Here is a 56,721-nt window from a genome sequence, read left to right as displayed (position 1 = left end):
CGATCGCCTGCCCGCTCGGCGTGGTGATTAGATAGAGATTGGCGCCCGGCCGCAGCGCGCGGCTTTCGATCGCGCCGACGATGCCGCGCAGGCCCCAGCGGGCGAAGATGTCGGTCATCTCGCTGATCTCGGAGGTGACCGTGGTCGAGATCTGCTCGGTGATGAGGCGGCGGGTGTTCCAGGCGAAATAGCCGAGCAGCGAGGCTGCGAACAGCGCAAACAACAGCAGATAGACCAGCGTCAGCCGGAATGCCGTGGTGCGGATCAGCTTACCGAAGGCCGTCACGGATCATGTACCCCGCGCCGCGGATGGTGTGGAGCAGCGGGCGGTCGAACCCCTTGTCGATCTTGGAGCGCAGCCGCGAGATGTGGACGTCGATCACGTTGGTCTGCGGATCGAAGTGATAATCCCAGACGTTCTCCAGCAGCATCGTGCGCGTCACCACCTGGCCCGCATGCTTCATCAGATATTCGAGCAGGCGGAACTCGCGCGGCTGCAGGGTCAGCTCGTCCTTGCCGCGGGCGACGCGATGCGACAGCCGGTCGAGCTCGAGGTCGCCGACCTTATAGGTGGTCTCCTCCGCCGGGCCGCCATGGCGGCGCGACAGCACCTCGACGCGGGCGAGCAGCTCGGCAAAGGCGTAGGGCTTCGGCAGGTAGTCGTCGCCGCCGGCGCGCAGGCCCTTGATGCGGTCGTCGACCTGGCCGAGCGCCGACAGGATCAGCACCGGCGTCCGGTTGCCCTTGTCGCGCAGCGCGCCGATCAGCGACAGGCCGTCGCGCTTGGGCAGCATGCGGTCGACCACCAGCACGTCGTAATCCCCGCTCTCGGCCATGGCGAGCCCCTCCTCGCCGTCGCTGGCGAGGTCTGCGACATGTCCGACCTCGCGGAACGCCTTGACCAGATAGTCGGCGGACTCGCGGTCGTCTTCGATGATCAGGAGGCGCATTGCGGAAACGGGGGCGGCGGTCACGGTTCGATGTCCATCTACATGGACCGGCCGCCGTTTCCGTGCAAGGCGGCATGGGCCCGGGGTTGATCGGCAGCAAAGTGGGCGGTGAGGCTGGGGGACCTCACCGCCCGAGTTCCTTCCGACGGAGGGGGGCATTATCCAACGGAAGGTTTGCGGGAGCGGAACTTGAAGCCCGCCCCCAGGAAGAGCCGCCGGTGCGGGGGCACATGCCGGCGGTCTCCCATCTCGTGAGGGCCTTCTCGTGAGAGCCTTGGCCCTCCCTTAGCCCTTGGCCAGCGGCACTGCGACGAAGCGCGACTGGCCGCCGCTCTTCACACGCATCAGCACGCTGTTCTTGTTGTCGGCCTTGGCGGCGTTGATGGCCTCGCGCACGTCACCGGCCGAGGTCACCGACTTGCCGGCCACTTCGAGGATGACGTCGCCTTCCTTGAAGCCGCGATCGGCAGCGGCGCTCTTCGGATCGACCTCGGTGACGACGACGCCTTCCTTGCCGGCGCCGGCGACGCTCGACGCGGGCGCCACCGTCATGCCGAGCTTCGGCACGTCGGCGCCGCGGGTCGGGCTCGCATTGTCGCCGCCGGTGTCCGCCTTGGCCTCGATGGTGTTCGGCAGCTTGCCGAGCGTCAGGTTGATGGTCTTGTCCTCGCCCTTGTGCAGGACGTTGAGCTTGACCGAGGCGCCCGGCGCGATGCCGCCGATGGTGCGGGCGAGCTCACGCGCGTCCTTCACCGGCTCGCCGTTGACAGCGGTGATGACGTCGCCGGACTGGATGCCCGCCTTCGCCGCCGGACCGTTGGCCTGGGGCTCGGCGACCAGCGCGCCCTCGGCCTTCTTCATGCCGAGGCTGTCGGCGATGTCCTGCGTCACCGGCTGGATCTGCACGCCGATCCAGCCGCGGCTGACCGAGCCGTTGTCCTTGAGCTGCGCCACCACGCTCTTCACCGTCGAGGCGGGGATCGAGAACGCGATGCCGACGCTGCCGCCGGACGGCGAGTAGATCGCGGTGTTGACGCCGACGACATTGCCGTCGACATCGAACGCCGGACCGCCGGAATTGCCCTTGTTCACGGGCGCGTCGATCTGGATGAAATCATCATACGGGCCGTTGCCGATGTCGCGGCCGACCGCCGAGACGATGCCCGCCGTCACCGTGCCGCCGAGGCCGAACGGATTGCCGACCGCCAGCACCCAGTCGCCGATGCGCGGCTTGCCGTCGGCGAGCTTGGCGAACGAGAAGTTCGAGCCGCCCTCGACCTTGATCAGCGCCAGATCCGTGCGCGGATCGGTCCCGATCACCTTGGCGCTGTAGGTCTTGCCGTCGTCGGTCGTCACCTCGACCTTGTTGGCGCTGTCGACCACGTGGTTGTTGGTCACGGCATAGCCGTCGGCGGAGATGAAGAAGCCGGAGCCCTGCCCGGTCACGGCGCGACCGCCACCACGGCCGCCGCGGCCCGGCATGCCGGGAATGCCGTTCTCACCGCCGAAGCGGCGGAAGAAGCGCTCCATCGGCGAGCCCGGCTGGAACGGCAGATCCTCGTCGCTGTCGTCCTTCGACACCTTCTCGGCGATGTTGACCTTGACCGAAATCACCGACGGCTTCACCCGCTCCACGATGTCGGCAAAGCCGATTGGGCGCGCGACCTTGCTGACCTCGTTCGCCACCTGCGCATGCGCCGAGGTCGAGAACAGGTCGAGCGGCGCCCCCTGCGGCGACAGGCCGTAGGCGGCAACACCGAGGCCCGCGACCACGGAGGCCATCAGCGCGAACTTGCGCGCCGAGAACAGCCCGCGCCGGGACTGGCGATAGGATGGAAGCGAGGACAGGTCGGTCGGACGGTCGGTCATACGGTTTTCTCCGCAAGTGATTTTGGTCAAGGTCTAAACGTGTGTCCCGGGCTGTGCGCCCCGTTCGCAAGTGAAGATGGGACTTGCCGCCTTACGGCGTGCTGGCTGCGGCGTTAAACTTCTGTAATGGATGGACACGATCACTGCGGCGGAATGGCGCAGATGGCGGGCGGCGGGCGAAAAGGCTTTTTATTTCAATGAATTGCCTCATCCACGCCAGCCCCAGGCTCGCCATCTTTGTGGCCCGCCCGACCAAAGTCGTATCGCGCCCCACCCTCGCTCCGTAGGGCGGGTTAGCCGCAGGCGTAACCCGCCACCCCGCCCACCGGCCCGCGACAAGCGGACGACGCTTGCGCTCATCCGCCCTACCGATCCCGTACACATCTGCGCTCCCGTAGCCCGCATGAGCGCAGCGACACGCGGGATCACCCGCGCCTTCAATGTCGCGCAAGCTCCCACCCCAATCTCCGTCATTGCGAGCGAAGCGACGTGTCCGCCGAAGCCCGTCGGGCGAAGGCGGAAGCAATCCAGGGTGGTGGGCGGGACTCTGGATTGCTTCGCTTCGCTCGCAATGACGAGGTGACATCTCGATCCACACTGTCAAACAGCCCTTGGAGATACGCATCATCATCCTCGCGACGCATCCCGCGCCCGAGTCATGCCCTTGAACTTGCACCCTCGCATCGAGGGCACAGGGAAGGCCGGGCGCTGGCCGCGCCCGTGGCCCGCCTGCGGAAAAAAATGCAGGCGGCAGGTACCACAGGTCTGGCCGAACACGCCCGGCCCTCCCTGCGCGATGGTGTTAACGCTTATACGTGATCTCCCCGGGGACCGGCTGATTGACCCCGTCGCCAGTGAATCATCACCACCGGCTTGACCTCGGCACCGGGAGGCCAGAACGACACGATTTCACGTCCGCGTTCCGCTGTTCGTCGGCGAGGCAAAACCCCGCTGCAGCAGCCCGCGTCCATCGCATTCCATCCCGACGTCCGTGACGATCGCGATACGCCCCCTCGGTGGAACGGAACGCGGGGAAGATACGGGTGATTTGGGATGGAAGGCAAGCGGATTTTTGATTTTCGGAAACAAGGAACCGATTTTCCGACACGACACATCTACCGAGGAACCTGGGCCCCTGGCGCCGCCGTGGAGTGCTGGCATCCACGTCGAACCGCTGTGCGCAAACATATAATCGTGGGATCCTGGCTTTCCGGAGCTGTTATTTACAGGCTGGATCTTAGTAGATTAACCTGAAATGTCCGTTCCCCCTCCAACGCCACTTGATTACTTGGTGACCGAAGGACAAGCCTATCAGACGGTGGCCCGGCTTTAGTTGCGCCAGCGCGTACGACCATCTGGAAGTGTGGAAGTCTCACGCCCTCCTCCAGCAGACAACACTCGACGTACCGGAGTTTAGAAGCGCAGGGACAAGGGCCGTCGTGAGGACGGTCAGCGAAATTCGCATGGGAATGTCGCTTATGCGTCCATTCGCCGTCCCATAAATGGAACGCGCTCGTAAGGTGATCGAGAACGTATTGGACGACGGAATAATCATAGTCGAGATGAAGAACCGAGTATTTCTGAACAGGATCGGTCACTAGAGATACTTCCAGCGGCTCGGCTTCGTAGATGATTCGGTAGCACAACTGGCCGGCGTAGACGCGACCGACTACATGCCCGCACGGCTCAACTGGCGTACTCTGCACGCCGCAAATCGAGCACGCCCACTTCTTGTAGCGCATGCCCGGGCTAGCAAAGTGTCGGTACGGAAAGAGCGATTGCCACAGAGCAACGAGCTGCGCGCGATCCTTAGTCAGTGGACCAATTCTTTTTAAGAATGGGTTCTCGATAAGGCGGGCGAATGCAAGTTCTGCTTTCTCCAAATTACACCAACCATCGTAGAATTTTCCGCGCGCCATAAGATGATAGGCATCAAGGTAGAGAACAGTTCCGTCCGCAAAGGTCTGAATCGCCCATAAGCGATTTTTCTCTTCTGAGGGAATCGGACCTGTTTTGAGGTACTTTGCGTTACGGCTAAGCTCTCGCCAGAAACTCTTCAGCGGCTTACGAACGTTAGCAACTATTTTCTCGGCCAGGCTCTCTGAATGTAAAACCCTGATCATAGCTAGCTCTTCGATGCGGGAAGCCGCGTCCGTGGATGAGCCTGATGTGGACTGGCAGGAGCAGTATCGAGTTCATCGACAAAGCGCGGCACAGCTCGCTTAAGAAAGTCGCCGAGGTCTTTGGGATCTCCCTTGAAATGAACCTTTAGCGTTTTGTGGTTAGGTCCTTCAACAATTAGCGTAATCTCAGCGGTGTCTCCGGTCGCATGCCCTGGCAGTAGTGCGTCCATTCGCGCAGCCAGGATATTGATTACGAGCGGAACAGCAATCGAGGAGACAAACAAGGTTGGCAACCGCCACGCCTTCGAATGCAGAGCTAGCTCACGATAATCTGCACTCCGGATTGCTATTCCAAGGCTTCCATCGGCGCCAAGAGCTTCTCTGAAACGCGCTAGGAACGCTTCGGAGCCAACCGGGAATACCGGCCCCTCTGAGCCATATGACACGTGTGGAACCGCCAGCACCTGGGCCTTCAACAATGCAGCACGCTGGGCCGCATCGACCCAAGGCTGGTCAAGCCAATAACCCTTGCCCTCGTCAGTTTCCTTGACTTCGAACTTCAGGAATTCGCGAGAAAATGCGTCAGTCATCGTCCCCTCCATCGAAACGATAAATGGGAAACTTGACGCAAATCTTCAAGCTAGTCTGCTGGGAGCTGTTTGCAGCACCTACCCATGACCTCATGTCTTCTAATTTTCGCGGCCGTATGAGGTCGCAGGAATCGTATGCTGCCAACTCGTAGCAGAAAAGAGACTTTCGAACTAATCCCCCTCATTTTCAACACCTTAGATGAACTCTCGCTGCTTTGCCGTAGGGACGCCAGCATGTAGCGCGGCAATCCGGGATAACCTCTGAAGTACGTTTGATCCCATGTGTCGCGCCTAGGAATCCGCTGGCGTGACGCGAGCGACCGCCACAAACTCCGCTGTCGTCCCTGCGAACGCAGGGACCCATACTCCGCCGCGGTCGTTGTTAGAAAAGACTGGTCCGATATCCCGCCAATCACACCCGCCTGGGGTTATGGGCCCCGGATCGGAGCGTGCTGCGCACGCTTGTCCGGGACGACAGCGGAGGCCTGGGTGACGGATTTGCGTCAGCGGCAGGAGCGGCGGCGGCAGCACGTAGTGCGTAAGGCGGCTTAGCCGGAGGCATAAGCCCCCGCTGTTTGTTGGGCAGGAATGGCGGATTACGCTGCGCTAATCCGCCCTACTAGTCCGTCATCGGCGCAACACATCGCTCCACCCTCACGCCGCCTGCAACGATCCCAGGAAGCGGCTCACTTCCCGCTTCAACCGGCCGCTCTCCGCCGACAGCGACCTCGCCGCCGCCAGCACCTGGGCCGACGCCGACCCCGTCTCCGACGCCCCCCGCTGCACGTCGTCGATGTTGCGGGAGACGCGTTGGGTGCCGTTGGCGGCGTGCTGGACGTTGCGGGAGATCTCCTGCGTCGCGGCGCCCTGCTCTTCCACGGCGGCGGAGACGGCGGCGGAGATTTCCGACAGGCGGCCGATGGTGCTGCCGATCTCCTTGATCGAGCCGACCGACTCCTCGGTGGCGGCCTGGATGCCGGAGACCTGCTGGGCGATCTCGCCGGTGGCCTTCGCGGTCTGCTCGGCCAGCGCCTTGACCTCGGCGGCGACCACCGCGAAGCCGCGGCCGGCCTCGCCCGCGCGCGCCGCCTCGATGGTGGCGTTGAGCGCCAGCAGGTTGGTCTGGCCGGCGATGCTCGAGATCAGCTCGAGCACGTCGCCGATGCGGGTCGCGGCCTTCGACAGGGTGCCGACGCGCTCATTGGTGCGGTTGGCCTGCGCCACGGCTTCGCTGGCGATGCGCGCGGATTCCTGCACCTGGCGGGAGATCTCGCTGACCGAGGACGACAGCTCCTCGGCGGCGGAGGCCACCGTCTGCACGTTGGACGACGCTTCCTGCGAGGCGGCGGCGACCTCGGTCGACAAATCCTGGCCGCGCGCGGCGGTGCTGGTCAGCGTCCCGGCGGAGGCTTCGAGCTCGCTGGAGGCATGCGACACCGCATCGACGATCTCGCCGACGGCCTGCTCGAACTGGCGGGCGAGCTTGGCCATGTCGTCCCGGCGCTGCTGCTCCTGCCGCGCTTCGGCGTCGGCATGCTCGGCGCGCAACCGCTCGGTCTCGGCCATGTTGTCCTTGAACACCTGGATCGCCGTCGCCATGGCGCCGATCTCGTCGCGGGCGCCGCGGCCGGGGATCTCGACGGCGACGTCGCCGCTCGCGAGCCGTCCCATCGCCCGCGTCATCGACGCCAGCGGGCCTGTGATGCTGCGCGCGATCAGGACCGCGACGAGGCAGCCGAACAGGATGGCGGCGACGCCGACCAGCGTCTGCAGCGAGATCGTGCTGGCGATGGCGCCCTCGGCCGATGTGCGCGAGGCGTGATAGTCGGCATTCACGCCGGTCTCGGCGGCCTTGAGCGTGTCGATGCTCCGGGCGATCAGCGGCTCGATCGCGGTGGCGTAGATGTCCTCGGACTTCAGCGCCGCGGCGGCGGTGGCCTCGAACGCGGTCTTGTTGAGCGCCAGCGAAGCCTTCACCGGGGCGATCGCGGCCAGCACGCCCGCCGGCGGCGACGCGCCCTCCAAGGTGGCGAGCCGCTGCTCGACATTGTCGACGCCGGCGCGGAAGGCGGACGCCGACTTGGTATCGCGCAGCGCCAGGAAGCGCCAGGTGGCGATGCGGACGAGCTGCAGCCGGGCGTCGATGTCCGCGACCGCGGTGATCACCTCCGGCTCCTTGCTGATGCGCGCCGCGATCGACAGCTTGGCGGCCTTGGCGGCGAGGTCCTCGCCGCCCGGCAGCAGCGCGGCGCGGCCGGACTTCACCTGCTTGACGGCGTCGCTCAGCGCATCGCGCTGGGTCTTCATCTGCGCGATCTCGCTGGTGAGATCGCCGTAGAGCTTGCGCTGCTCCGCCGACAGCCGACCGGCGGTGGCCGCCTGCAGCAGCGCCGTCGCCGCCGCCTCGCGCTCGGCCGCCTCCTTGAGCGCCGGCTCGTTGGCGTCGTGGATGTAGCGCAAATTGGCGCGCTGGATCGCCTGCAGATGGTTGGAGACCTGCAGGATGCGCGCGGTCGCGTCCGACAGCGCCGACATGCTCGCGACCTGGTCGCGCACCGCCCACAGATTCCACACCGCCACCGCGGCCATCACGGCGCCGGCGACGATGAGCGCCGCAAAGCCGGCGTAGAGACGCCCCCTGATCTTCAAGCTCATCATGTCCTCGTCCGCTCCCCCAAGAGCGGCAGGCGGGCGAACTGACGTCGACACGCGCCTGCCCCGCAGCAGCGGCCGCCTGGCTGGCGACTCACAGCTGTGCTGTATGCACGATGGGCGGTATTTACTAATAGCGGGTTAGACGGAGCCGCGGGGACGGGGCATCGTTTGTCGCCGAGCTACGCAGTCCGGATGCGTGCCGTCCGGTGCACTCAGCTCGCGGCGGACGCAGGTGCGCTCAACTCACCCGGTCGTCATGCGCGGGCTTGACCCGCGCATCCATCCGCTGCGCAGACGGACAGACGTGGATGGCCGGGTCAAGCCCGGCCATGAAAGGGGAGAGAGGTGGGCTCACAACGCACGCCATGACAGCGGAGAAATACAACTGGTGCCCCCGGCGGTGCGCCTGTCCTCAGCTCGCCTTCACGCTGATGATGAACGCATCGACCTCGCGCTTCAGCGTCTCGGCCTGCTGCGACAGGTCGCCGGCGGCGTCGCGGGCCTCCGAGGCGAGGCGGCCGGTTTCGGCCGAGGTGGAGGAGATCTGGGCGATGTGGTTGGAGACGTCGAGGGTGCCGCGGGCGGCTTCCTGGACGCTCCTGGAGATGTCCTGGGTGGCAGTGCGCTGCTGCGAGGTGTCGACCTCGATGCCGGACATGATGGCGCTGATCTCCGACAGCGTGGTCGAGATGCCGTCGATGGCGCCGCGGGTCTCGGCGGTGATGCCCTGGATGCTGGCGACGTGGGCGGAGATCTCGTCGGTCGCCTTGCTGGTCTGGTTGGCGAGGTTCTTCACCTCCGACGCCACGACCGAGAAGCCCCGGCCGGCCTCGCCGGCGCGGGCGGCCTCGATGGTGGCGTTCAGCGCCAGCAGATTGGTCTGCGAGGCGATCGCCTGCACGAGCTGGACCACGGCGCCGATCTTCTCGGCGGCGTCCGACAGCGCGTGGATGGTGTTCTTGCTCTTCTCGGCCTGCGAGGCCGCGCCCTCGGCGCGCTGGGTGGCGTCGGAGACGCGGCGGCTGATGGTGCCGATCGAGCTCGTCATCTCCTCGGTCGAGCCGGCCACGGTCTGGACGCTGCGATTGGCGTGGTTGGCGGCGGCCTCGACCGCATTGGCCTTGGCCGAGGTGTCGTTGGCGGCGCGCGACAGCGTCTCGGCATTGCTCTTCAGCCGGATGGCCGACGATGCCACGCTGCCGACGACGGATGCGACGAGGTCGTTGAAGGAATGGATGCGGCCGTCGAGGAAGCGCGAGCGCTCGCCCTGGCGCTGCGCCTCCTGCAGCTCGCGCTCCGTCAGGCGCTGGCGCTCGATGCCGTTGGTCTTGAACACCTCCAGCGCGCCGGCGAGCTGGCCGATCTCGTTGCCGAGGCCGAGGCCGGGAATGCGCGTGTCGTATTTCTGGCCGGCGACGTCGCGCATGGCCGAGACCATCGCGGCGAGCGGGCGCAGGATGCCGTTCTGCACGGCGGCATAGGTCATCAGGCAGACGGCGCTGGCGAACACCGCGATGGCTGCGCAGGCCATCAGGAAATAGGAGAACGCCGACTGCGCCTGCTGATAGGTCAGCATCGCATGATCACGGGCGGGGCCGCTGAGATGGGCGAAGTCCGACGACAGGCTGGTGATCTGGTTGTTGAGATAGAGCACCGCGATGAAGCCGGTGCCGCCGCCGATCGCCAGGAGCATGAGGAGAGAGGCGACGACGCCTCCCACGAGGAAGCGGATCGTCAGATTGCTGCTGGAGAACATGGCCTTGCCCGGGTACGTCAGACGGAATGTCAACGCACACTTCCAGACAAAGGTAAAATAAGCTGAAAGCGCGGGTCGGTGCGGAGCACGGGAAAGCACGGGGGCTTTGCGGATCGACGGCGCGTTCTCATTTGGTGCGCACGCTTCTTACTCGCGACAGCCGGCCTTCGCACCACGCGCGCTTTCAGCCCGCCTCTCTCCGTCGTCATGGCCGGGCTTGACCCGGCCCCGGGTCAAGCCCGGCATGACGGAGTAACTAACTGGCAGGGGATCGTGGCGTTAGCGGATCATCATGTCGCCGGCGGCTGCTGCTCGGCGGCCATCAGCGCGGCGAGGCGCGCCTCCTCCTCGGCCGTCAGCTTGGGCGTGGCCTCCGCGCCGCGCTGCCCGCGGCGGCGCACCTGCCACCACAGCGCCAGGCCGCCGCCGAGCAGCAGCACCGGCGGCAGCAGCCACAGCAGCAAAGTCTGGCGCTCGAAGCGCGGCTTCAGCAGCACGAACTGGCCGTAGCGCGCGACCAGGAAATCCAGCACCTGATTGTCACTGTCACCGGCCGCGAGCCGCTCGCGCACCAAGAGGCGCAGGTCGCGCGCCAGCGGCGCGTCGGAATCGTCGATCGACTGGTTCTGGCAGACCATGCAGCGCAGCTCGCGCGACAGCGCGCGGGCGCGCTGCTCCTTGGCGGTGTCGGCCATGACCTCGTCGGGCTGCACCGCATGCGCCACCGGCGAGCTCAACAGCAGCAGCGCGAGCGCGAGGAGGCTGAGACTGCGTCGCATCCGCCCTACTCCGCCGGCTGCAGCGCGCGCGCGGCACGTGCCGGGCGCGGCGCGCCGACGCGCAGGCGCCGGTCGGACAGCGACAGCAGGCCGCCGAACGCCATCAGCACCGGACCGAACCAGATCAAGAGCACCAGCGGCTTGTGATAGATGCGCACGGCGAGGCCGCCGTCGGGGGTGGCATCGCCGAGCGAGACGTAGAGCTGGCTGACGCCGCGGGTCATCAGCGCGGCTTCCGTCGTCGACATGCCGCGCGTGGCGAAGCTGCGCTTGCTCGGCGTCAGGACGCTGAGCTGCCGGCCGTCCTGGCTGATGACGAAGGTGCTGACGACCTCGCTGAAGTTCGGGCCCTGGCGCTGGCTCATGCCGTCGAACTTGATCTGGTAGCCGGCGAGATTGCGGACGTCGCCGGGACGCAAGGTCGAGATCAGCTCGCTGTTCCAGGTGGTCTCGCAGACGATGCCGAGCAGCGCGACGCCGAGGCCGGCATGGGCGAAGGCGGTGCCCCACACCGAGCGCGGCAGGCCGGCCGTCCGGTGCAGCGCGGTCTTGAACGGCACGCGGGCCACGCCGGTGCGCTCGACCAGATCGACGACCGAGCCGGTGATGACGAACACGCCGAGGCCGATGCCGAGCGGCGCCAGCGCGCTGCCCCCGCGCGCCCAGGCCCAGACGATCGCGATCGCCACCAGCGCCGTGACGCCGGCCGCGAGCAGCCGCTGCGTCGCCGCGACGAGGTCGCCGCGCTTCCACGCCAGCATCGGGCCGAACGGCACCATCAGCAAGAGCAGCGCGAACAAGGGGCCGAAGGTGATGTTGTAGAACGGCGCGCCGACCGAGAGCTTGAAGTCGAGCGCCTCCATGATCACCGGATAGAGCGTGCCGAACAGCACGGTGGCGCAGGACACGGTGAGCAGCAGATTGTTCAAGACCAGCGCGCCCTCGCGCGAGATCGGCGCGAACAGCCCGCCCTGCTTCAGCGCGGTGGCGCGGCCGGCGAACAGCGTGAGGCTGCCGCCGATGAACAGCACGAGGATGCCGAGGATGAACACGCCGCGGGTCGGATCGCTGGCGAAGGCATGGACCGAGGTGATGACGCCGGAGCGCACCAGGAAGGTGCCGAGCAGCGACAGCGAGAAGGTCAGGATCGACAGCAGGATGGTCCAGACCTTGAGCGCGTTGCGCTTCTCCATGACGACGGCGGAGTGCAGCAGCGCGGTGCCGGCGAGCCAGGGCATCAGCGAGGCGTTCTCGACCGGGTCCCAGAACCACCAGCCGCCCCAGCCGAGCTCGTAATAGGCCCAGTACGAGCCCATGGCGATGCCGAGCGTCAGGAAGATCCAGGCCATCAGGGTCCACGGCCGCACCCAGCGCGCCCAGGCGGCATCGATGCGGCCTTCGAGCAGGGCCGCGATCGCGAACGAGAACGAGATCGAGAAGCCGACATAGCCGAGATAGAGCATCGGCGGGTGCACCGCGAGGCCGATGTCCTGCAAGACGGGATTGAGGTCGCGGCCCTCGATCGGCGGGTTGGCGAGGCGGGCGAACGGATTCGACGTGGTCAGGATGAACAGATAGAACGCGGTCGCCACCCAGGCCTGCACCGCGAGCACGCGGGCGCGCAAGGACAGCGGCAGGTTGTTGCCGAACATCGCGACCATGGCGCCGAACAGCGCCAGGATCGACACCCACAGCAGCATCGAGCCTTCGTGGTTGCCCCAGACGCCGGTGATCTTGTAAAGCAGCGGCTTCATCGAGTGCGAGTTCTCGAACACGTTGGCGACCGAGAAGTCCGAGGTCACGTGCAGGGTGACCAGCGCGATGAAGGAGAGACCGGCGAACAGCAATTGCGCCAGCGCCGCCGAGCGGCCGACATTCATCAGCGCGACGTCACGTTGATGCGCGCCGAGCATCGGCACGGTGGACTGGATCAGCGCCAGCGCGAGCGCCAGCACCAGGGCATAATGTCCGCTCTCTGCAATCACTGCGTCGCTCCTGCAGCCGTCTTCTCGGCGCCTTCGCGCATCGACACCGGGCTTGGCGTGGCTGCGCCGGCTGGCGTGGCTGCGCCGGCTGGCTTGGCCGCCGCGCCGGGTTTGCCGTAATCGTCCTTCCAATGGCCCTGCTTCTTCAGGGCATCGGCGACTTCCTTCGGCATGTAGGTCTCGTCATGCTTGGCGAGCACGGTGTCGGCCTTGAACACGCCGGCGGCATCGAGCGCGCCCTCGGCGACGACGCCCTGCCCTTCGCGGAACAGATCCGGCAGAATGCCCTTGTAGGCGACCGGCAGCTTGGCGCCGCCATCGGCCACTTCGAACGTCACGGCGAGATCGTCGCCCTTCTTCAGCGAGCCCGGCTGCACCAGGCCGCCGAGCCGGAAGCGCTTGCCCGGGCCGATATGCTTTTCCGCCACCATGGTCGGTGTCGAGAAGAACACGATGGAGTCGCGCAGCGCATTCAGCACCAGCCCGGCCGCGACCGCGAGCACGAACAGCGCCCCGCCGATGATCGTCAAACGCCTCTGCTTGCGTGTCATCCCTTGATCCCGTTGGCGGCGGAAGCGCCGCTCATCCATCCAAGCCGAAAGTCTTCACACCCTCGTTGAGCTGCCGCAACCGCTCGGCATCGCCGGACACCGCCTGCCGCGCCTCCGACAGCGCCCCCTTGGCCTTGTCGAGATCGCCCATCACGACATAGGCGCGCACCAGGCGCAGCCAGCCCTCGACGTCGTCGCCATTCTGCTTCAGCCGCGCCGCCAGCCGGTCGACCATGCCGCGGATCATCGTCTCGCGATCGCCTGCGCTCATGTCCTTGGCCGCGGCGATCGTCTCGCTCGGCAGCGCCGGCACCTCGCCGCCGCCGACGCGGGCCAGCGCCGCCGTCACCAGCGGCCGCCATGGCGCATCCGCGGGCGCCTTGCCCAGCATCGCCCGCCAGATCGCGCTCGCCTCGTCCTTGCGGCCGTCCTGCTCGGCAGAGAGGCCGAGATAGTAGTTCGACTTCGGCTCGTCGGCCTCGAGCGCATGGGCGCGCTCGAACTCCGCCTTGGCCTCGGCGGTGACGACGCCGCCGGCGGCCGCGGTGATCATCTCGCCGAGATCGGCGCGCTTGGCCGCACCGTCGCCGGCATAGGTGATCATGTTGCGATAGGCCCGAATCGCGTCATCGGTGCGGCCGAGCCGCGCCAGCACCGGGGCGAGCACGGTCCAGCCGCGGCCGTCGGTCGGGTTCTTCTGCAGGTGCTGCTCGACCTGCGCCACCAGCGTTTCCAGCGGCTGCGTCCCGTTGGGCGCCGCGCGGGCGGTGAGCGGGAAATCCGGCAGTTGCGGCGAGCCGAGCGGGAGGTAGACCGCGAGCGCCACGATCGGCACGCCGATCAGCGCCAGCACCGCCGACGCGCGGCGCAGACCGAGGCTCGGCTTCACCGCAGCCTCATCCTCCTGGTCGGCCGCGGCCAGAAGGCGGCGGCTGATCTCGACCCGCGCGGCTTCCGCCTCGACCTTGCCGATCAGCCCGGTTTCGACGTCGCGCTCGATCTCCGCCAGCTGGTCCTTGTAGACGGCGACCTCGCGCCCGTCCGACGCGGCCCGCGCGCCCAGCCCGAGCGGCAGCAGGACGGCGAAGATCGCCGCGGCCGTCATCACGGCGAACACGAACCAGAGAGTCATCGGACAGGGTTCCAGTCAGCGCCTACCGGCAGGCGCGCCTCGCGCCGCTTTTAACCAGCACCGTTCCCGGCGGCAATTCACATTTGCCGCCGTGGTAGCCCAGCCGTCCGAGCCGAAAAACTCAGGACAATTACGTAATTAGGGGACCTCGAACTCGGCGCTCTTGGCGAGATAGCTGCCGTGCCCGTTCAGGGCCACCAGGAAATAGGTCCCCGGCCGGACATGGTCGGTGAGCCTGATCCGCAGCGACCCGACCGGGACCGGAGAGGCGATGGTGGTGACGGGATCGGGGAGTGGCGCCCCGCTCGTCTTGTCGACGAGCACGACCTTGGCCTTGATCATGAGGTTGCGATAGGTCGCGCGCACGACGCGGTTCTCGACCTCGACGAAGTTGATAACGGAAATCATGGTCTTGATGAAAACGGATGGAACCTGGCGGGAACCTATGCGTGGCCCCGGGGCGGGGTCAACCTGAAATTGCAAAAATCAAAACGTGGACAGACTAGCAGAAAATCTCAACCGGCGCGCGAGGATTTTCGCTCGCCGTTCATCGCGTTCTCGGCCGCCCTGCTCATCAATTGGGCGTAGTCGTTGCCGAACAGGACGTGACAGAAGCGGATCGCCGCCGACACCTGCGACTGCCGATAGGCGCGCGCCCGCGCGTCGCCCGAGCGCAGCGACTGCACCAACGCTTCGGTGGCCTTCTCGACATATTGCTGCAGATCGGAATAGGTCCGCAGCGTCACCTCGTTGATCGCGAGCTCGCTGGCATAGTTGCGGCAGACCGCGACGAACTCGATCAGCGCCGCCACCTCCTCGACCTCGCCGCCGTCGACGCCGGCGCCGGCCGGAATGTCCTTGTCGGCGCGCTGGCGCAGGATGCGGCGGACGCGGCCCGGCACGCTGTCGATCTCCGATTGCAGGGCATTGGAGATGTCGGCGCGGATCGCCGTGAGCTGCTTGCCCCAGTTCGATTCCGAGCGCAGGTCGAGCTCGGTGCGCAGGCCGCGAACGCCGTCATGCAGCGTCTTCAGCGTATCGCCGAGATTGGAGAAATGACCGCGCCGGATGTCGGCGCGCAGCACCGAGGCGAGGCCGGCGAGATCGTTGAGCGCGATGGTGACGGCGACGCCGAACGGGGTCGCCGCCACGCGGATCTCATCGTCCGATGCCGCGATCTTGGTGGCGAGCCGGATGATCTGCCAGGGCGCGGCGAGCCGCTGCATCACCAGCGACAGTGCGAACGGCAGCATCGAGGGCGTCTGCAGTGACGGCACGTTGATGGCTTCGGTGACGGAGGCAATCTGCGAATCGCCGAGCACGCGGATGATGCCGGGCAGCCGGCCGTTGAGGCCGTCGAGCGCCTCGCGATTCTGCAGCACCAGCCCGATCGGCAGCAGATCCTCGATCACGCTGGGTGCGCCGATGCGGGCGAGCGCGCGCTGGCGGTCGCCGGTCGCGTTGGGGCCGACGAGGTTCAACAGCGCCTCGGCGGCGGCGCGCTGCAGCTTGCGTGCGGCCATCTCGACCTCGCGCGAACTGTCGCCGGCGACCGACATCGCGGCCTCGAATTCGGCGTAGCGCTCCGGCGCGCCTTCGCGGCCGAGCCACTGCCAGACCGGCAACAGCGAGGCACGGCGGATCTGGCCGGGACGGAGAGGACCGGTGGAATCGGTGAGGAACGGGTCGAGCGGCCGGAACAGCCGACGCGGGCCATCGCCACTCTGGCGGCGCTCCTCGCGGGCCGGCGGACGAGCGACCTCGATGGCGGGTTGGGGACGCACGGGATCCAATGTTGGAGCGGGAGCCGGCGGCGCGACGGGCCGCACCACCTTGCGCAACTGCTCGAGCACCAGGGTCGCCACGGCGACGTCCTGGCCACGCTCGATGGCGCGCTCGAATTCGCGCATCAGGAGCGACTGCGCGTTCGGCGGCAGCTGCCCGAGATATTCCCTTAACCGCTCGTGAGCTGTCTGACCCATGCGCCGGCGTGCAAATTTCCACGGCGAGAGCGCACATCGCGCACCCCTGCCCGGACCATACGGTCCGCGGTATTAAGAACACCTTTAGGATGGCGAAATTCGCCGCCCCGTCAAACGCCGGGCAATCTCAGCTCCGCCCGCAGTCCCCCGGTCGGGGCATCGCCCAGGGTCAGGCGGCCGCCATAGAGCGCGGCCAGATCGGTGACGATCGACAGCCCGAGCCCCGACCCCGGCTTGGATTCGTCCAGCCGCTGGCCGCGCCGCAGCACCTGGGCACGCTCGGCGGCCGAGAGGCCGCGGCCATCGTCATCGACCACGATCCGCAGCATCGGCGAGGCCCCGGACTGGGCCGGCCGCTCCACGGTGAGCTCGACCGAGACCCGCGACGTCGCCCATTTGCAGGCATTGTCGACCAGATTGCCGACCATCTCCTCCAGATCCTGGCGCTCGCCGCGAAACCTCGCGGCGGGATCGGCGGTCGCCTCGACCACGATGCCGCGGTCGCGGTAGATCTTTTCCATGGTGCGGCGCAGCGCCTCGATGGCCGGCGCCACCTCCGTCACGGTGGACACGATGGTGACGCGCGCAGCGATCCGCGCCCGCTCGAGGTGGTGGGCGACCTGGTCGCGCATGACGTCCGCCTGCTCCATCACCTTGGCGGCGAACGGGTCCGCCGCATGGGTCGCCGCTTCATTCACGATGACCGAGAGCGGCGTCTTGATGGCATGGGCGAGATTGCCGACATGCGTGCGCGCCCGCTCGACGATCTCGCGATTGGCATCGATCAGGGCATTGGTCTCGCGGGCCAGCGGCGCGATCTCCACCGGGAACTCCCCTTCCAGCCGCTCGGCGCGCCCGGACCGGATGTCGGCGATCGATTCGGAGATGCGTTTCAGCGGCGCGAGGCCATAGCGGACCTGGAAGATGGTCGTGAGCAGCAGCACGATCCCGAGCGCGGTGAAGGTGCCGCCGAGGTAGTAGTCGAAGCTGCGGGTCTCGTCGAAGATCTCCGAGGCATCGCCTGCGACGCTGACCAGGAACTTGCCGTCGGAGCCGAGATCCACCGGGCGCTCGACCATGCGCAGGTCCTGGTTCTCCGGCCCCTCGACATAGCCGATCCGGATCCCGGCCGCCGTCAGCTCGATCCCCTGCTCCTCCAGCTTGGGCAGCTTCTTGTCCCACAGCGAGCGCGAGGCCCGTACCTCCGGCTTCTCGGCGTCGGTACGGGTGATCTGCCAGTACCAGCCGGACAGCGGCAGCTCGAACAACGGCTCGCCCAATGACTGGAATTGGCGGTCCGGCGGATCGTCAGGGGTGGCGACCTCGGCGATCAGGGTGCGCAGATAGAGATTGAGCCGGCGATCGAAGGCGCGCTCGGTCGCGTTGCGATACACCGAGGACAGCACGATGCCGGTGATGGCGAGAATGACCACGAGCCACGCGGTCGCGGACAGGAACAACCGGGTGGCAAGTGAGCTCTGGCGCATGACCGCAAACTAGCGAAACGGCCGGCGCCCGGCCACCGCGAATGGCTGGCTCCGGAAACGGATCAGGCGCCTGCGGCCGGCGGCGGGGTCAGCAGATAGCCGAGGCCGCGCACGGTCTGGATGACGTCGCAGTCGAGCTTCTTCCTGATGCGGCCGACGAACACCTCGATGGTGTTCGAGTCGCGGTCGAAGTCCTGGTCGTAGAGATGCTCGACCAGCTCGCTGCGCGAGACGACGCGGCCGGAATGATGCATCAGATAGGACAGCAGGCGGTATTCATGTGAGGTCATCTTGACGGGGTTGCCCGACACGCTGACCTTGCCGGTGCGGGTGTCCAGGGTGACCGGCCCGCAGGTCAGCTCGCTCTGGGCGTGGCCGGCCGAGCGGCGCAGCAACGCGCGGATGCGCGCCAGCACCTCTTCGAGGTGGAAGGGCTTGGCAACGTAGTCGTCGGCGCCGGCGTCGAAGCCCTGGACCTTGTCGCTCCAACGGTCGCGCGCGGTGAGAATCAGGACCGGCATCGCCCGGCCATTGCGGCGCCACGCCTCCAGCACCGAGATGCCGTCCATCTTGGGCAGGCCGATGTCCAGCACGACAGCGTCATAGGGCTCGCTGTCTCCCAGATAGTGCCCTTCCTCCCCATCGAACGCACGGTCCACGACGTAGCCGGCGTCGCTCAGGGCCGTGGTGAGCTGACGGTTGAGATCCGGATCGTCCTCGACAACGAGCAGACGCACGCTTGCCTCCAAAGCTGAACTGCACGATTTCCGCCCTCAAGATGAACCGGAAGGCCGTGAACCGTGCATGAACGGAACCCGAGCGACCAGGTTACTTTTTGGTCATCTCGATCGGGACCGCCGGCAGGGGCCGACAGAATTGGGGCGGATATAAGCTCCGGGACACCACGATGAAAAGCCCGGCCATGGGAATGGCCGGGCTGGATTTCGTGACCAGGCGAAGGGCGTCGGCCGCGGCGTCACGCAGCCGGCCGACCTCGCGATGTGCCTCTCAGGTGTGGAAGAACACGAACCACACGAGGCCCAGGACCAGCAGTGCCAGCCCCGTGGAGATGGCCAGCATCGCGAGGACCGACGGGCCGGGCTCGCCCTGCCGCGCTTCGGTTGGAGTTTCGACGATCTGCGACCCTCGTCTTGTTGCCATGGCGCCCTCAGCTCGCTGCTGTTCGATATCGAGCGCGGTATCGCGCTCCCTCAGTTGCTCCCGTTGGCAACGTCGACCGCCAGATGATGTTCCGGGACGGACACGGCTGCGACCAGTTAACGCCGCTCTCAGAATCTGCAGCTACGCTTGTTGAATCCGGGGCCTGCGGTGTTATCCTCGCGGCAGCTGGCGACAACTATGTCCGCAGCAGCCCGGTCCCGGGGGAGCACGCCCGTCAGTTTGCAGTTGAGTGGAGTTGAGGAATGGCCCCGCGCGCCAATTGGAAGGGTTTTCTGCGCCTGTCGCTCGTGACCTGTCCGGTCGCGCTCTATCCGGCGACGTCCGAGTCCGAGAAGGTCTCCTTCAACCAGATCAACCGCAAGACCGGCCACCGCATCAAATACAGCAGGGTCGATGCCGAGACCGGCGAGGAGGTCGCCAGCGACGACATCGTCAAGGGCTACAAGGTCGACACCGACACCTACATCGAGGTCACCAAGGACGAGCTCGACGACATCGCGCTGGAATCGACGCACACGATCGAGATCGACGAGTTCGTGCCGCGCACCGACATCGACAGCCGCTATCTGATCCGCCCCTATTACCTCGTGCCCGACGGCAAGGTCGGCCATGATGCCTTCGCGGTCATTCGCGAGACCATCCGCAGCATGGACAAGGTCGCGATCGGCCGTGTCGTGCTGACCAACCGCGAGCACATCATCGCGCTGGAGCCGCTCGGCAAGGGCCTGATGGGAACGCTGCTGCGCTACCCCTACGAGGTGCGCAGCGAGGACGAGTATTTCGACGACATCCAGGATGTGAAGATCACCGGCGACATGCTGGATCTCGCCAAGCACATCGTCGAGAAGAAATCGGCCGACTTCCAGCCGGAGACCTTCGAGGATCACTACGAGGCCGCGCTGATCGAGCTCATCAACAAGAAGCGCAGCGGCGTGACGATCGCCGCCAAGACCGCGCCGAAGTCGAGCGGCAACGTCATCAACCTGATGGACGCCCTGAAGCGCAGCCTTGCCGGCGAGGGTGACAAGGCGCCCGCCGCGGCCGCCCCCGCGCCGAAGGCCAAGGCCAAGAAGCCGAAGAAGCGCGTCGAAGGCCAGCGCGAGATGCTGCTGCCGATCAGCGGCAAGAAGGCCAAGGACGAGCCGAAGAAAGCCGAGGAGCCGAAGAAGTCGGACAAGACCGCGCGGACCACCGCACGCTCGCGCAAGGCCAGTTGAGAGCGACCTCCGAACCTTCGCACGGCGTACCGATCCTGTGCATCACGATCGCTCGGCGGCGAGTTCCGAGTGTTGCCGCGGGTTCGCCACCGCGTGTGGCGCCACCGCATTCCGATTGGCGCAGGAAATATCTGCGTTGGTCAGGTAAGTCGATCCGGCGATGGCGATCCGGCGATCAGGCGCGGATTCGTGATCGTTTCGACATCACTTGGATGCTTGCGGAATGATCACGTCGCGCCTAGCTCTGCCCCGCGGGATGGTGATCCGGGCGTCAGCTTCCTGACGGAAGATGGATGTGCCTGATCGGTCGGGACGACGTTGGCGAAGTCGTCCCAGCCGCACGACGCGGCGTATCAAGGGGATGTGGATGTTTCAGCACGATGCGGACCAACGCCGGGCGCAGTACGCCTAGCGATGGCACGGGTTCAGCTGTCCGAGCTCTCCGCTTTCGCAGCCGTCGCGGATTCGTTGAGCTTCACCAAGGCGGCCGCTCATCTCGGCTGCTCCTTGCCGACCATCAGCCAGACCATCAAGAGCCTCGAGGAGCGGCTGGACGTCAGGCTGTTCAACCGGACGACGCGCAGCGTGGCCCTCACCGAGGCCGGCGAGCGCCTGCTGGCGGAGATCCAGCCGATTCTCGAACGGGTCGACCAGGCCATCGAGAGCATCAACGCGTTCCGCGACAAGCCGATGGGCACCCTGCGCCTGACCGTATCGCGTGTGTTCGCCGTGAGAGGGCTCGGGCCCCTGATCAGGTCGTTCCTGGCCGAATACCCGGACATCCATATCGAACTGGCTGTCGACGACACCAACAGTGACATCGTGCGCAATCGCTTTGATGCCGGCATCAGATCCGGACACCGGGTGGAGCGCGACATGAAGGTCATCCGCGTGTTCGACGAGTGCAGCTTCGTTGCGGTTGCTGCCCCCGGCTATCTCGCGGCGCATCCCGCGCCGGCCGTTCCCGAGGATCTCCAGGCCCATAACTGCATCCGGCATCGGGTCCCTGCCGACGATACGCTGCAGCCCTGGATCTTCGAAAAGGGCGGCGAGCGCACCGAGATTGCCGTGGACGGCTCTCTTATCGTCAACGACTTCGATCTCGCGCTGAATGCCGCGCTCGACGGCATCGGCGTTGCTTATCTGGTCGAGCCGATGATCGAGTCGCATCTGGCCGAAGGACGGCTGATGCGGCTGCTGCCCGGCTGGCGCTACGCGACGCCCGGACTGTTCCTGTACCATCCGAGCCGCCGGCAACCGCCGATGCCGCTGCAGGTCTTTCTCGACTTCGTCAAGCGCTGGCGCAGCGGCGTCACGCTGGACGCAATGTCGCGCGCGGCGGATTACGATGCACGCGGGTTGGTAGCAGCGACGTCACACCGAGCGTCGATGCACGTCGAGCCGAACCGCCGTTGATATCTCACGTGTGGCCTGAGAATCTTCGCGCGTCACCGACGGCGCCGCGGAAGCACAATGACGTGCGCAGTTTGCACTGAGCGCCCGGGATTGTTCGGGATTCCCATCTAGCCTATTCACGATTATCACCATTAACAAATCGACACCGCGAGGCCAAAACCGCGGCGTCACTGCGTCGATGCTGGTGCGTGCGAGCAGCGTGTTAACGACGATCGAGTGGGCTTCGAACAAGGCAGAGCACATTCATCAAATCGAAATTGGCTCATGCACACTTCATTCAACCATTCCGCCGGTCGCGCCGATCGAGCCGTCGTCGGAATCAGAGGTGTGAGAGCGGCAATCTGGCGAAGCCAGAGGCGACACGCGGGGGGCCGTGTGCATCGCCGTCAACCGGAGAAACGGAAATGAAGACGTTGAGGGGCCTGCTTCTCGGAACGGGAGCAGTGATACTGTCCGCCGCTGCGGCTCAGGCCGCGGATCTTCCGCTGAAGGCCAAGGCCGTCGAATATGTGAAGGTGTGCTCGCTCTACGGCACGGGCTTCTACTACATTCCCGGCACCGACACCTGCATCAAGCTCGGCGGCTATCTGCGTGCCGAGACCGCGCTGTGGACCAACAGCAACTATGGTGGCGCCTATTCGGGGCAGGCCGGCGCCGACAACCGCCTGAGCAATCGCTATCAGACCCGTTCGCGCCAGGATCTGAACATCGATACACGCACCGCGACCGAATATGGCGTGGTGCGCACCTACTTCGAAACCGTGCTGAACTGGACCTCGGGCGCCTACGGCGGCACCGGCGCCGGCGCGACGTCCTACACCGGCGACGCCATCTCGGGCGGCATCGTCGGCGTCTACTACGCCTTCATCCAGTTCGCCGGCTTCACGATGGGCAAGGCCGTGTCGACCTTCGACGCGCCCTGGACCAATTATCCCGGCAACAATTTCGACGGCCTGGTCGGCGGCAGCGGCTCCAACAACGGCGTCAACCAGTTCACCTACACCGCCGATTTCGGCCAGGGCATCACCGCCGCGATCTCGCTGGAAGACCAGACGCAGTTCTTCACCACCAACATCTGGAACACCTCCGGCATCACCGCGGCCGGCGTGCTCGGTGGCAACTACGGCTCGAGCGCCTTCGGCGGCACCGTCGCGCCCGACATCATCGGCATGGTTCGCGTCGACCAGGCCTGGGGCCTCTTCCAGGCATCGTTCGCCGCGCATGACAATCATGCCGCCTATTACGGTGCGGCCGAGACCTCGGGTCACCCCTCCGACAAATGGGGCTGGGCCGCGCAACTGGCGCTGTCCATCAAGAATATCCCCACCGGTCCGGGCGACGTCGTCAACCTGCAGGCGGTCTACACCGACGGCGCGAGCCGCTACAACTTCCAGAGCCTCGCCAACACGACCTATTCGATGTACGGCAGCACGGGCGTGGCCGGCGCCTATCAGAGCATCGGCTTCGCCGGCGTCGGCGACGCGGTGTTCGGCACCGGCACGGGCCTGTCGACCGTGCAGACCTGGGGCATGCGCGGCGCCTTCACCCACAATTGGGATCCGCGCTGGAATACGGCGCTGTATGGCGCCTATGCCCAGGTGAAGTATGGTCAGACGGGCTCGGCTCTCGTCTGCGCCGGCATTGCCGCCACTGGCATGCTCACGGCGGGCTCGACCTGCAATCCCGACTTCAATCTCGGTCAGATCGGCCTCATCACCCGATGGACGCCGGTCAAGGGCCTGACCTTCTCGGCCGACGTGACCTACAGCCACCTCGACCAGAAATTCTCGGGCACGGCCATTGCTCCGGCCGTCACGAGCACGGCCAAGCCGGCCGCGACCTACCAGCTCAAGGACCAGGACACGGTGAGCATGCTGCTGCGCGCCCAGCGCAACTTTTGAAGCTGGGCCGTTGAACCTCTGACCGCTCGACGAGCTTCCGGCGATGCCCCCGCCGGAAGCTTCGTTCGTGGAGACGAGCGGCGCGTCGCGAGGGATGGGGCGAAATGCGGCAGGCGTCGTGGGGAGCACGACGCCTGTGACGTGTCGGACGGCGATGATCGCCGCGCTGACCTGATCGCGCGGCGGCGTGACCGGCCGGCTACTTGATCGAGGTGTTGATCGCGGTGAACTTGCTGCTCAGCCCCGAGCCCAGGCCATTCACGGCCGCCAGGATCACGATGCTCAATCCACCGGCAATGATGGCGTATTCGATCGAGGTCGCGCCAGCCTGATTCTTCAGGAAGCTCGCAATCAACTGCCGCATCTACCTCTCCGGTCGGGCTCGATCATGGGATCGCGCCGGAACGGCGCGCGCAGGCCGGGACGGACGCCCCAGCGAAAACCCTCGGTCATCCGCTTGAACAATCAGTTAACCCGATCAGGTACCCGGCGGGCCCGCCACACCGGCAAGGGCCGGGGCCTCGCTCTCTGATCCGGCGCGCAGCCGCGTCGCCGACTGATCCGCAAACATCTGGATTGATTGAGCTTTATTTTCTGCCGCCGCACCTTCGGCAGGCCGGCCCGGCGATCGCGGAGCTCGGCATTTGCCCGGACATATTGAGAAAAAATTCGGTCGGCCCCGGGGGAGGCCGGCCGCATGATCTGCGTCAACGGCCATGGCGTGGACGGGCTTAAGGGGTATCGTGGCCGCCATGAGCACAACAGATTCCGCCCGTCCCCAGCTCAAGATCCGCAGCGTCGCGCTCGACACCGGCCGCGAGAACGTGGTCGTGATCTCCCGACGCTCGAAGGCGTTGCGGCCCGAGGTCTTCCGCGGCTTCAGCCGCGTCGAGCTGCGCTGCAACTCGCGGACGCTGCTGGCGACCCTTCTGATCACCGACGACGATGCGCTGGTCGGCCCCGACGAGATCGGCCTGTCGGAGCCGGCGATGCGGCGCTTCGCGGAAGCCGCCGGCACGCTGGCGACGGTGTCGCCGGCGACCCCGCCCGAGAGCCTGGAAGCGGTGCGCGCCAAGATCCGCGGCGAGACCCTGAGCGACCAGGCGATCGCGGCCGTGATCGACGACCTCGCCCACTACCGCTACTCGGACATGGAGATCGCCGCCTTCCTGATCGGCTCAGCCAGCTTCATGAGCTCCGGCGAGCTGCTGGCGCTGACCCGCGCGATGGCCAATGCCGGCACGCAGTTGAAATGGCCCGAGCCGGTCGTGGTCGACAAGCACTGCATCGGCGGCATCCCCGGCAACCGCACCTCGATGGTGGTGGTGCCGATCGTCGCCGCCCACGGCCTGACCATTCCAAAAACCTCGTCGCGCGCGATCACCTCGCCGGCCGGCACCGCCGATACGATGGAGGTGCTGGCGCGGGTGAATGTGGGCGCCGACGAGATGAAGTCGATCGTTGCGGCCTGCAATGGCTGCATGATCTGGGGCGGCCACGTCAATCTGTCGCCGGCCGACGACGTCCTGATCTCGGTCGAGCGCCCGCTCAGCCTCGACACCCGTGAGCAGATGGTCGCCTCGATCCTGTCGAAGAAGCTGGCCGCCGGCTCGACGCATCTGCTGCTCGACCTGCCGGTCGGGCCGACCGCCAAGCTCACCAGCGGCGCGGAGGCGATGCGGCTGCGCAAGCTGTTCGAATTCGTCGGCGACCGGTTCGGGCTCAAGGTCGAGGTGATCACGACCGACGGCCGCCAGCCGATCGGCAACGGCATCGGCCCCGTGCTGGAGGCGCGTGACGTGATGGCGGTGCTGGGCAACGAGCCGTCGGCGCCTGCGGACCTGCGCGAGAAGTCGCTGCGGCTCGCCGCGCATCTGCTCGAATATGATCCGAAGCTGCGCGGCGGCGCCGGCTACAACAGGGCGCGCGAGCTGCTCGACAGCGGCGCGGCGCTCAGGCAGATGCTGAAGATCATCGATGCCCAGGGGCCACCGGAATGCCGCAGCGAGCTCGGCGATCTCGCCTTCGACGTCAAGGCCGAGCACGACGGCATCGTCTCCGCGATCGACTGCCTGCGGCTCAATCGCCTGGCGCGTACCGCCGGCGCGCCGGTGAACAAGGGCTCCGGGATCATGCTGTTCAAGAAGATCGGCGATCGCGTCGACCAGGGTGAGCCACTTTATCGCGTGTTCACCTGCGATCCGTCGGAGCATGATCTGGCCGCAGCCGCAGCCGCCGTCAACCACGGCTATGGCTTCGCCGACGGCGCGAATGGTCGTTCGTGATGAACCGTCATCGAGCATCGATCCATCGTCCTCGGGAGACCGCCGCATGAGTGTGACCGTTCGCTTCTGCGGGGCCGCGCATACCGTGACCGGGTCCTGCTGTCTGGTGCGGAGCGGCAAGAGCCAGTTCCTGATCGATTGCGGCCTGTTCCAGGGACAGAAGACGCTGAAGGAGCTCAACTACGGCGACTTCCCGTTCCGTCCCGCCGACATCGACGCGGTGCTGCTGACGCATGCGCATATCGACCATAGCGGCCTGCTGCCGAAGCTCGTGCGCCTGGGCTTCGACGGCAAGATCTTCGCCACGCGCGGCACCATCGATCTGTGCTCATGGATGCTGCCCGATGCCGGCAACATCCAGGAGCAGGAGGTGCTGGCGCTGAACCGCCGCAACATCGCGCGCGGCCGCGGCGAGGTCAGCCCGATCTATACCCAGGCCGACGCCATCGCGGCGATGCAATACTTTCAGCCGGTCGCCTATGAGACCTGGACCGACATCGTGCCGGGCGTTCGCGCCCGCTACTGGAACGCCGGGCATCTGCTGGGCTCGGCCTCGATCGAGATCGAATTCGCAGGACAAGGCGCCGACGGCGGGCCGCTGCGGCTGCTCGCCTCCGGCGACGTCGGGCCCGACGCCAAGCTGCTGCAGCCGGACCCGAAAGCGCCCGAAGGTTTCGACTACGTGATCTCGGAGGCCACCTATGGCGACCGCATTCGCGAGCCGACCACGCCGGAGCTGCGCCGCGGCCGTCTGGCCGGCGAGGTGCGCGACGCGGCAGCAGCCAAGGGCGCGCTATTGATCCCGGCCTTCGCGGTCGAACGGACGCAGGAGCTGATCGTCGATCTGGTCGGCCTGATGGAGCGCGGCGAGATTCCGGCCGCACCGGTGTTCCTGGATTCGCCGCTTGCGATCCACGCCACCGAGGTGTTCCGCGCGCATACCGAGAGCCTCGACGGCGGCAGCGATGTCGGCCGTCTGCTGTCGTCGTCGCATCTGCGCTTCACCGAGACCGTCGATGAAAGCAAGGCGATCGCCAAGCTGACCGGCTTCCACATCATCATCGCCGCCAGCGGCATGTGCGATGCCGGTCGCATCCGCCACCATCTCAAGCGCTGGCTGTGGAACAACCGCGCCACCGTGCTGCTGGTCGGCTACCAGGCCAACGGCACGCTGGGGCGCTTCCTGCAGGACGGCGTCAAGGCGGTGCGCATCCAGGGCGAGGAGATCAAGGTCGCGGCGCGCATCCGCATGATGGACGACTATTCCGGCCACGCCGACGGCACCGAGATCGCCCGCTGGATCGCGGCCCGCCGTCCGATCGCGCGCGGCCTGTTCCTGTCCCATGGCGAGGAGGCCGCGATCACGGCGCTGGCAGCACGCGTCGCCGAGCGCATCGTGCCGACCGCGAAAGTGTTCTCCCCCCTGCTCGACGACGTCTACGAGCTGACGACCGCGGTGCCGACGCCGCTCGACGTCGCACGCCGGCGACGGCTGGCGCCGGAGGCGGTCACCCGGCTGGACTGGCACAACGACATGTCGGGCCTGCTGCTCGACATCCACGAGCGGATCGAGCAGGCCGCTGACGACCGCGCCCGCGGCGTCATCATCCGCCGCCTGCGCCGGGCGCTGGAAGAGTGATGCGAGCGGCGCCGCCGCGAAGGCTGCGCGCCTGCGATGTTCGTCGTCGAACGGTCACACTTTGATCGCACCCTGAGGACGATCAGGTGCGGTGCGAAGCTCGCAGACGGCGACGCTCCTGCAGCTTGTGCATATTGAAACACACAACGTGCCGACGGCTGGTCTCCCAGAGCTGTTCTGATAGGCTCGACACGTGGTTCATGACAACGGAACGATCCGGGCGAACCGGGCGCAGGTGGGGAAACGAGGGGCTCTCACATGCATCAACCATCGAAATGGTGGGCGGGACTGATTGCTGTTGCCGTGCTGTGGCTCGCCGCCATGAGCTTCAAGACGGCTGATGTCGAGGACGACATTGCGCCGCGGGCCCGCGCCGCCATTGCCGCCGCCGTCCCCGATACGGCCGCAGCGCTCAAGGTCTCGGTCGCGGGCCGTGACGTTCGCATCGCAGGGCCGGAGTTCAGTCCCGACCAGTCGACGAAACTGGCAGACGCCGCCACGGTCAATGGCGTCCGGCTCGTCGACGGCACCTACGACAAGCTGCCGACACCGAAGCCCTATGCTTTCCGCGCCACGCGAAACGGCGGCCAGCTCGTGCTCGAAGGCGCGGTGCCGACGCCCGCCGTTCGCAATGCCGTGCTCAATGCCGTCCGTTCGTCCGGCGGTGAGGTGGTCGATCGCCTCTCCTATGCACTGGGGGCTCCGGCCGACTTCGCGGCCATCGCAAGCCACGGAGCGGTCCAGGCCGCCAAGCTCAATAGCGGCACGTTCGCGCTCGCGGACAAGGCCTATTCGATCGCAGGCGCCGCCGCCTCATCGGACGTCTACGAGGCCGCCGTCGCCGCGACGCGGCAGCTGCCGGGCGGCGCCGTGCTCGACAAAATGGCGATCCTGCCGCCGGAGGCAAAGCCCTTCATCTGGAGCGCGGTCCGCGAGGGCAACACGCTGGTGATGTCTGGCGTCGTCCCGAACGACGACATCAGGCGCGCGCTCGAGGCCGCCGCGACCAAGGCCTGGCCCGGCACGTCGGTGATGCATCAGATGCAGATCGCACGCGGCGCGCCTGACGGCGATTTCGGTGCCTACGCCTCCTATGCGCTTGCGGAGCTCGCCAGGCTGAGCACGGGCCGGGTCGTCATCTCCGACGCCACCTACGCGATCTCGGGCGAAGCACCCTCGACCGCCGCCTACGACGAAACGATGGCCGGAATCGGCAAGCTGCCGGCCGGGCTGACCTTGGCGAAGGCCGACATTCTGCCGCCGGAGATCAAGCCCTATCGCTGGTCGGCGGAGTTCGACGGCACCGGCCTGAGCCTCACAGGTCTCGCGCCGAGCGCGGCCGCCCGCGAGGCGATGCTGGCCTCTGCCAGCGGACAGTTCGACGGCAAGCCGATCAAGAGCCAGATCGGCATCGCCCGCGGCGCCCCCGATGGCGACGTTGCGAAAGCGAGCGCGAGCCTGCTGCAGCAGCTCGCCAGGCTTGCGCAGGGGCGCGCCGAGATCAACGACACTCAGGTCTCGCTCAGGGGCGTGGGACTCGCCAATGTCACCGGCGCGACCGTGCGCGAGCAACTGGCCGGCGCCCTGCCCGCGCCGTTCGCGCTCGCATCCATCGACGTCCGCGACGGCCCGGTCTCGCCCTACGCGTTCGGACTGCAGAAGCAGGACGGCCGTGTCAGGCTGAGCGGCTATGTGCCTGATGACGCCGCCCGCCGCGATCTCGTCGACGCCGCCACGACGACCTTCATCACCGACACGGTCGAGGACGACCTGAAGATCGGCGACGGTGCGCCAAAGGATTACGTGCAGTCGCTGAAGGCGACGTTCCCGGCGCTGGCGCGGCTGTGGTCCGGCGCGCTGACGGCGAAGGACGCGGCGATCACGGTCGACGGGCTCGCCATCTACGACAAGTCGGCCGAGCAGGTCCGCAAGGAGCTCGCCGACGCGGTCGGCAGCGGCTTCAAGCTCGACGACGTCAAGATCGGCCTCAAGCCGGAAGGCCCACCATTGGCGGTCGCGGAGTGCCAGCCGGCGTTCAACGGGCTGCTCGCCAAGGGCCGCATCCGCTTCAGCACCGGCAGCGCCGAGCTGAGCCGCGCCTCGCTGGCGCTGCTCGACCACCTGATCGAGGTTGCGCAGCGCTGCAAGGACGCCGAGATCGCGATCGAGGGCCACACCGACAATGTCGGGGACGAAGCTGACAACATGGACCTCTCCAAGCGCCGGGCGGCGGCGGTGGTCGGCTATATCGGCGACGCCGGCATCGACACCTCGCGCATGACCTCGGAGGGCTACGGCCAGAACAAGCCGGTCGCCTCCAACGACACGGCCGAAGGCCGCGCGCAGAACCGCCGCATCGAATTCGTCGTCAAGTGAGGCGCTGACATCATGATGTACGACCTTGCGACATTTCCGTTCTGGATCATCCTCGCCGCCGGCATCGGCGGCTTCGTCGGCTGGCGCACCTGGTCGGACGAGCCGCGGCCGGACTGGCTGAGAAGCTGGCTGCTGCCGGCGACGCTCGCCCTCGTCATCGGGATCCTGATGGCGCTGCTGAGCGTGCTGCCCGGACGTGCCGGCCTGTGGCTCGAGGTCGGCCTGCTGATGGTCGGCGCCTATGTGCTCGGCTGCCTGATCGGCGGACAGCTCAAGGAATATGTCGGGCTGGGTGACACCAGTGCGATGTCGCCGGGCGGTCCTGGAAACAGCGTCGCGTTCGCCGGCGCAACCGCGGCGGCTCGTCCTTGGGCGGACAGCCCTTCCCCGGCTTCGCAAGCTGCAGCCAGCGTCGAGGCCGACCGCCTCGCCACCGAAGCTGCCGCAAAGGCTGAAGCCGAACGTGTTGCGGCCGAAGCCGCGGCAAGGGCGGAGGCCGAGCGGCTGGCCGCCGAAACGGCCGCAAAGGCCGAGGCTGAGCGGCTCGCCGCGGAAGCCGCGGCAAGGGCCGAGGCTGATCGTCTGGCGGCTGAAGCCGCAGCGAAGGCCGAAGCCGAACGTCTCGCTGCCGAGGCGGCGGCGAAGGCCGAGTCCGATCGCCTTGCTGCGGAGGCCGCCGCGAAAGCCGAATCCGACCGCCTCGCTGCGGAAGCCGCCGCGAAAGCAGAGGCCGATCGTGTTGCGGCAGAAGCGGCTGCAAAGGCCGAAGCTGAACGCTTGGCCGCCGAAGCAGCGGCGAAAGCCGAAGCGGACCGTCTTGCGGCGGAGGCCGTTGCGAAGGCCGCGGCGGAAGCCCAGCGTCTCGCGGCCGAAGCGACCGCCAAGGCCGAGGCCGATCGCCTGGCCGCCGAAGCGGCCGCACGGGCGGAAGCCGATCGCCTCGCCGCGGACGCCGAGGCGGAACGGCTCGCCGCCGAGGTTGCCGCATCATCAGCCCCGGAGAGCCCGGCCGCGGCCGACGACAGGCCGCCGGCCCTGCCCGCGCCCGAGGGCGCCGCCGACGATCTCAAGCTCATCAAGGGCATCGGACCCAAGAACGAGCGCATCCTGAACGACATCGGCGTGCATCATTTCAGCCAGATCGCGGCGTGGTCGCCAGCGCATGCCGACTGGGTCGGCCACCATATGGCCTTCCCCGGCCGCATCGAGCGCGAGCATTGGATCGCGCAGGCCAAGCTGCTCGCGGCCGGCCTCGACACCGCGCATTCCAGCGCGGTGAAGTCCGGCGCGATCACCATCGACGAACACGCCGACACGCCGCTGAGCGAGGACGAGGCGAGCTACCTCCTGGCCCACCTGCCGGCGCTGATGCCGCCCGTCGAGAACGAAGACGCCCATGGCGGCGCCCGCCCGCTCGGGCTCGTCGCGCCGCGCGGCGGCCAGGCCGACGATCTCAAGCTGATCAAGGGCATCGGCAAGCAGAACGAGGCGCGGCTGCACGGCCTCGGCATCTGGCATTTCGCGCAGATCGCGGCCTGGACCGCCGAGCACGCCAAATGGGTCGGCTCATATCTGGCGTTCGCAGGACGGATCGAGCGCGAGCAATGGATCAGCCAGGCCAGGGAGCTGGCGAGCGGCGGCACGACGGAATTCGCGAAACGCGTCGAGGCCGGTCTGGTGAAGTCATCGCTCGACGATGGCTCGCGCGGGCAGGACAACATCGAGATCGTTCAGCCGCGCGAGTAGCTGCGCCAACTGGAGAACCGCAGGGTGGGCACGCTGCCGCCTGCGGCGGCTGCTTTGCCCACCCTACTCGCTACTCCGCCAGTTCGACCGCCTCGTTGCGAGACGGGCCGGCCAGCGGCCGCTCTTCCATCAGCATCATGCAGACGGAGGCGCAGGCCAGCATCGCGGTGGCCGCGGCATAGACGAAGCGGAAGGCATGGATCATGTCGGCTTCCGCGATGCCGCTGACCGCGCCATGGGCGCCCTCTGCCAGCGAGATATCGGCGCCCAGCGCCATCAGCAGGATGGCGCTGAAGGCCGCGACCGTGAACGAGGACATCATCGAGCGGAAGAAGTTCATCGCGCCGGTGATGGTGCCGATCTGCGAGCGGTCCACCGCGTTCTGCAGCGACACGACCGAGATCGGGAACGCGGTGCCGAGCCCGATGCCGTAGATCGACAGCAGCACCATCAGCATCCACAGCGACGGCGTCGTCACCGTCATCACCGCGGCGGCGATGGTACCGACGATGGTGCCGACGATGGCAACGCGCTTGTAGTGCTTGACCCGGGCCATGGTACGGCCGGCAATCGCGGCACCGAAGGTCGAGATCGCCGCGATCGGGATCAGGCCGAGGCCGGCCTGGCTCGGCGTCAGATGATAGACCAGCTCGTAGTACAGCGGCAGATGGACCGTGAGCCCGATCAGCGCGCCGAGGGCGCAGCCGCTGGCCAGCATGCCGTAGGGCACGACCGTGCCGCCCATCAGCGACAGCGGCAGGAATGGCTCATCGGCCCGCTTGGCGTGCCAGACGAAGGCTAAGCCCAGCGCCACCGCGCTGCCGATCATCGCGAGCAGCGTGGGCGACAGCCAAGCCAGCTTGTGCCCGCCCCAGGTCAGCACCAGCATGAACACGACGGCCGAGGCCATCAGCAGCAGGCCGCCGGCCCAGTCGACCTTGCGCAAGCGGTGATAGACCGGCAGCCGGCCCATCTTGGGCAGCAGCAGCGCCAAGGCCGCGACCGCCAGCGGCACGTTGATCCAGAAGATCATCGACCAGTGCAGATGGTCGGCGAAGAAGCCGCCGATCACCGGCCCGAGCAGGCCGGCCAGCAGCCAGACGCCGCTGAAATAGGCCTGATACTGGCCGCGCTCGCGCGGGCTGACGACGTCGGAGATCACGGTCTGGACCACCGGCATAATGCCGCCGCCGCCGAGCCCCTGCAGGCCGCGGGCAAGGATCAGCACCGGCATGTTCGGTGCCAGCGCGCAGACCACCGAGCCGACCACGAACAGGCTGAGCGCGGTGATGATCATGGAGCGGCGGCCATAGATATCGCACAGCGTGCCGAACACCGGCGCCACCGCGGTCGACGCCAGCAGGTAGGCCGTGATCACCCAGGACAGGTTGGTCACGTCCTGGAACTCGCGGCCGATGGTCGGCAGCGCCGTCGCCACGATGGTCTGGTCGAGCGCGGCCAGGAACATCGTCAGCAGCAGGCTCATCAGGATGGTGCGCACCTCGGCCTGGGTCAGCGGCACCGGCGGCGCAAGCGACGGCGCATCCTCGATCGCCTGCACCTGCGGCGGAATGGCCGGCAGCTCGGCGGCAATCTCTTCAGGCAAGGACTGGGACGCGGCAGGGTAATGCGTCTGCCGATCAAACTTGTTCATGGGATGAATGCTGTGCCCGGGCGCGACATCGCCGCGCGGATTCGCCGACTGGCGAACTACTTAAGGCATAATTTTCCCGTGCGGCAGCGGGTCGGGTGCATGGGTGCATTCCGACAGCACGGGAACGGTCGCATCATCGTGACTTGCTGCGGGCGCGAGGTGATCGCGCTATTTCGGCCGACGCTTCAGCTTGGCCCGCTTCGGCAGCAGCACCGGCCACTGCACGATGTGGTCCTCGAGCTGGTCGTCCGGAACGTCCTCCTCGGTGCCCTCGACCCGGCCGCGCACCGAGACGCCGGCTTCATGTACCGTCTGAGGATCGCCCGAGATCAGAGGATGCCACCAGTAGAGATCGCGCCCCTCCGCCACGAGGCGGTAGCCGCAGCTCGGCGGCAGCCACGTCAGGGTGCGGACGTTCTCAGGTGTCAGTCGAACGCAATCCGACACCTGTTCGGAACGATTCGGGTAGTCCTTGCAAGCACATAGCCCGGCATCCAAGAGTTTGCAGGAAATGTGGGTGAAGTAGATGTCGCCGGTATCTTCGTCTTCCAGCTTCTCCAGGCAGCAGCGCCCGCAGCCATCGCAGAGGCTCTCCCATTCCGCCTCGGACATCTCTTCCAAGATCTTGGTTTTCCAGAACATTCCCTCCTGGCCCGAGGGACGTTTGAGCGGTGCGGTCATCGGGCGATTCTCAAAGAGGGCGTGGGACTTGGCCGCCATCTAGGTGCCCGGCCCCGAGCCGCGCAAGGGCTTTGCCGGCCACAGCGGCACGTTAGCTTTGTGCATCAAATTGTGAGCGGAACCATTGGTTTGTGACCCCCGCTCGGCTAGATAGATGATTGAGTCACTCCGGCGGCGGCGCCGGCACGCGGCTTGGGGTCAGGTGCTCGGGTTCGGGCGGCTGACTGTGCAGTGCCATGGGTTTGCCGCAACAATCGCGCAAGACCCTTCGATGGCCCCCAGCCCGCTTGCTGAGTGCTTTCGAAGCCAGCTGACACGCTTTCGAAACGACCAGGGTTCCCGTGCGGCAGATCATTCCAGACGATTGGAAGAAGCGGATCAACAATTTCCGCCTGGATCTCGACGCCCGCTTCGATTCGGCGCTGTTCTCCTCCCTGCGCGGCACCCGTGAACTCTACGAGCGCTATTCCGCGTTCATGGACCGCTTCTATGTCGGCGGCTGGAAGCGCTGGGTGTTCGTCGAGCCATTGTCGGAGGCCGCCACGATCGGCCTCGGCGGTCTGGTGTTGATGCTGGCGCTGGCGATTCCCGCCTTCCGGGAAACCGCCGACGAGGACTGGCTGAAGAAGTCCGACCTCGCCGTCACCTTCCTCGACCGCTACGGCAACCCGATCGGCAGCCGCGGCATCAAGCACAACGATTCGATTCCGCTGGAGGACTTCCCGGACAATCTGATCAAGGCGACGCTCGCTACCGAGGACCGCCGCTTCTACGACCATTTCGGCATCGACATCGCCGGCACGGCGCGTGCCCTCGTCACCAACGCCCAGGCTGGCGGCGTCCGCCAGGGCGGCTCCTCGATCAGCCAGCAGCTCGCCAAGAACCTGTTCCTGTCCAACGAGCGCACCATCGAGCGCAAGGTCAACGAGGCGTTCCTGGCGATCTGGCTGGAAACCCGGCTGACCAAGAACGAGATCCTCAAGCTCTATCTCGACCGCGCCTATATGGGCGGCGGCACCTTCGGCGTCGACGGCGCGGCACACTTCTATTTCAACAAGTCGGTGCGCGACATCAACCTCGCCGAAGCCGCGATGCTGGCCGGCCTGTTCAAGGCGCCGACCAAGTTCGCCCCCCACATCAACCTGCCCGCCGCCCGCGCCCGCGCCAACGTCGTGCTCGACAACCTCGTCGATGCCGGCTTCATGACCGAGGGCCAGGTGTTCGGCGCCCGCCGCAATCCGGCGTTCGCGGTTGACCGCCGCGACGAGAGTTCGCCGAACTACTTCCTCGACTACGCGTTCGACGAGATGCGCAAGCTGGTCGACACGTTCCCGAAATCCTACACCGAGCGCGTCTTCGTGGTGCGGACCTCGATCGACATGACCGTGCAGCATGCCGCCGACGAGGCGATCGAGAACCAGTTGCGCCAGTTCGGCCGCGACTATCACGCGACCCAGGCGGCGACTGTCGTCTCCGACCTCGACGGCGGCATCCGCGCCATGGTCGGCGGCCGCGACTATGGTGCCAGTCAGTTCAACCGCGCCGTCGACGCCTACCGGCAGCCGGGATCCTCGTTCAAGCCCTATGTCTACACCACGGCGCTGCTGAACGGCTTCAAGCCGACCTCGATCGTGGTCGACGGCCCCGTCTGCATCGGCAACTGGTGCCCGCAGAATTATGGCCATTCCTATTCGGGCTCGGTGACGCTGACGCAGGCGATCACCCGCTCGATCAACGTCGTCCCGGTCAAGCTGTCGATCGCGCTCGGCGGCAAGGAGGGTCCGAAGGCCGGCCGCGCCAAGATCGTCGAGGTCGCGCGGCGCTTCGGCATCAAGGCGCCGCTGCCCGACACGCCGTCGATGCCGATCGGCTCCGACGAGGTCACGGTGCTGGAGCATGCGGTCGCCTATGCGACCTTCCCGAACAAGGGCAAGGCGGTGACGCCGCATTCGGTGCTCGAGGTCCGCACCGGCGCCGGCGACCTGGTCTGGCGCTGGGACCGCGACGGGCCGAAGCCGAAGCAGGCGATTCCGGCCTCGGTCGCCGCCGACATGGCCGGCATGATGAGCCACGTCGTGAGCGAGGGCACCGCGCGCCGCGCCGCGCTCGACGGCATACCGACCGCCGGCAAGACCGGCACCACCAACGCCTATCGCGATGCCTGGTTCGTCGGCTACACCGGCAACTTCACCTGCGCGGTGTGGTACGGCAATGACGACTACTCGCCGACCAACCGCATGACCGGTGGCTCGCTGCCGGCGCAGACGTGGCACGACATCATGCTCGCCGCGCATCAGGGCGTCGAGGTCAAGGAGCTGCCCGGCGTTGGCATGGGCGAGAAGCTGCCGCAGTCGGCGTCCGCCGCGATGGCACAGGCTGGCCAGCCGAAGACCCTGGAGATCAAGCCCGGCCCGCCGCCGATCCTGACCCGCCGCGGCGCCGAGGTGCTGGTTCAGGTCGAGAAGATGCTCGACGATGCCGCGCGCGTCGCCGAAAAGAGCGCGCCAGCGGATCCGCGCAAGCCCGCCAAGCCGGTCTCATCGAGCGCGCTGGCCTTCCCCGAGAACTACGCCGCGGCGACGGCCGACGGCGTCGCCACCCCTGCCCTGCGCAAGAACTGACGTCAGCGATCCCCCGTGCGGCTGCTCTTCATCACCTTGGTCACGCTCCTGATCGCCACCGGCGTCGGCATCGGCGCGACGTGGATGACGACGACCCGCGGCACCGAGTTTGGTACGCTGACGATCGGCGCCTGGACGGCGCGTCCGAAAACCGGCACGGCCGATGTCGACCCCTATGCGCGCGCGACCATCACCCGCAATGGCGAATTGCCGATCGGCACCGGCGACGGCGTGGCCTTCACCGCCACAAGAGACGACAAGGGGAAGCCGCTCGACGGGCGCTGCGACATCCTGGTCAGCGGCGTCACGCCACCCGCCCGCTTCTGGACGCTCACGCTGTACGACCGCAAGGGCCACCTCGTCGCCAATACGCTGCAGCGCTACGGCTTCACCAGCCAGGAGCTGGTGCGAGGTGCCGATGGCTCGTTCGAGATCCGCGTCGCCGCGCGCTCGCGCTCCGGCAACTGGCTGCCGACCGGCGGCATCGAGCGCTACGCGCTGATGCTGCGGCTCTACGACACGCCGGTCGGCGTCGCGACCCGCACGCAGCGCGACGCGCCGATGCCCTCGATCACGACAGTAGGCTGCCCATCATGATCCGGCTGCTGTTCACCATCGTGGTCGGAGTGCTGCTCGGCGGCGTGGTCCATCTCGTCAGCGTGCTGGCGCTGCCGCGGATCTCGACCCAGGACGCCTACTCCCGGCTGACGCCGATGACCAAGCTGAACGCCGTGACGCAATTGCCATTGGCCGATCCCGGCAATTCACCGATGCCGTTCATGGATCCGGCGTTCGCGATGGCGATCTGCCGCTACGATCTGTCCGACGGCCCGCTGAAGCTCACGGTCCCGGTGAGCCAGGCCTATACGTCGGTGTCGTTCTACACGCGCAACGAGATCGCCTACTACGCCATCAACGACCGCTCCGCCGGCAAGCGCGTGATCGAGCTCAACCTGATGACCGAGGCGCAGCACGAAGACCTGCCCGAGGACGAGGAGATCACGGCCGCCGACCGGCTGATCATCGATTCGCCGACGACGACCGGTTTGATCGTGCTGAAGGCCCTGGCCGCCGAGCCGGGTCTCATGCCGCAGGCGCAGGCCTCCCTTGCAGCGGCGAGCTGCGGCGTACAGACCGAGGCACCGGCCAAGGCCGAGAAGCCGCGCGGCAAACGATAAGTCAATACGACGTCCGGAATGAATTCGACAACGCTCTCTTCATCCTTGGTGGCATAGTCGTCGTCGCGCGCCGCTGCTATGACGTATCAGGACGGCGGCGCTTCGCTCAACATCAGGTCATGCCTCTCGAAATCGAACGGAAGTTTCTCGTCAAGTCCGATGCTTGGCGGGATCAGGCGACGCACAGTGAACGCCTTCGCGACGGCCTCGTCGCACGTCAGGACGGCCTCAAGGTCCGCGTTCGCTGCTATGGCAACCGGACGACGCTGTGCGTGAAGAGCGGCCGCCGCGGTCTGGCCCGGGATGAATTCGAGTACGATATTCCCGCGGACCACGCAGCGGTGCTGTTCGCGCATTGCGCGGGACGCATCCTCGAAAAGACGCGTCACTACGTGCCGGCCGAAGCCGGCGTCTGGGAGATCGACGTCTACCACGACCCGCTCGAAGGCGTCGTCATCGCCGAGATCGAGCTGCCGACCGAAACGACCGTCGTGACCCTTCCTGACTGGGTCGGCGACGAGGTCACCGGCGATCCGCGCTACAGCAAGGCCAACATGCTGACGGAGCGCTCGCGGGCGGCGAAAGTCCGGGAACTGCGGCGCGCGCGCCTTGCAGGGCTGTGATGCACGCACGGTCCGTTGCGGCTTGACCCCTGTCAAATCACCCGTCGAGGGCACACCTTAAACAGCGCGGACTTGGCGGTCCGAACGATCGCGCATGGAGTTTGCACGATGAGTTCATCGCAGGTGATGTCACAGGCGCTGCGCGCCAAGATCATGTCGGCCGACGAGGCTGCCGCGCTGGTCGAGCCCGGCAACCATGTCGGCATGAGCGGTTTCACCGGGTCGGGCTATCCGAAAGCGGTGCCGCTCGCGCTGGCGCGCCGGATCGAGGCCGCGCATGCGCGCGGCGAGCCGTTCCGCGTCGGCGTGTGGACCGGGGCGAGCACCGCGCCCGAGCTCGACGGCGCGCTCGCCCGGGCTGATGGCATCGACCTGCGCCTGCCCTATCAGTCCGATCCGGCGACACGACAGCGCATCAACGCCGGCAGCATCGACTATATCGATCTGCATCTCAGCCATGTCGCGCAGTTCGTGTGGTTCGGTTTTCTCGGCCATCTCGACGTCGCCGTGATCGAATGCGCCGGCATCCTGCCCGACGGGCGACTGATCCCCTCGACCTCGATCGGCAACAACAAGACCTGGCTCGATCTGGCTGACCGCGTCATCATCGAGGTCAATTCGTGGATGAATCCGGCGCTGCTCGGCATGCACGACGTCTACTACGGCACCCGCCTGCCACCGCATCGCAAGCCGATCCCGATCGTGGCGCCCGGCGACCGCATCGGCGAGACCACCTATCGCTGCAATCCGGACAAGGTCATCGCGGTCGTCGAGACCCATGCGCCCGACCGCAACACCAGCTTCGCCGCGCCCGACGATAACTCGGGTGCGATTGCCGGCCACATCCTGGAGTTCTTCGAACACGAGGTGAAGCAGGGCCGCCTGCCGCGCAACCTGCTGCCGCTGCAATCCGGCGTCGGCAATGTCGCGAACGCCGTGATGGCCGGGCTCGATGACGGCCCCTTCCCGCATCTGACCGCCTATACCGAGGTGCTGCAGGACGGCATGCTGAACCTGATCCGCTCCGGGCGGATGGATCTCGCCTCCGCGACGGCATTGTCGCTGAGCTCGGAAGCTGCGGTCGAATTCAACCGCGAAATCGAGTTCCTGCGCGACCGCATCGTGCTGCGGCCGCAGGAAATCTCCAACCATCCCGAAGTGATCCGCCGGCTCGGCGTCATCGCGATGAACGGCATGATCGAGGCGGACATTTACGGCAACGTCAATTCGACCCATGTGCGCGGCAGCAGCATCATGAACGGCATCGGCGGCTCCGGCGACTTCGCCCGCAACGCCTATCTGTCGATCTTCATGACGCCCTCGACCGCCAAGAACGGCACGATCTCCTGCATCGTGCCGATGGTCACCCATGTCGACCACACCGAGCATGACGTGCAGGTTCTGGTGACCGAGCGCGGCCTCGCCGATCTGCGCGGCCTGTCGCCGAAGCAGCGCGCCCGCACCATCATCGACCAGGCGGCGCATCCGAAATTCCGGCCGGCGCTCGCCGACTATTTCGAACGCGCCTGCCGCGATTCGACCGGCAAGCACACGCCGCATCTGCTCGAGGAGGCCTTCCGCCTGCTCAGGCCGGACTGAGCGAAGCGGCGTGCGACCGCGTGCGGGCTAGCCCCGCGTCGTCAGCGGCCGTTCGATCAGGGGCCGCGCCGCGACCGGCGGATTGGCGGTCTGGGCCGCCAGTTCATGGATCAGGCGATCGGCCTCGGCGGCCATGCCGTCGGGCGCCTGCAGCACCAGGCGCTCCAGCGCCCAGCGGTAGGACGAGACGCGCTGCTCCAGGCTGATCTGCACCCACTGTACGATCAGCGAGTTCTCCTGCATGCGCGCGACCGCGTCGGCCTTCTCGCGCGGCGAGAGCTCGGTCATGTATTTCATGCTGGCATCGCGCTTGCGGTCGAGATCGATGACGCGGATCGCCGAGGCGAAGAACGGCTCGAAGCGGGTGATGTCGTCGCGCACGTCGTCGATCAGTTGGGTGTAGCGCGAGGCGTGCGAGCGGTGCGGCTCGTCGATCAAGGCGCGGCCATAGGCGGTGCGGTCGAACACGACCTTCTGGCGCCAGGGCGAGGCCGACGGCTGATAGTCGCCGAACACGCTCTTCCAGGCGGGGCGCGAATGCGGCGGCTCGATCAGCGGATAAGCGAGATCGCGCAGCTGGCGCTCATTGTCGGTGAGCTGGAACTGCGATGGCATGACACCGACGCTGGCGGTGGCTTCCGCGCCGATCCATTTGTGCATGTCGTCATTGCGCATGTCGGCGCGGGTGCGGCCAAAATCGCCGCCGCTGCAGGCGCCGAGCAGGCCGCCGACGAGGACGAGCGCGAGGACCGGCAGCGCGCGCCGGACCGGATTGACGATGGCCGGCATTCCCATGTCCCCCGACCTGTCAGCGGCGACGGCGGCGGCGGCTTGGCGCTGTGCCCTCGCGGGGCCCGCGATCGTCGGTCGTGGTCTCGCGCTCGATCCGAACGACGGGAAGAATCAGGATCGTTCCCATGCCCTCCTGCGGCGCGCCGGTCACGGCAGGCCGCGCGCGACGCGCAACGTCCGCCGGGAATTCAATGATGGTCGCCATGTCCACTCTCTTTCGTGCCCGAAGTTCTTACCCCCTGAAAACTCCCCGTCGCCCGAACTTCGCAGGCAAGAGGGCACGCAGAACTGACGATCACGAATGCCGGCGCATGACGCTGCACTTTGGCATTCGGCGCGGCGAAGATCAGGCTGGGCGCGAGACGCGGCCAAGGCGAGATCATCGAACGGATCGATTAAGATCAGGACGTGGTTAAGAGGATATTAATGCGCGGGCCGCCCGACACGGATCGCGTGCACCGGCGGGAGAGAAGGCAAGCCAGCGTTGCGCCTTTGTCTCACCAGGTCATTTCGACCCATCTTCACCGATTGTTTTCCTTAACGCCGCATTAAAACAACTCCGCTCTAATCGGCGCAACGATTGCCGAAGTTGCGTACCCCGACATGACAAGATCATCGCTGTTCCCCGGCTTCGACGGGTTGCTCACGCTCTCGCGCCGCGAGGGCGTCGACATCAAGCCCACTCTGCTGCGCGTGCTGACCGACCTCTATGTCCAGGCGAGCGCGCATTCCGCTGACGAGGAGCGGCAGTTCGTCGAATTGGCTTCCCGTCTGGTGGACGACGTCGATGATGCGACCCGCGCGGCGGTGCGTGCGCGGCTCGCGATCTATCCGGCGACGCCGATCGAGATCCTGAACAAGCTGGGCTTGCGCCCGGCGCAGAGCGAGCCGGCGCCGCCGCTCGCCGGCCCCATTCCCGCATCGCTTCGCCCCTCGTCTCCGATGCCGCCGCGCGACGACGCATCGTCCGGATTGTCGATGCAGCCGAAGGATGCCGCCGAGCTGAGCGAGATGTTCATGCGCGCCGCCTCGCACGAGCGCATCGCCATCCTGCAGAACCTCGCCACCACGCCGCTGAGGCCCGCCGCGCCGACGCCGTTGCACCGCGCGGTGCATGCGATCGAGGCGCTGGAGATGGCCGCCTTCAACGCCGACGTCGAGACGTTCACGATCGAGCTCGGCGAGAGCCTGATCCTGCCCTCACGCATGACCCTCGAGGTGGTCAACGATCCCCATGGCGAGCCGCTGGCCTGTGCCGCAAAGGCGCTCGGCATGCCAGCGCCGGTGTTCGAGCGCGTGCTGCTGTTCCTCAAGCCGGAGATGGGCCAGTCCGTCCAGACCGTGTTTCGGCTGTCACGCTTCTACGAGCGCCTCAGCGAGCGCGCGGCGCTGATCATGCTGGCGGCCTGGCGCGGCTCGGGCATGGCGGCGATCAGGGCCAAACATCGCACGATGCTGTACGACGACGAGCGCCAGTCTGTCCGCGCAGGCGGAGCGCGGCCCGGCACAGCGACGCGGCCGATCGTGCGCACGGGCACCGACGGCTTCAAGCGCTGACGCGCAATCACCGTCGCGGATCGGAGGATGATCAGGGACGCTCGCGCACGAGATCGAGGAAATGACGACCCTGCCTGTCCTCGGTCTCGATGATCCAGGCGTCGGGATCGAAGCGCAGCTCCTTGACGAGACGCTCCTCGACCTGCGCTTCCGCGATCGGCTGCGGCGATACCGGTACGAAGAAGCGGTCGATCGGCCGGCTGTCGTCATAGACGGTCTGCGGCGCGGGGACATAGAGCTGCGCCGTGCCGTCCATCAGCGCGACCTTGACGAACACCGCACCGGCCTCCTCGGCGCCGCGGTGGCGGATCGCGCTGAACGCGCCGGCCGACTGGCAGCGCCGCAGATAGGCGCTCACCCAGATGCTGGTCTTCAATCGCATGATGGTTCGATGCAGGAGCAAGCGCGCTGCACGTCGCAGCCGCCCTGCTCTATTCGATCGGGTGACCGATGACAATCGCAAGCTCGCGCACCAGGCGGTCCGAAACCTGGCCGGTCACCGGCAGCTTGCGCTCACGCTCGAACTTCTGGATCGCGGCCTGGGTGTCGGAGCCGACCATCCCGGTCGGCTTCAACTGGCCATAGCCGTATTCGGTCAGCGCACGCTGGACCGCCGCGACACGGCGGACATTGCCGCCCTGCTGCGTCGGCTGCGGACGCGGCACGTTGCCCTGCCCGCCGCTGACCGAGCGGACGAGATCGGCCAGGGGATCGGCATATTTCTGATCCGGACGCGCCTCGGTCGCGCGCTGCTCGACCGCCCTCTGCTCCGCCGCCCTGGTTTCAGCGGGCCGCGTCTCGATCACCTTCGGATCGAGCGGCGAGATGTCCATCGGCCGGGGCCGCGGCAGCGGATTGGAGCTCGTCAGATTGGGCGGAATGGTGACGATCGATCCGAACATCGGCGCCGGATGCGGTCCCGATTGCAGGAACACGGCATTGACGATGATGGCGCTGCCAGCCGCACAGGCCAGCAGGCCCGCAAACAGATCCTTCGGGCTGTAGAGCATGGCCCGCAGCAGCCAGCCGCGCTCCTCCGCCACGTCGGCGACGGCCGCAGCCGCAGCGGCGCGCTTGCGACGGCGCGGCGGCGCCGGATCATCCTCTGCAGCTCGTCTAGGCACTCTTCTTCACCTGCATGACCTGCCCTGGCTGGGCGGAGCGCGAGGGTGACAGCGGCGTGACGGTGGCGCCGGCGGCGGCCTCGGCCACGAAGTTGATCGGCAGCGCGATCGTGACCGTGGTCCCCTCGTCGATCTTGCTTTCTATCGACATTTCGCCGCCGTGCAAGTTCACGAGGCTCTTGACGATCGACAGCCCGAGCCCGGTTCCCTCGTGGCGCCGCTGGTAGGTCTTGCCGGCCTGAAAGAACGGATCGCCGATGCGCTTGAGATCATCGGCGGCGATGCCGACGCCGGTGTCGGTGATTCGCAGCAGCAGGCGCGCGCCGTCGACGCCGGCAGAGACCGTGACACGGCCGCCGCGCTCGGTGAACTTGATGGCATTGGAGACGAGGTTGAGCACGATCTGCTTGAAGGCGCGCGGATCACCGGTGACCATCGGCAGGTCCTGCGGCACGTCGGCCGACAGATCGACACCGTTCTCGCGCGCCCGCAGCGCCAGCAGGTTGCAGCAATTGATCAGCGCAGCGCGCGGCGCAAACGGCTCCGGCGTCAGCTCGAAATTGCCGGACTCCATCTTCGACATGTCGAGGATGCCGTTCACGACCGACAGCAGATGCTGGCCGGAATCGTTGATCAGTTGCGCGTATTCGCGGCGCCGCGCCGCATTCAGCACCAGCACCTGCTCCTGCATCAGCATCTCGGAGAAGCCGATGATGGCGTTCAAGGGCGTGCGCAGCTCGTGGCTCATGGTGGCGAGGAATCGCGTCTTCGCGGCGTCGGCGCGCTCGGCGGCGCTGCGTGCCAATTCGAGCGCCTGCTCCTGCAGCTTGCGGTCGGTGACGTCGCGCATGACCGCGACCACCTCCTGCTCCGACCCGCCCGGCATCACGCCGATGCGGTCGAGCGGGCGGCAACGCATCTCGACCCAGATGAAATCGACCGGATGATGAAAGCCGCGGCCCTCGCCCGGCGCATCGCGGCGCAGGCGGAACTCGACGCTCGAGGCTTCGCTGCCGCCCGCCGCTTCCGACAGCGCCGTGAGGTAGGCCGGCCGGTCGGCGACATGGACCCGTTCGAACAGGCCGTGGCCGTGCAACTGCGCGACCGGCGCGCCGAGCAGCGTCTCGGCCGCCGGCGAGATGAACATGACCGCGCCGTTGCGACGGTGACGGGAGATCACGTCGCTCATATTACGTGCGAGCAGGCGATAACGCTCCTCCTCCATCGACAGCAGCGTCACGCTGGTGCGCGCGAGCGTGTCGGCGGCAAAGGCGAGCACGGCCGCATAGAGCGTGGCCGAGGCGACGCCGAACGCGAGCAGCCCGGTGCGCAGGGCGGGGTTGATCTCGGGCTTCGGCAGCCACCCGAAATGACCGATGAGGATGAGCAGCAGCGCGCAGCACAGTGCGAGCCCCGCGGAGAACACGACGACGCGGCGCGAGGCCGAGAACGAGGCTTCCAGGGGTACGACGATCAGCCACACCGCGGCAAAGGATTCGATGCCGCCGGTCTCGATCGACACCGCCATGATCAGCGCCGACAGCGCCATCGACGACAGCGCGCAGGCGCTCTCGTAGCGGCCGGTGCGCGACAGATACCAGGACAGCAGAATGGGCGCGATCAGCCAGGACAGCGCGCCGACCTCGAGCGCGCTCGGCGCGCCGCGTAGCGCGAGATAGGCAGGAAACACGGCGAAGGCGGCGAGGCTGCCCAGCAGGCGCGGCGCGATGAAGGCGCGATGACGCGCGCGCGTCATCGCATCAGTTCGAGCCGATGGATGCAATAACGCATCGAGACAATCGCGGATGATACTCAACACACTCACGGCTCTCGCGCCTCGGCCTAATCGGTGGTTCTCACAAAGAGAACGCGCCGGGACGCCCCCTGTCGTCGGAAGTCACCGTGTCAGACTCGCATTAAGCGAACGCTAAGGTCCAGACTGCGGTGAGCCCGCCATTCGGCCGGGATGGTGAATGCATCGTTTCCGGCCGGGCCTGCGGTTGCGAAAGCGGCGCGATCTACAGCCGGTTGCACGGCGCGGGCGCCCGGCGCCAATGAAAAATTGACTCCGAAAAAAATCCAGCGCCCGGCTTCGCGAAATCTCAACCAATTAAGCCCAATGCAAGCAGTCGCGACATAGAACAATCAGCTGCGATCCCGTTGCGCGATTTGAGCACGCGAGATCAGCAGCACGGTCGGGGTTGCGTGATGTTCTTTCTGCTTCGGATGGCATTCTGGCTCGGACTCGTGCTGGTGCTGCTGCCGCGCGAGAAGAGCCCGGACGCCGACAAGCTGCCGCAGATCAATGCGCACGAAGCCGTGCAGGCCGCGACCGCGGCCGTCTCCGACATGAGCCAGTTCTGCAAGCGCCAGCCGCAGGCCTGCGAGGTCGGCGGCCAGGCCGCGACCGTGATCGGCCACCGCGCCCAGGAAGGCGCGCGCAAGATCTACCAGATCATCACCGACAAGGCCGAAGGCGCGGAGAAGCCCGCCGGCGCCGACAAGTTCATCGGCCCGGTGAAGCCGGCCAGTCTCGACAAGCGCGGCAACGATCACACCGGCTCGATCGACGCCCCCGTGCTCGAGGAGATTCCGCCGGGCGACGCGCCGGCCGATACGCTCTCGACCGACGATCTCGCCGCCGAATGGCATCTGCCGCCGACGCCCTGAACCGGCGGAACCGACTGTCGCTTTCGTCGTCCCGAACGCCTATATGAAAGCCGACATCGGGACCGAAGAGCATCATGACGATCGACGACATCCGCGACAATTTCGCCCTGCTCGACGACTGGGACGACCGCTACCGCTACGTGATCGAGCTCGGCCGCACCCTGGCGCCGATGCCGGAGGACGAGCACTCCGCCGCGAACAAGGTGCAGGGCTGCGCCAGCCAGGTCTGGCTGTCCAAGCACGTCGATCACAGCAGCGCCGTGCCGGTCCTGAACTATCTCGGCGACAGCGACGCCCATATCGTTCGCGGCCTGATCGCAATTCTGCTGACGCTGTATTCGGGGCGGACGCCGCAGGAGATCATGACCATCGATGCGCCCGCGGTGTTCGACGAGCTCGGGTTCCGCGAGCATCTGACGCCGCAGCGCTCCAACGGCCTGCGCGCGATGGTCGAGCGCATCCGCGCCGACGCCCGCGAGGCGCTCGCCGCGGCGTCCTGATCGGCTCGGCTACTTCTCCCGCTCGGGCCGCTGCTGGCCCAGGCCCATCTTCTTGGCGAGCTGCGAGCGGGTGACCGCGTAGTTCGGTGCCACCATCGGATAGTCCGGCGGCAGGTTCCATTTGTCGCGGTATTGTTCCGGCGTCATGTTGTACTGCGTGCGCAGATGCCGCCGCAGCGACTTGAAGCGCTTGCCGTCCTCGAGGCAGACTAGATAGTCCGGATGGATCGATTTCTTCACTGGGACCGCGGGCCGCGCCGGCTCCGGCGCGGGCTCGCTTCGTCCCGCTGCGACCCGCGTCAGCGCCGCATGCACCTGGCTGATCAGAGAGGGAATCTCCGCCGCCGGGGTCGGGTTGTTGCTGAGATAGGCCGACACGATGTCGGCCGTCAGATCGATAAAGCTCTTGCCGACCGCTTCGGTCATTGACCCCTCATCCCGCTCCGCCCTGTGACCGTCGATCGCAAGTATCCCTCGATCGCAAGTATCACTCGCGCCGAGTGGCAGCGTTGCCTCGCGATTCTGCAAGCAATATGGGCAAATGACTGGCAAAATGACAAGATAGTGAGGACTTCTTCTTGAGAAGTCTGTCACCCGCCAAGTAGTGTGTACCGTATGCCAGCCGGGTTCAACCTGACCGTGTGATCCCGCTGCCTCAGGTCCGGCCTTCGAGATGGGCGCGCAGCTCGTCGATCGACGCAAAGCGCATCATCCCTTCGGGCATCTGCGCCTCGATCGAGCCGTCGGAATAGAGCGAATAGGCCATCCCATCCACCACGCCCGACTTGACGATGCTGACGGCCGGCGCGTCCAGATCCTTCGGCTCAGGCGGCGGCGGGGTTGGCTCGGGATCGACGAAGGCCGGGGCGGCCCGCGCCAGGCGCCGCGGGAACGGCGGGCGCAGAGGCTCCGGCGTCCGCTCCGGTCGCGACCAGCCGTCCGACGCGCCCGGCTCGGTCGCGGCAGGTTCGTCCAGCGGCACGGGCGGCGGGGCGCTGAGGGGCGGTGACCGGAAATCCGTCGGCAGCGGCTCGGCGCCGCGCTTCTCCGCGCGTTCCCGCTCCCGGCGCGACGACGCAAACAGCAGATTGCGCTTGGGCCGCTCGGCGGGTTCGGACGGCGACTCGGCGGGATCCCGCAAGGACTCGGAGGCGCGCAGCGAGCTTGACAAGGGAGACGAGGACAGCGGTGAGGACGACGACAGCCCCGAGGACAAGGGGGCCGACAGGTCCGGCATGCGAGGACGCGGACGCGGCGAGCCGCCTTCGCGCCAGACATCTTCTGTCGGCGGCACCGGGGCGGTCTCGAAGTCGGTCGTCCCGGCGGCAGGCGGGAGCTGCAGAGGCTTGGCGTCGGACTCGGCGCCCGAACGCGACCTCAGCCGGCTCGAAATCACCTTCAGCTCGTTGAGGACGGCCGCCAGTCCGAACAGGATCAGCCCGCTGCACACGCCAAGGGTCCCCGACAGGATCAGCGTATTACCGACGCTGAACTCCTTGACCGGAATTCCCCAGGCGATCGCCCCGAGCCCGGCCAACACGGCGAGGGCCCCGGCGGCCAACATTGCACTCATCATCGAACTCATCCCCTAATGCGCCGGTTCCGGGCGGTGTCCCGACCGAAATCACATTAGATAGCTGCGGTTGCGCGCGTCCTTGAATCCGGTTTCTAGTCCAAATCCGCGACGATTTGCAGCGGAAGTTCGTCCAAGACCGCCGAAGTTCGTATCCGACCTGCGCCGCCCGCCACGATCCCGCCACAATACGGTTCAGCCAACCCTCGGAATTCCTGGAGGTTCCTCTCGGGTTCTCCCGGTCCTTCTGGTTCAGCGGGCGTTCATTTGGCTGTGCCAATATGGCGCTTAGCAGCCGAAATTCGGGTCCCCGCTGCGCTGCGACAAGGCGTGCCTCCCATATTTTCGACACCTCCGAACACGGGACGCGCTATACGCAGGCGGGGAACACAAGCCTGAAACGCGGAAGCGGGGTCGCCAGGGGACGCCGGGTCACACTCAGCCATGACAACGATAACCACTTCGGTCCTCGAGACGCCGACGCGGCGGTCCCTCGAGCGGACGTATGACGATCTCGCCGTGTTCGTGCTCGCCGCAGTCGCGGTGGTGGCCGGACTGACGTTCCGGGATTACGGCCTCGGCTGGGACGATTACACCCATGCCGAATATGCCGATCTGTTGCTGCGCATGTACGGCTCCGGTTTCAGGGACCAGGCGGCGCTGTCGTTCGCCAACCTCTATATGTACGGTGGCGGCTTCGACATGGTTGCAGCCCTGCTGCACAAGATCATGCCGCTGGAATTGTTCGAGACCCGCCGGCTGGTCGGGGCCATCGTCGGGCTGATTGGCCTCGGCGTGACCTGGCGCCTGGCGCGCCGCATCGGCGGCCCCGTGGCCGGCCTCGCCGCGCTGCTGCTGCTGGCGCTCTGCCCGATCTTCTACGGCCACATGTTCATGAACCCGAAGGACGCGCCCTTCGCGGTCGCCATGGTGGTGCTGCTGATGGGCCTCGTGCGCCTTGCCGAGGAGTATCCCTACCCCTCGCCACGCACCATCCTGATCATCGGCCTCGGCGCCGGCTTCTCGATCGGCTCGCGGATCCTCGGCGGCATGGCCGTGGTCTACGCCATGGTCGGCTTCATGCCGCTGTTCATGGAGGAGTACCGCACGCAAGGGCCCCGCGAGGCGATCCGCCGCTTCGCCCACGTGCTCTACGTGCTGATCCCCGGCCTGATCCTGGGCTACCTGATCATGGGGCTGATCTGGCCGTGGTCGATCATCGAACCGGCCAACCCGTTCCGGGCCCTGACCTACTTCTCGCATTTCTTCGAGAAGCCGTGGAAGGAGATGTTCGACGGGGCGCTGGTCTCGGTGCCCGACATGCCCTGGTCGTATCTGCCGACGCTGTTCGCGCTGCAACTGCCCGAACTGATGATCGCGCTGTTCGTCGCCGGCGTCGTCGCCTCGATCATGTCGCTGTCGCGGCCCGACATGCCGGCGCGCCAGAAGAGCATCCTGTTGATGCTGACCCTAGCGGCGACGCTGCCGATCCTGATCGCGATCGTCAAACGCCCGGCGCTCTACAACGGCATCCGCCATTTCGTGTTCGTGATCCCGCCGATGGCGCTGCTCGGCGGCATCGCCTTCTCCTGGCTTCTGTCGTGGCTCAACGCCGACGAGCGCCGGAGCTGGCAGCCGGTGGCGATCGCCGCGTTCTGCTTCGGCCTGCTGCTGCCGCTGGCGGAGATGATCCGGCTGCATCCCTATCAGTACACCCACTTCAACTTCATCGCCGGCACCGTGCGCGAGGCCGACACCCGCTTCATGCTCGACTATTGGGGGCTGGCGCTGAAGCAGGCCTCCGACGGGCTGAAGGAACAGCTCGACGAGCGCCAGGAGGTGCCGCCGATCGGGCACAAATGGAAGGTCGCGGTCTGCGGCCCGCAGCGCCCCGCCCAGGTCGCGCTCGGCCCCGATTTCACCATCGGCTGGGACAGCCATGCGGCCGACTTCGCCATGACGCTCGGCGAGTTCTACTGCAAGGGACTGACCGCACCCGTGATGGTCGAGATCAAGCGCGACGATGTCGTGTTCGCCCGGGTCTACGACATCCGCGGCCGCAGCATCTCCAGCCTGCTGTCGATCCCGGCGCCCTGAGCGGCGCACTCGGCCAAACGGCATGACTGCCCCCCCTGCCCCGCGCCTTGTCGCGCGGCGGCGAGCCGCTTAGGCTCCGGTCAACCCAGGAAATCGGAGAATGCCATGTCGCCAGCCGAAGCGCGCCTCAAGGAAGTGCCGTCGAACATGACCGAGGCCGAATGGTCGCAGCGGGTCAATCTCGCCGCCGCCTACCGGCTGGTGGCGCTGTTCGGCTGGGACGACCTGGTGGACACTCACATCTCCGCCCGCGTGCCCGGCCCCGAGCATCACTTCCTGATCAACCCCTATGGCCTGCTGTTCGAGGAGATCACCGCCTCCAGCCTGATCAAGGTCGACCTCTACGGCAATCAGTTGTCCGAGAGCGAGTACAGCATCAATCCCGCCGGGTTCACCATCCATTCCGCGATCCACGAGGTGCGCGAGGATGCCGGCTGCGTCATCCATCTGCACACGCTGGACGGCGTCGCCGTGTCGAGCTGCGCCGACGGCCTGCTGCCGCTGAACCAGATCGCGCAATACGTGACCCACGACCTCGCCTATCACGACTATGAAGGCGTGGCGCTGGACCATGACGAGCGGCCGCGGCTGCAGCACGACCTCGGCAGCAAGAACCACATGCTGCTGCGCAATCACGGCACGCTGACGGTCGGCCGCTCCGTCGCCTCCGCCTTCGAGCGCATGTATCATCTGGAGCGCGCCTGCTCGATCCAGGTGCGCACCCGCACGCTCGGTCCCTCGGCCTATCCGGTGCGCGACGAGGTCATCGACAAGAACGCGAAGCTGTTCGACAACGAGGATCGCGTCGAGCTGCGCTCCAATCAGTTGGTGTGGCCGCCGCTGCTGCGCCGGCTCGATCGCGTCAACCCGGGCTACCGGAATTGATTTTTCGCCGATGATCGGCTAGCCTGGGACCATCACCCTCTACGCTTTTCGGAGTCAAACGCCGCCCAATTCCGGGCGGCGTTTTCATTCGTCCGGCGATGTCCCTCGTCAGCAGCACCCGGCCCGAGCCGAGCCATGCCGCTCGGCCGGGCCGTGCACTTGCTGCAGCTCCTCGGCCAGCCGGCGCTCGACGAAGCGCCGCTCGTGCTCGGCGAGGTGGGTGGCAAGCAGCTTGCGATAGCGCCGCACATTGGCCTCGCGCGAGAACCGCAGGCGGGCGGCGGGCCGCATCCTGCCGCTAGCGGTGCTGTCCATCGCAGCGCCATCGGCCTCGACATCGACGCGCGGAACGATGCGCATGGCCGCCCCGCCGCGCGGGCGCGGCGGCTGATCCTCGCGGTCGAGCTGACGCAGCGCGCCGAGCACATCGGCCAGATGCAGCGGCCTGGAGATGCCCGGAATCTTGCGCAGGCCCGGCTGCGACTCGACGGCATACATGTCTGACGCCCAGGACGACAGGATCAGCCGCTTCTCGGCCAGTGACAGCTTGCGGTCGTTCAGCAGGTCGGCCGGCGACTCGTAGTGCGAGACCGGATGGAATCCGGCTCTGCCCGCGGTGATCGAAAAACGGTGCTCGCTCATGGCGTCTCTCCTCTTCCACTCCTTTCACAAGAGACAGATGCTGCAAGGGCGCCGGCGACACGCCGCCCGCGCCGCAACTCGAACAAGGCGTCAGGCCGCCTTCTGCTGCGCGATCTTTTCGACCGGCACTGTACCGATGGCGATGCGGCGCGGCTTCATCGCCTCGGGGATCTCGCGCACGAGCTCGATCCGCAGCAGGCCGTTGTCGAACGCCGCGTTGGTCACCTGCACGTAGTCGGCGAGATTGAACTGCCGCTTGAACGGCCGCGACGAGATGCCTTGATAGAGATATTCGCGGGTCTCCTTGTCGCCCTTGCGTCCTTCCACCGTGAGCACGTTGTGCTCGGCGGTGATCGACAGCTCGTCCGGCGCGAACCCCGCCAGCGCCAGCGAAATCTGGTAGCGGTCGTCGCCGAGCCGCTCGATGTTGTACGGGGGATAGTTGTCCTCGACCGCGCGCTGGGTCTCGTCGAGCAGATCGAACAGACGGTCGAAACCGATGGTCGAACGCCACAGCGGAGAGAAGTCGTAGGTCCTCATAGCCAAGTCCTCCTGAGAGCAAGATGGATACGAAGGAGCGCCGAGCCGATGCGGACTTCAAAGTCCCGGAGATGTCTAAGTACCAAGAGACTTGGTACAAGAGACTTCTGAGTACCAGACAACCGGTCAGCGCCCAGATTTCGACCAGGCCCTGATGGCACCCGGCGCCGCCGAAGCGGCAGCAGACGAATTAGAACAACCGATATCCATTTCAAGAGGGGAAGATCGAATTTTTTGTCGCAGCCTTTTTTCGCGGCGCAACACCCGTCAGGCGGCCACGGCAGACAGCCGCTGCAGCCGCATCGTCGCCTCGCGGAGCACGCTGACCAGCCGGTCGCGCTCGCGCTGATCGATGTCACCGCGCGACAGCACGGCCTGGCAGTGTGCCACCACGCGCTGTTCGCTCTCGATCAGAAACCGTGTCAAGCGACGCGGATCGCCCATGCTCATGACGGAGGTCGGGTTGGGCGGCGGATGATCGTATTGCCAGGCTGGCATGATCGGGCCTGCGAGCTCGCGCTGCTGATGAGACCGGGCGGCGCGACAGCGCTCAACCACACCTCCCGTCGACCGTCGGTCCGTTCTCAGCCGGCTCACCGAATGCAATTGTGGCCGGTTGTGGACGGATTGCGGTCGTTGGCCTGATTGATAGCTGCGCGTTGTGGCCGATCCACGACCTCACGGGGCAGCGATCAGTTGTTTGTCGATATTTCTTTCGGGGAGCCGGGGGTGGCTGCGGCCAGCCGCCCCCGGCTGCATCGGATCAGAAGTCCATCGACGGCGCGGCCGCGGTGGCGTCGGCCTTCTTCGGCTTGTCCGCCACCAGCGCCTCGGTGGTGATCAGCAGCGAGGCGACCGAGGCCGCGTCCTGCAACGCGGTACGGACCACCTTGGCCGGGTCGATCACGCCGGCCTGCACCAGATCCTGGTACTCGCCGGTCGCGGCGTTGAAGCCCCAACCATAGGCATCCTTCTCCAGGAGCTTGCCGACCACCAGCGAGCCGTCCTCCCCGGCGTTCTGCACGATCTGCCGCACCGGCACCTGGATGGCGCGGCGGACGATGTCGACGCCGGCCTTCTGGTCGGCATTGGCGGTCTTGACGCCGTCGAGCACCTTGGTGGCGCGCAGCAGCGCCACGCCGCCGCCGGGCAGGATGCCCTCCTCCACCGCGGCGCGGGTGGCGTGCAGCGCATCGTCGACGCGGTCCTTGCGCTCCTTGACCTCGACCTCGGTGGCGCCGCCGACCCGGATCACCGCGACGCCGCCGGCGAGCTTGGCCAGCCGCTCCTGCAGCTTCTCGCGGTCGTAGTCGGAGGTGGTCTCCTCGATCTGCAGCTTGATCTGCTGCGCGCGGGCCTCGATGTCGGCCTTCTTGCCGGCGCCGTCGACGATGGTGGTGTTCTCCTTGTCGATCACGACCTTCTTGGCGCGGCCGAGCATCGACAGGGTCACGTTCTCCAGCTTGATGCCGAGATCCTCGGAGATGGTCGTGCCGCCGGTGAGGATCGCGATGTCCTCCAGCATCGCCTTGCGGCGATCGCCGAAGCCCGGCGCCTTGACGGCCGCGATCTTCAGGCCGCCACGCAGCTTGTTGACGACCAGGGTCGCCAGCGCCTCGCCCTCGACGTCTTCAGCCACGATCAGCAGCGGCTTGCCCGACTGCACCACGGCCTCGAGCAGCGGCAGCATGGTCTGCAAGCCCGACAGCTTCTTCTCGTGGATCAGGATGTAGGGATCCTCGAGCTCGACCCGCATCTTCTCGGAGTTGGTGACGAAGTACGGCGAGACATAGCCGCGGTCGAACTGCATGCCCTCGACCACTTCCAGCTCGGTATCGAGGCTCTTGGCCTCCTCGACCGTGATCACGCCCTCGTTGCCGACCTTCTGCATGGCCTCGGCGAGGAAACGCCCGATCTCATTGTCGCCATTGGCCGAGATGGTGCCGACCTGGGCGATCTCGTCGTTGCTGGTGATCTTCCTGGCGTGCGCCTTGAGGTCCGCGACGATCGCGTCGACGGCGAGATCAATGCCGCGCTTGAGATCCATCGGGTTCATGCCGGCGGCCACCGACTTGGCGCCCTCCTTCACGATGGCCTGGGCGAGCACGGTGGCGGTCGTGGTGCCGTCGCCGGCGAGATCGGCGGTCTTCGAGGCCACCTCGCGCACCATCTGCGCGCCCATGTTCTCGAACTTGTCCTCCAGCTCGATCTCCTTGGCGACCGTGACGCCGTCCTTGGTGATGCGCGGCGCGCCGAACGATTTCTCGATCACGACATTGCGGCCCCTGGGGCCGAGCGTGACCTTCACGGCATTGGCGAGGATGTCGACGCCGCGCAGCATGCGGTCGCGCGCGTCGGTGGAAAACTTCACGTCCTTGGCAGCCATGTTCATCGTCTCCTTTCCTTCGATGACTGTCAGTTGGGGATCAGGCGGCCTTCTTCGCCGCGGCGGGCGCGTCGATGATGCCGAGCAGGTCGCTCTCCTTCATGATCAGGAGATCCTTGCCGTCGATCTTGACCTCGGTGCCCGACCACTTCGCGAACAACACGCGGTCTCCCGGCTTGACGCCGAGGGCGACCTGCTGCCCCTGCTCGTTCCGCGCCCCCGGACCCGCGGCAACGATCTCGCCCTCCTGCGGCTTCTCCTTCGCGGTGTCGGGAATGATGATGCCGCCCTTGGTCTTCTCCTCGGCATCGATGCGGCGCACGAGCACGCGGTCGTGCAATGGACGGAAATGCATGCACATCCTCCTTTACAGATCAGCGATGTCATAAGCCTCGGGTCCCATCAGGCCCCCGGGCGAGCAACGACCTAGGAAAGCCGAACTTTTCGTTCAAGAGGGTCACGCAAATTTTTTGGCACTCTCGGGGAACGATTGCCAGCCCGGCTCTTGAACCGGGCCGGCCGCCTTCCCAGCTCTGTCGTCGCCAAAAAATCCTGATCGCGCTTGTTGGGGATCACGATGCAGCTTCCGCCTTCTCTCCGGGCCGTCCTGGCGCCTGCCATCCTGCTTTGCCTGATGACTGGGCCTGCCTTGGCCCAAATTCCCGATCTCAAGCTCGGCCGGGTGCCGACGCTCGCGCCGCTGGTCAAGGAGGTGACGCCGGCCGTCGTCAACATCTCGGTCGAGGGCAAGGTCCGCCAGGACAACCCGCTCTACCAGGACCCGCTGTTCCGCGAGTTCTTCGACGTGCCGAAGCAGGTCGAGAAGCAGATCAGCGCGACCGGCTCCGGCGTCATCGTCGATGCGCAGCGCGGCTACGTGATGACGGCCAACCACGTCGTCGAACACGTCACGACAGCGCAGATCCGCACCAAGGATGGCCGCAAATTCGCCGCCCGCCTGGTCGGGCGCGATCCCGCCACCGACATCGCGCTGCTGCAGATCAGGGACCCGATCGAGCTCAGGGCCATCGCACTCGGCGACAGCGACGCGCTCGAGGTCGGCGACTTCGTGATCGCGGTCGGCAACCCGTTCGGCCTCGGCCAGACGGTCACCTCGGGCCTCGTCAGCGCGCTCGGACGCACGGGCCTGGGCAAGCAGGGCTACGAGGATTTCATCCAGACCGACGCGGCGATCAATCCCGGCAATTCCGGCGGCGCGCTGATCAATCTGCGCGGCGAGCTGGTCGGCATCAACACCGCGATCATCTCGCCCGGCGGAGGCAATGTCGGCATCGGCTTCGCGGTGCCGATCAACATGGCGCGACGGGTGATGGAGCAGCTCGTCGCGAACGGCCGCGTCGATCGCGGCCGCATCGGCGTGACCCTGCTCGACCTCGACGCGCCGGCCGATGGCCGCATTCAAGGCGCGCGCGTCGCCGACGTCACCGTGGGCTCGCCGGCCGAACGCGCGGGGCTGCGCAAGGGCGACATCATCGTGAAGGCGAACGACATGCCGGTGCGCAGCGCCACGCAGGTGCGCAACCTAATCGGCCTCACGCCGGTCGGACAGCGCGTCCGTCTCGTGTTCGAGCGCGACCGCGCGCTCGGCAATGCGACAGTGGAGGTCGCGCCGGTCGCCGAAGAACGCGCGCGTGCCCGGACCTCGGGCTGAGAATTCAACTTCAGTTCGCTGTGAGCTGCGCATACCACGTGGAGTAAATTTTTACCGTGCATCAAGCATGCAGCGAGACGCCGATACCTCCATAAACGCGTGTTAAGTGCCCTCGCGGTTAGTGCAACCCCGCGGAGGTATTGAAATGCGGGGTGATGGTTTGTCGTTCAGTTTGCCACGCTGGCGCGTGACGCGCTGGCTGGCCGACCCGGGATATCCGGTGTCATCAGATATCCGCGGCGCATTGACCGGCGAGCTCTACGGCTGCTGGTCGGTGTTCGCCGGCGGCGCCATCAACACCGTCGC

At 66.7% G+C, this 56,721-nt stretch carries 50 protein-coding genes (2 of these 50 cut by a window edge); 19 read left to right on the top strand and 31 right to left on the bottom strand.

Annotated elements, in window-relative coordinates; genetic code table 11:
• The 16 genes from ACQR1X_RS24625 to ACQR1X_RS24550 all read right to left on the bottom strand — a co-directional run.
• Positions 1–286 carry the beginning of a sensor histidine kinase gene (locus ACQR1X_RS24625; protein WP_434888122.1) on the bottom strand. 1,175 nt of this gene lie to the left of the window's left edge, so 286 of the gene's 1,461 nt are visible here — the first part of the coding sequence; its start codon is at positions 284–286; its stop codon lies off the left edge, out of view.
• On the bottom strand, positions 270–950 hold the full coding sequence (locus ACQR1X_RS24620) for a response regulator transcription factor (RefSeq protein WP_315726077.1): 681 nt from the start codon (positions 948–950) through the stop codon (positions 270–272). Before ACQR1X_RS24620 ends, ACQR1X_RS24625 begins: the two co-directional genes overlap by 17 nt.
• Before the next feature lie 285 nt (positions 951–1,235).
• Positions 1,236–2,819 carry a Do family serine endopeptidase gene (locus tag ACQR1X_RS24615; protein ID WP_316182733.1) on the bottom strand — a complete coding sequence of 528 codons (1,584 nt, stop codon included), beginning with the start codon at positions 2,817–2,819 and terminating at the stop codon, positions 1,236–1,238.
• Between the two features lie 1,223 nt (positions 2,820–4,042).
• Complete coding sequence (locus tag ACQR1X_RS24610; RefSeq protein WP_434899734.1) at positions 4,043–4,942, bottom strand: hypothetical protein; 900 nt, start codon at positions 4,940–4,942, stop codon at positions 4,043–4,045.
• A gap of 2 nt (positions 4,943–4,944) precedes the next feature.
• Positions 4,945–5,532: a hypothetical protein gene (locus tag ACQR1X_RS24605; protein ID WP_434899733.1), complete on the bottom strand. Its 588-nt coding sequence runs from the start codon at positions 5,530–5,532 to the stop codon at positions 4,945–4,947.
• Between the two features lie 654 nt (positions 5,533–6,186).
• Entirely contained in the window at positions 6,187–8,190 is a 2,004-nt protein-coding gene (locus ACQR1X_RS24600) for a methyl-accepting chemotaxis protein (RefSeq protein ID WP_434899732.1), read from the bottom strand.
• Positions 8,191–8,599: 409 nt separating this feature from the next.
• A complete protein-coding gene (locus tag ACQR1X_RS24595) occupies positions 8,600–9,943 on the bottom strand; it encodes a methyl-accepting chemotaxis protein (RefSeq protein ID WP_434899759.1) in 1,344 nt (447 codons plus the stop codon).
• 290 nt (positions 9,944–10,233) lie between these two features.
• The gene (locus tag ACQR1X_RS24590; RefSeq protein ID WP_434899731.1) at positions 10,234–10,722 is read right to left on the bottom strand and encodes a cytochrome c-type biogenesis protein; all 489 of its coding nucleotides are present in this window, start codon (positions 10,720–10,722) and stop codon (positions 10,234–10,236) included.
• 5 nt (positions 10,723–10,727) lie between these two features.
• Positions 10,728–12,707: a heme lyase CcmF/NrfE family subunit gene (locus ACQR1X_RS24585; RefSeq protein WP_434899730.1), complete on the bottom strand. Its 1,980-nt coding sequence runs from the start codon at positions 12,705–12,707 to the stop codon at positions 10,728–10,730.
• Positions 12,704–13,258: a cytochrome c maturation protein CcmE gene (ccmE, locus tag ACQR1X_RS24580; protein ID WP_316182607.1), complete on the bottom strand. Its 555-nt coding sequence runs from the start codon at positions 13,256–13,258 to the stop codon at positions 12,704–12,706. Before ccmE ends, ACQR1X_RS24585 begins: the two co-directional genes overlap by 4 nt.
• 31 nt (positions 13,259–13,289) lie before the next feature.
• A complete protein-coding gene (ccmI, locus tag ACQR1X_RS24575; protein ID WP_315804187.1) occupies positions 13,290–14,390 on the bottom strand; it encodes a c-type cytochrome biogenesis protein CcmI in 1,101 nt (366 codons plus the stop codon).
• A gap of 138 nt (positions 14,391–14,528) precedes the next feature.
• Entirely contained in the window at positions 14,529–14,798 is a 270-nt protein-coding gene (locus ACQR1X_RS24570; protein ID WP_315804188.1) for a hypothetical protein, read from the bottom strand.
• A 107-nt stretch (positions 14,799–14,905) separates the two neighbouring features.
• Positions 14,906–16,372 (bottom strand): hypothetical protein, encoded by a 1,467-nt coding sequence (locus tag ACQR1X_RS24565; RefSeq protein WP_434899729.1) that lies wholly within the window; start codon positions 16,370–16,372, stop codon positions 14,906–14,908.
• A gap of 110 nt (positions 16,373–16,482) precedes the next feature.
• Positions 16,483–17,859 carry a sensor histidine kinase gene (locus tag ACQR1X_RS24560; protein WP_315804190.1) on the bottom strand — a complete coding sequence of 459 codons (1,377 nt, stop codon included), beginning with the start codon at positions 17,857–17,859 and terminating at the stop codon, positions 16,483–16,485.
• A gap of 62 nt (positions 17,860–17,921) precedes the next feature.
• Positions 17,922–18,596: a response regulator transcription factor gene (locus ACQR1X_RS24555; protein WP_006614547.1), complete on the bottom strand. Its 675-nt coding sequence runs from the start codon at positions 18,594–18,596 to the stop codon at positions 17,922–17,924.
• A 271-nt stretch (positions 18,597–18,867) separates the two neighbouring features.
• Complete coding sequence (locus ACQR1X_RS24550; protein ID WP_009027687.1) at positions 18,868–19,020, bottom strand: hypothetical protein; 153 nt, start codon at positions 19,018–19,020, stop codon at positions 18,868–18,870.
• A gap of 263 nt (positions 19,021–19,283) precedes the next feature.
• Here ACQR1X_RS24550 and ACQR1X_RS24545 point away from each other — a divergent pair, with 263 nt between their 5' ends.
• From ACQR1X_RS24545 to ACQR1X_RS24535, 3 genes are all read left to right on the top strand, one after another.
• Positions 19,284–20,258, top strand: a complete 975-nt coding sequence (locus ACQR1X_RS24545; protein ID WP_315804191.1) for a Ku protein — start codon at positions 19,284–19,286, stop codon at positions 20,256–20,258.
• Positions 20,259–20,672: 414 nt separating this feature from the next.
• A complete protein-coding gene (locus tag ACQR1X_RS24540) occupies positions 20,673–21,674 on the top strand; it encodes a LysR family transcriptional regulator (protein WP_315804192.1) in 1,002 nt (333 codons plus the stop codon).
• A gap of 404 nt (positions 21,675–22,078) precedes the next feature.
• On the top strand, positions 22,079–23,575 hold the full coding sequence (locus tag ACQR1X_RS24535) for a porin (RefSeq protein ID WP_434899728.1): 1,497 nt from the start codon (positions 22,079–22,081) through the stop codon (positions 23,573–23,575).
• A gap of 199 nt (positions 23,576–23,774) precedes the next feature.
• Here ACQR1X_RS24535 and ACQR1X_RS24530 read toward each other — a convergent pair whose 3' ends face one another.
• Positions 23,775–23,939: a Flp family type IVb pilin gene (locus ACQR1X_RS24530; protein ID WP_315716136.1), complete on the bottom strand. Its 165-nt coding sequence runs from the start codon at positions 23,937–23,939 to the stop codon at positions 23,775–23,777.
• 388 nt (positions 23,940–24,327) lie between these two features.
• Here ACQR1X_RS24530 and ACQR1X_RS24525 point away from each other — a divergent pair, with 388 nt between their 5' ends.
• From ACQR1X_RS24525 to ACQR1X_RS24510, 4 genes are all read left to right on the top strand, one after another.
• The gene (locus ACQR1X_RS24525) at positions 24,328–25,860 is read left to right on the top strand and encodes a thymidine phosphorylase family protein (RefSeq protein WP_434899727.1); all 1,533 of its coding nucleotides are present in this window, start codon (positions 24,328–24,330) and stop codon (positions 25,858–25,860) included.
• A gap of 46 nt (positions 25,861–25,906) precedes the next feature.
• Positions 25,907–27,499: an MBL fold metallo-hydrolase gene (locus ACQR1X_RS24520; protein ID WP_434848788.1), complete on the top strand. Its 1,593-nt coding sequence runs from the start codon at positions 25,907–25,909 to the stop codon at positions 27,497–27,499.
• A 258-nt stretch (positions 27,500–27,757) separates the two neighbouring features.
• Entirely contained in the window at positions 27,758–29,875 is a 2,118-nt protein-coding gene (locus tag ACQR1X_RS24515) for an OmpA family protein (RefSeq protein WP_434899726.1), read from the top strand.
• Between the two features lie 12 nt (positions 29,876–29,887).
• Complete coding sequence (locus tag ACQR1X_RS24510) at positions 29,888–31,621, top strand: cell envelope biogenesis protein TolA (RefSeq protein WP_434899725.1); 1,734 nt, start codon at positions 29,888–29,890, stop codon at positions 31,619–31,621.
• Positions 31,622–31,691: 70 nt separating this feature from the next.
• Here ACQR1X_RS24510 and ACQR1X_RS24505 read toward each other — a convergent pair whose 3' ends face one another.
• Together ACQR1X_RS24505 and ACQR1X_RS24500 are read right to left on the bottom strand one after the other, a co-directional pair.
• Positions 31,692–33,275: an MDR family MFS transporter gene (locus tag ACQR1X_RS24505; RefSeq protein ID WP_434899724.1), complete on the bottom strand. Its 1,584-nt coding sequence runs from the start codon at positions 33,273–33,275 to the stop codon at positions 31,692–31,694.
• 168 nt (positions 33,276–33,443) lie between these two features.
• Positions 33,444–33,956, bottom strand: a complete 513-nt coding sequence (locus ACQR1X_RS24500) for a YcgN family cysteine cluster protein (protein ID WP_315804199.1) — start codon at positions 33,954–33,956, stop codon at positions 33,444–33,446.
• A gap of 341 nt (positions 33,957–34,297) precedes the next feature.
• Here ACQR1X_RS24500 and ACQR1X_RS24495 point away from each other — a divergent pair, with 341 nt between their 5' ends.
• The 5 genes from ACQR1X_RS24495 (at position 34,298) to ACQR1X_RS24475 (ending at position 39,977) form a co-directional block, all read left to right on the top strand.
• Positions 34,298–36,577: a transglycosylase domain-containing protein gene (locus tag ACQR1X_RS24495; RefSeq protein WP_316182588.1), complete on the top strand. Its 2,280-nt coding sequence runs from the start codon at positions 34,298–34,300 to the stop codon at positions 36,575–36,577.
• Positions 36,578–36,592: 15 nt separating this feature from the next.
• Entirely contained in the window at positions 36,593–37,174 is a 582-nt protein-coding gene (locus ACQR1X_RS24490) for a DUF1214 domain-containing protein (protein ID WP_316182587.1), read from the top strand.
• On the top strand, positions 37,171–37,755 hold the full coding sequence (locus ACQR1X_RS24485) for a DUF1254 domain-containing protein (RefSeq protein ID WP_315804202.1): 585 nt from the start codon (positions 37,171–37,173) through the stop codon (positions 37,753–37,755). Before ACQR1X_RS24490 ends, ACQR1X_RS24485 begins: the two co-directional genes overlap by 4 nt.
• A gap of 119 nt (positions 37,756–37,874) precedes the next feature.
• Positions 37,875–38,378 (top strand): CYTH domain-containing protein, encoded by a 504-nt coding sequence (locus ACQR1X_RS24480; RefSeq protein WP_434847179.1) that lies wholly within the window; start codon positions 37,875–37,877, stop codon positions 38,376–38,378.
• A 108-nt stretch (positions 38,379–38,486) separates the two neighbouring features.
• The gene (locus tag ACQR1X_RS24475; protein WP_316182583.1) at positions 38,487–39,977 is read left to right on the top strand and encodes an acetyl-CoA hydrolase/transferase family protein; all 1,491 of its coding nucleotides are present in this window, start codon (positions 38,487–38,489) and stop codon (positions 39,975–39,977) included.
• 27 nt (positions 39,978–40,004) lie between these two features.
• Here ACQR1X_RS24475 and ACQR1X_RS24470 read toward each other — a convergent pair whose 3' ends face one another.
• Both ACQR1X_RS24470 and ACQR1X_RS24465 read right to left on the bottom strand, forming a co-directional pair.
• Positions 40,005–40,766: a hypothetical protein gene (locus tag ACQR1X_RS24470; protein WP_316238686.1), complete on the bottom strand. Its 762-nt coding sequence runs from the start codon at positions 40,764–40,766 to the stop codon at positions 40,005–40,007.
• A 19-nt stretch (positions 40,767–40,785) separates the two neighbouring features.
• Positions 40,786–40,974: a hypothetical protein gene (locus ACQR1X_RS24465; protein ID WP_315739858.1), complete on the bottom strand. Its 189-nt coding sequence runs from the start codon at positions 40,972–40,974 to the stop codon at positions 40,786–40,788.
• A 398-nt stretch (positions 40,975–41,372) separates the two neighbouring features.
• On the opposite strand from ACQR1X_RS24465, the gene ACQR1X_RS24460 reads away from it, so the two are divergent.
• Positions 41,373–42,326: a DUF2336 domain-containing protein gene (locus ACQR1X_RS24460; RefSeq protein WP_316218094.1), complete on the top strand. Its 954-nt coding sequence runs from the start codon at positions 41,373–41,375 to the stop codon at positions 42,324–42,326.
• Positions 42,327–42,357: 31 nt separating this feature from the next.
• Here the strand turns inward: ACQR1X_RS24460 and ACQR1X_RS24455 are convergent, their stop codons facing one another.
• Genes ACQR1X_RS24455 through ACQR1X_RS24445 form a run of 3 tightly spaced genes read right to left on the bottom strand, consistent with a single transcriptional unit; the run spans position 42,358 to position 45,206 of the window.
• Positions 42,358–42,708 carry a DUF1491 family protein gene (locus ACQR1X_RS24455; protein WP_315804208.1) on the bottom strand — a complete coding sequence of 117 codons (351 nt, stop codon included), beginning with the start codon at positions 42,706–42,708 and terminating at the stop codon, positions 42,358–42,360.
• Positions 42,709–42,757: 49 nt separating this feature from the next.
• Positions 42,758–43,450 (bottom strand): peptidoglycan-binding domain-containing protein, encoded by a 693-nt coding sequence (locus ACQR1X_RS24450; RefSeq protein WP_434837909.1) that lies wholly within the window; start codon positions 43,448–43,450, stop codon positions 42,758–42,760.
• Positions 43,443–45,206, bottom strand: a complete 1,764-nt coding sequence (locus ACQR1X_RS24445) for a PAS domain-containing sensor histidine kinase (protein ID WP_315804210.1) — start codon at positions 45,204–45,206, stop codon at positions 43,443–43,445. Before ACQR1X_RS24445 ends, ACQR1X_RS24450 begins: the two co-directional genes overlap by 8 nt.
• Before the next feature lie 452 nt (positions 45,207–45,658).
• Between ACQR1X_RS24445 and ACQR1X_RS24440 the strand changes: the two genes are divergently transcribed.
• Both ACQR1X_RS24440 and ACQR1X_RS24435 read left to right on the top strand, forming a co-directional pair.
• Positions 45,659–46,120, top strand: a complete 462-nt coding sequence (locus ACQR1X_RS24440; protein WP_316218096.1) for a DUF5330 domain-containing protein — start codon at positions 45,659–45,661, stop codon at positions 46,118–46,120.
• 74 nt (positions 46,121–46,194) lie between these two features.
• Positions 46,195–46,620, top strand: a complete 426-nt coding sequence (locus ACQR1X_RS24435) for a SufE family protein (RefSeq protein WP_434883501.1) — start codon at positions 46,195–46,197, stop codon at positions 46,618–46,620.
• Positions 46,621–46,629: 9 nt separating this feature from the next.
• Here ACQR1X_RS24435 and ACQR1X_RS24430 read toward each other — a convergent pair whose 3' ends face one another.
• Entirely contained in the window at positions 46,630–47,046 is a 417-nt protein-coding gene (locus tag ACQR1X_RS24430; protein WP_315716114.1) for a MucR family transcriptional regulator, read from the bottom strand.
• A gap of 229 nt (positions 47,047–47,275) precedes the next feature.
• Positions 47,276–48,196, bottom strand: coding sequence for a hypothetical protein (locus ACQR1X_RS24425; protein ID WP_434899723.1), 921 nt, complete (start codon positions 48,194–48,196; stop codon positions 47,276–47,278).
• Positions 48,197–48,637: 441 nt separating this feature from the next.
• Between ACQR1X_RS24425 and ACQR1X_RS24420 the strand changes: the two genes are divergently transcribed.
• Together ACQR1X_RS24420 and ACQR1X_RS24415 are read left to right on the top strand one after the other, a co-directional pair.
• Entirely contained in the window at positions 48,638–50,290 is a 1,653-nt protein-coding gene (locus tag ACQR1X_RS24420; RefSeq protein ID WP_316182575.1) for a glycosyltransferase family 39 protein, read from the top strand.
• A 105-nt stretch (positions 50,291–50,395) separates the two neighbouring features.
• Positions 50,396–51,175, top strand: coding sequence for a class II aldolase/adducin family protein (locus ACQR1X_RS24415; RefSeq protein WP_315804214.1), 780 nt, complete (start codon positions 50,396–50,398; stop codon positions 51,173–51,175).
• Positions 51,176–51,283: 108 nt separating this feature from the next.
• Here ACQR1X_RS24415 and ACQR1X_RS24410 read toward each other — a convergent pair whose 3' ends face one another.
• The 5 genes from ACQR1X_RS24410 to groES all read right to left on the bottom strand — a co-directional run bounded on the left by ACQR1X_RS24410 (position 51,284) and on the right by groES (position 55,098).
• The gene (locus ACQR1X_RS24410) at positions 51,284–51,817 is read right to left on the bottom strand and encodes a hypothetical protein (RefSeq protein ID WP_434899722.1); all 534 of its coding nucleotides are present in this window, start codon (positions 51,815–51,817) and stop codon (positions 51,284–51,286) included.
• A 90-nt stretch (positions 51,818–51,907) separates the two neighbouring features.
• Entirely contained in the window at positions 51,908–52,357 is a 450-nt protein-coding gene (locus tag ACQR1X_RS24405; protein ID WP_315804216.1) for an Hsp20 family protein, read from the bottom strand.
• 267 nt (positions 52,358–52,624) lie between these two features.
• Positions 52,625–52,855 (bottom strand): hypothetical protein, encoded by a 231-nt coding sequence (locus tag ACQR1X_RS24400; RefSeq protein WP_315716108.1) that lies wholly within the window; start codon positions 52,853–52,855, stop codon positions 52,625–52,627.
• A 265-nt stretch (positions 52,856–53,120) separates the two neighbouring features.
• A complete protein-coding gene (gene groL, locus ACQR1X_RS24395) occupies positions 53,121–54,743 on the bottom strand; it encodes a chaperonin GroEL (protein ID WP_434899721.1) in 1,623 nt (540 codons plus the stop codon).
• A 40-nt stretch (positions 54,744–54,783) separates the two neighbouring features.
• Complete coding sequence (groES, locus tag ACQR1X_RS24390; protein WP_316182572.1) at positions 54,784–55,098, bottom strand: co-chaperone GroES; 315 nt, start codon at positions 55,096–55,098, stop codon at positions 54,784–54,786.
• A gap of 222 nt (positions 55,099–55,320) precedes the next feature.
• On the opposite strand from groES, the gene ACQR1X_RS24385 reads away from it, so the two are divergent.
• Positions 55,321–56,415: a trypsin-like peptidase domain-containing protein gene (locus ACQR1X_RS24385; protein ID WP_434837905.1), complete on the top strand. Its 1,095-nt coding sequence runs from the start codon at positions 55,321–55,323 to the stop codon at positions 56,413–56,415.
• A 145-nt stretch (positions 56,416–56,560) separates the two neighbouring features.
• Positions 56,561–56,721, top strand: the start of a protein-coding gene (locus ACQR1X_RS24380) for a GGDEF domain-containing protein (RefSeq protein WP_316182569.1). The gene runs 1,051 nt beyond the window's last position; only the first 161 of its 1,212 coding nucleotides appear in the window; its start codon is at positions 56,561–56,563; the stop codon falls past the right edge of the window.

Origin of the sequence: Bradyrhizobium sp. HKCCYLRH3073, from assembly GCF_051167995.1 — a bacterium.
Lineage (GTDB): Bacteria > Pseudomonadota > Alphaproteobacteria > Rhizobiales > Xanthobacteraceae > Bradyrhizobium.
The sequence above is the reverse complement of the archived record's forward strand: the minus strand, read 5'-3'. Positions and strand labels throughout refer to the sequence as shown.

What these genes read in the sequence shown, in the direction of transcription:
- ACQR1X_RS24620 (WP_315726077.1), bottom strand. Translation starts at nt 950, where the DNA reads ATGCGCCTCCTGATCATCGAAGACGACCGCGAGTCCGCCGACTATCTG.
- ACQR1X_RS24615 (WP_316182733.1), bottom strand. Translation starts at nt 2,819, where the DNA reads ATGACCGACCGTCCGACCGACCTGTCCTCGCTTCCATCCTATCGCCAG.
- ACQR1X_RS24610 (WP_434899734.1), bottom strand. Translation starts at nt 4,942, where the DNA reads ATGATCAGGGTTTTACATTCAGAGAGCCTGGCCGAGAAAATAGTTGCT.
- ACQR1X_RS24605 (WP_434899733.1), bottom strand. Translation starts at nt 5,532, where the DNA reads ATGACTGACGCATTTTCTCGCGAATTCCTGAAGTTCGAAGTCAAGGAA.
- ACQR1X_RS24600 (WP_434899732.1), bottom strand. Translation starts at nt 8,190, where the DNA reads ATGATGAGCTTGAAGATCAGGGGGCGTCTCTACGCCGGCTTTGCGGCG.
- ACQR1X_RS24595 (WP_434899759.1), bottom strand. Translation starts at nt 9,943, where the DNA reads ATGTTCTCCAGCAGCAATCTGACGATCCGCTTCCTCGTGGGAGGCGTC.
- ACQR1X_RS24590 (WP_434899731.1), bottom strand. Translation starts at nt 10,722, where the DNA reads ATGCGACGCAGTCTCAGCCTCCTCGCGCTCGCGCTGCTGCTGTTGAGC.
- ccmE (WP_316182607.1), bottom strand. Translation starts at nt 13,258, where the DNA reads ATGACACGCAAGCAGAGGCGTTTGACGATCATCGGCGGGGCGCTGTTC.
- ccmI (WP_315804187.1), bottom strand. Translation starts at nt 14,390, where the DNA reads ATGACTCTCTGGTTCGTGTTCGCCGTGATGACGGCCGCGGCGATCTTC.
- ACQR1X_RS24570 (WP_315804188.1), bottom strand. Translation starts at nt 14,798, where the DNA reads ATGATTTCCGTTATCAACTTCGTCGAGGTCGAGAACCGCGTCGTGCGC.
- ACQR1X_RS24565 (WP_434899729.1), bottom strand. Translation starts at nt 16,372, where the DNA reads ATGGGTCAGACAGCTCACGAGCGGTTAAGGGAATATCTCGGGCAGCTG.
- ACQR1X_RS24560 (WP_315804190.1), bottom strand. Translation starts at nt 17,859, where the DNA reads ATGCGCCAGAGCTCACTTGCCACCCGGTTGTTCCTGTCCGCGACCGCG.
- ACQR1X_RS24550 (WP_009027687.1), bottom strand. Translation starts at nt 19,020, where the DNA reads ATGGCAACAAGACGAGGGTCGCAGATCGTCGAAACTCCAACCGAAGCG.
- ACQR1X_RS24545 (WP_315804191.1), top strand. Translation starts at nt 19,284, where the DNA reads ATGGCCCCGCGCGCCAATTGGAAGGGTTTTCTGCGCCTGTCGCTCGTG.
- ACQR1X_RS24540 (WP_315804192.1), top strand. Translation starts at nt 20,673, where the DNA reads ATGGCACGGGTTCAGCTGTCCGAGCTCTCCGCTTTCGCAGCCGTCGCG.
- ACQR1X_RS24535 (WP_434899728.1), top strand. Translation starts at nt 22,079, where the DNA reads ATGAAGACGTTGAGGGGCCTGCTTCTCGGAACGGGAGCAGTGATACTG.
- ACQR1X_RS24530 (WP_315716136.1), bottom strand. Translation starts at nt 23,939, where the DNA reads ATGCGGCAGTTGATTGCGAGCTTCCTGAAGAATCAGGCTGGCGCGACC.
- ACQR1X_RS24525 (WP_434899727.1), top strand. Translation starts at nt 24,328, where the DNA reads ATGAGCACAACAGATTCCGCCCGTCCCCAGCTCAAGATCCGCAGCGTC.
- ACQR1X_RS24520 (WP_434848788.1), top strand. Translation starts at nt 25,907, where the DNA reads ATGAGTGTGACCGTTCGCTTCTGCGGGGCCGCGCATACCGTGACCGGG.
- ACQR1X_RS24515 (WP_434899726.1), top strand. Translation starts at nt 27,758, where the DNA reads ATGCATCAACCATCGAAATGGTGGGCGGGACTGATTGCTGTTGCCGTG.
- ACQR1X_RS24510 (WP_434899725.1), top strand. Translation starts at nt 29,888, where the DNA reads ATGATGTACGACCTTGCGACATTTCCGTTCTGGATCATCCTCGCCGCC.
- ACQR1X_RS24505 (WP_434899724.1), bottom strand. Translation starts at nt 33,275, where the DNA reads ATGAACAAGTTTGATCGGCAGACGCATTACCCTGCCGCGTCCCAGTCC.
- ACQR1X_RS24500 (WP_315804199.1), bottom strand. Translation starts at nt 33,956, where the DNA reads ATGACCGCACCGCTCAAACGTCCCTCGGGCCAGGAGGGAATGTTCTGG.
- ACQR1X_RS24485 (WP_315804202.1), top strand. Translation starts at nt 37,171, where the DNA reads ATGATCCGGCTGCTGTTCACCATCGTGGTCGGAGTGCTGCTCGGCGGC.
- ACQR1X_RS24480 (WP_434847179.1), top strand. Translation starts at nt 37,875, where the DNA reads ATGCCTCTCGAAATCGAACGGAAGTTTCTCGTCAAGTCCGATGCTTGG.
- ACQR1X_RS24475 (WP_316182583.1), top strand. Translation starts at nt 38,487, where the DNA reads ATGAGTTCATCGCAGGTGATGTCACAGGCGCTGCGCGCCAAGATCATG.
- ACQR1X_RS24470 (WP_316238686.1), bottom strand. Translation starts at nt 40,766, where the DNA reads ATGCCGGCCATCGTCAATCCGGTCCGGCGCGCGCTGCCGGTCCTCGCG.
- ACQR1X_RS24465 (WP_315739858.1), bottom strand. Translation starts at nt 40,974, where the DNA reads ATGGCGACCATCATTGAATTCCCGGCGGACGTTGCGCGTCGCGCGCGG.
- ACQR1X_RS24460 (WP_316218094.1), top strand. Translation starts at nt 41,373, where the DNA reads ATGACAAGATCATCGCTGTTCCCCGGCTTCGACGGGTTGCTCACGCTC.
- ACQR1X_RS24455 (WP_315804208.1), bottom strand. Translation starts at nt 42,708, where the DNA reads ATGCGATTGAAGACCAGCATCTGGGTGAGCGCCTATCTGCGGCGCTGC.
- ACQR1X_RS24445 (WP_315804210.1), bottom strand. Translation starts at nt 45,206, where the DNA reads ATGACGCGCGCGCGTCATCGCGCCTTCATCGCGCCGCGCCTGCTGGGC.
- ACQR1X_RS24440 (WP_316218096.1), top strand. Translation starts at nt 45,659, where the DNA reads ATGTTCTTTCTGCTTCGGATGGCATTCTGGCTCGGACTCGTGCTGGTG.
- ACQR1X_RS24435 (WP_434883501.1), top strand. Translation starts at nt 46,195, where the DNA reads ATGACGATCGACGACATCCGCGACAATTTCGCCCTGCTCGACGACTGG.
- ACQR1X_RS24430 (WP_315716114.1), bottom strand. Translation starts at nt 47,046, where the DNA reads ATGACCGAAGCGGTCGGCAAGAGCTTTATCGATCTGACGGCCGACATC.
- ACQR1X_RS24425 (WP_434899723.1), bottom strand. Translation starts at nt 48,196, where the DNA reads ATGATGAGTGCAATGTTGGCCGCCGGGGCCCTCGCCGTGTTGGCCGGG.
- ACQR1X_RS24420 (WP_316182575.1), top strand. Translation starts at nt 48,638, where the DNA reads ATGACAACGATAACCACTTCGGTCCTCGAGACGCCGACGCGGCGGTCC.
- ACQR1X_RS24415 (WP_315804214.1), top strand. Translation starts at nt 50,396, where the DNA reads ATGTCGCCAGCCGAAGCGCGCCTCAAGGAAGTGCCGTCGAACATGACC.
- ACQR1X_RS24410 (WP_434899722.1), bottom strand. Translation starts at nt 51,817, where the DNA reads ATGAGCGAGCACCGTTTTTCGATCACCGCGGGCAGAGCCGGATTCCAT.
- ACQR1X_RS24405 (WP_315804216.1), bottom strand. Translation starts at nt 52,357, where the DNA reads ATGAGGACCTACGACTTCTCTCCGCTGTGGCGTTCGACCATCGGTTTC.
- ACQR1X_RS24400 (WP_315716108.1), bottom strand. Translation starts at nt 52,855, where the DNA reads ATGCCAGCCTGGCAATACGATCATCCGCCGCCCAACCCGACCTCCGTC.
- groL (WP_434899721.1), bottom strand. Translation starts at nt 54,743, where the DNA reads ATGGCTGCCAAGGACGTGAAGTTTTCCACCGACGCGCGCGACCGCATG.
- groES (WP_316182572.1), bottom strand. Translation starts at nt 55,098, where the DNA reads ATGCATTTCCGTCCATTGCACGACCGCGTGCTCGTGCGCCGCATCGAT.
- ACQR1X_RS24385 (WP_434837905.1), top strand. Translation starts at nt 55,321, where the DNA reads ATGCAGCTTCCGCCTTCTCTCCGGGCCGTCCTGGCGCCTGCCATCCTG.